Raw genomic sequence first — 57,671 nt, 5'->3', positions numbered from 1 at the left:
CTGGCATCTGTGTTGTCAGGGTCGGCAATACGCACGAATACCAATACCAAAATGCGCCAGGCACTTTCTCGTATCGACGCCGCCAAGCATCAGGTTGCACTTGCCAAGATTGCTGCAGATCAGAGCCTTTTACGGGCAAAATCTGCGCCACGACCGCATGAAATTAGCAATCCGGCATTTGTAGAGTTATTTGAAGCTCATCAGCGCGACAAGGAAATTCTGTTTGCAGCAATGCGCGCATTGGAAAATGCGCGTGCGGTGCTTGATTAATCATACACCTACTGAATTGCTATCGGCGATTCAGCAAAGATAGACGATCAAGGTTGCGAGGGCGACACCGACACCGAATATTGCGAGATACCAACCTTGGGAATTGTGAACAGCCCAAGCATCTTCGTCGTCTTCATCAAAATCATCTACTACCAAGAATCCGATCCTTTCGGGATGGGCCAGGACGCCGGGATTATCAACGGTCCCGGCCTCAGATTATTTATGGTAGTAAGATAACGCCTCTCAATGCAAACAGTTTCAACACTGCCTGATTTTTGAGCTGTTATGCCGGACGTTTGGGGATGTCCAAACCACGTTGCACGGCGGGCCGAGCCAGGCCACGCTCAAGCCATGCCGGAACATTCTTGAGCGTGTCGAACGCGACGATCTCGCGGGCTCCATAAAAGCCGATCAGGTTTCGCACCCAGCCAAGCAGGGAAATATCAGCAATTGTATATTCATCGCCCATAATCCATTCACGCCCTTCAAGGCGGGTTTCCAAAACACCAAGCAGACGTTGCGATTCAGCGCGGTAGCGTTCAAGCGGCCGCTTATCTTCATATTCACGGCCAGCAAACTTATAGAAAAAACCGACCTGACCAAACATCGGCCCGATTGCTGCCATCTGGAAGAATACCCATTGGATGGTTTCGTAGCGCTTTGCCGGATCAGCAGGCAATAACTTGCCGGTCTTTTCGGCGAGATAAAACAGGATTGCGCCCGATTCAAATAAGGCAAGTGGCTTACCGCCGGGACCATTCGGATCGATAATCGCCGGAATTTTTCCGTTTGGGTTTAACGACAGGAATTCCGGTGTCCATGTCTCATTGGCCCCGATATTGACTGTGTGGGCTTCATAGGCGAGGCCAAGTTCTTCCAAAGCGATGGAAACCTTCACGCCATTCGGCGTGGCAAAGGAATAAAGCTGCAAGCGATCAGGATACTGCGCCGGCCATTTCTTGGTGATGGGAAAGGACGATAAATCAGTCATTTGATATTCCTTGAGAACCTGTTCTGGCGTTTGTGCGACTCGCAGAAAACTAGCATGATCATATGTTAAAGTGTTCTGGCGAATTTGATTTTCGCCAGAACGGCTTTGCTTTATCGGGTACTCTGGGCGAAGGACGCGAAAAACTCTTCCGGCCCTTCGACCTCGACCAGTCGACGTTTCTCAATGAGCCAAAAGCGATTGCCTATTGCCCGAACGAAGCTGCGATCATGCGAGACAACCAGACAGCTTGCCTCATGCGCCATCAGTTCATTTTCCAATGCTTCCTGACCGTCAATATCCATATGATTTGTTGGCTCATCCAGAAGATAAAAGTTCGGATTTGACAGTCGTAGAACCAGCATTCCAAGCCGGGCTTTTTGCCCGCCCGAGAGGACGCCGTTTGGCTTGTTTTGAATGTCGATTCCGATGCCGGCACCAGCAAGAAGCGTACGAACCCGCTGATCGCCAATATCAAACCGCCGGCTGATTGTATCGAACGGCGTTGAACGATCGGGAAGGTCTGACAATGCCTGATCGCCATAGCCCAGAACAAGAGACGGTGTGGCTTTTACCGTTGCCGGGGATATTGCCGGTTCGATGATTGATTTGCGGATCATATCGACGAGGCGTGACTTTCCAGTACCATTCAATCCCAGAAGGACAATACGGTCGCCCTGACATATCCAGCGTTTTCCCGTGTTGAACAGGAGCGTGCCATCAGGCGTTGCGACGGCTGCCTCATCCAGCGTTACCAGAACCTTTGCGTGCGTGCCGCTATTGGTGAGCTTGATTGAACCCGACGAGCGCTCGTGATGCGCTGGCCTGGCGGCGCCTTCCAGCCGCTCCGCCCTTTGCTTGAGCTGCTTGGTCTTGACTGTCAGGAGATCACTGCCCGAATTAATCGCGATATTATTGAGCTTTACAGCCTGCTGGCGCAATTGCTGTGCAACTTTCATGTCGCGCTGGAATCGCCGCGCTTCCGATGCATCAATTTTATCCAAAGCCCGGCGGGCAGGGCTATAGGGCAGCGAGAAAGTGTGCGAATTCTCAGGTCGAAGAAACAGCGTCCGATTTGTCGTCGCATCGAGAAATGCGCGGTCATGACTGCATATGACAAGCGGAACATCACGCGGCAAATCATTGATCCATCGCTCCAGCTGATTGATTTTGGAAAGATCAAGATGATTTGTCGGCTCATCAAGTAGCAACACATCCGGCTCGGTCACCCAAATGCGGGCAAGCATGGCCAGCCTTTGCCAGCCTCCGCTGAGCTTTGCCAGAGCGCGCTGGCGAAGATCCTCCGGCACGTCAAGCGGATCGAGTACAATATCAACCCGCCAGCTCTCACTATCGATCTGGTCAGCGGGCAGGGCGAGACGCACAACCTCGTAAAAAGTCTTGTTCATAAGCGTTTCGGGCATGGCCTGCTCGACATTGCCGACCCGCAGCCCCCGCATGCGGGTTATGTCTCCGGTTGTTGGCTCAAGATCGCCTGCAAGGCTGCGCAGGAGAGTGGACTTACCCCGCCCGTTGGCCGCGACGATACCCAGGCGGTCGCCATTTGCGATGGCAAGATTAAGATTGGAGAAGAGTGGCGCACCAAGGGTGATGCCGAGGTTTCTGACGTTGATCAAAGTCATGTTCATTCTCTGGTCTGCCGAGCAGATTCTGCATCCTTGATGCGAACCTATGACGGGGTGTTCCCCACGATTACTCGGTGATTATCGATTGGCAGCGCGCCTGAATTTCAGGTCGGACGCTGCGCTCCACGAAGGGCAGACCAGGATATGAAATTGAAAGAGATTTCCGGTCAGCCCTGCAAACGCAATTGCAGGGCGTAGACGGGGCCGCGCTGACGATGCTGGTGAAATGGTCCGTTCATGTGCAGCCCTCCTTTCTTGATAGAGCAATTCCGAAGAAAGTTCGAAACTGCGTAAAACAAAGTATTCAGTGTTCGACGCATGGGTAACACTGCTTTTTGCAGAACGCAATCGGTTCATCCTTCAGCGCAATGCAAGCGTAGTCCTCGCCTTCCATCAGGGCACAAAAACAGCAACCGCCTTTTCCCGAATTGTAAAGCGAACCGGCGTTTCCGTTTTCAGCTCACCGTCAAGATTGACGGGGCGTGGTTTGTGTGTGCGAATTGTCAAATCCTTGGTTGAGAAGGCCCGCACATCATTCCATTGGCCATGAGTGCCTTTTCGCAGGCTTGGCAGAAGAGTAAGCAAACGCCACCAGTGATCAACTTCGAGACTGTAAAAGTCGAGCAGTCCATCGGTTGCTGTTGCGTCCTCATGAACAGTCATGCCGCCACCATAATGCCTGCCATTGCCAACCGCGATCTGCAAAGTACTCAGTTCTTCGCTTATCCCATCATGTTCAAGCGTTGCTGTAAAAAGGCGGGAGTCTGCCAGAAGCCGCGCAGCAACAAGGCCGTAACCTAGTTTGCCCCAGTATTTCTTGGCTTTTTCCGTCAGTGACATGGCCAGATCCGCGCTGAAACCGATGCTGGCAACATTGAAAAATGGAAATCCATTGGCGTCGCCAAGATCGACAAGCGTCGTTTTCCCTTTAACAACATTGTTGATCGCGGCGGGAATATCCAATGGAATGCCGATTGTACGGGCAAAGTCATTGGCGGTGCCAAGCGGCAGGACGCCGAGTGGAAGACCCGTTGCAAGCAAAGCCTTGGCGCAATCGTTCAGCGACCCGTCACCGCCTCCGACAATCACAAGATCAACGTTCTCAGCATGTTTGTGAATAAGGTCGGAAAGCGGTTGGCCGCGGCTGGGCGCATCTTCGACGATATCAATGTCAGCCTGATCCAGCAATTGCCGGACTTGAACAATGCCAGCCTTACCACGGCGTGCATAAGGGTTCACCAGAACCAAAGCTCTTTTCGCTGTCAAACCGGTCTCCAGATTGGGAATTAAATTCATCAATTACACCTGCCAATATGATTCTGGTCATTTTCCGGCAGTTGTCAGCATATGTGGCGGGCAGGGGCTTTATTCAACACATGTGATGGCCGAACGCATTTCTAACCATCAAAGAAAAAGGCGGCTCCGAAAAGCCGCCTCTCTCATGCATGTATCACGATCAATTATAGGGTGAATAACACTGGGCACGTGGCCCATTATAGGGCTGATAGCTATTATCCCATGACCGGTACGAACGATATTTGTTATAGCACCAACGCACATGTGCGCTGCCGCGCGCCGGCGCAACCCGGCGCGGCTGATTGGCAATTGCACCGCCGATGATCGCACCTGCACCGAAGGCCGCCAGTGGATACCACCAGCCATTATTATGGCGGCGATAGCCTGGACGGTGGTGGCGATAACCGCGATGCCCCCGCCAATGATGGCCGCGCCAACGCCTGTCATGTCGATGACGATACTGAACCTGTTCGACGCTCGATTTGATTTCAAGCGGGGCAGGTACAAACGGCGCCGCCGATGCCGGCAGGATGGACGTGATGCCCATCGCCAAACTTAAAGCGCCTGCGAAGATTCCAGAAACTATTTTTTTCATAGCTATTTCTCCTGATGAGAAGTGCAGAATGACCTGTTCCAGATGAATATCGGATGAATATAACATTATTCACGGCAGCTGTTTATTTATCTTCACGAATCCATTGTTGGTGCAAAGTCTTTTCACACCACATCGAAAAAGTTCCGTTCGTTTGCGCATAATGGCGCACCACGCAACATATCTTAACAACACTAAATCCAAATCAATTACGAAATAGGTATTACTATTTCAGACTCGGATTAAAGGGAAGTGTTTCATGATTTACAAGCGATATATAGCTGAACACAATTGTATATCTGGAGAAGTATTTTGCAAAAATTCACTTTATACCTTGTAAGAAACAGTGATTTCTTTTGTTAAAGCAGTCACTCGGCGTAAATTTATAAATGTCCACCGACCGACGGCCGTCCTTCAAGTGTTTTTTCTTGCAAGCTGCATGAAGTTTGAAACGCAACCAGTTTCAACGAATGGCTGAACTCTGCCTGTCACGCAACCAGCAAAATTAGAGCTGCCACGGCAATTCCACACAGACCGGAGAACGAAATGATACAATCCCGACTTATTATTGCTGGACGTTGGCGAAGACACAGACCAATCGGCCCCGTGATTTTTCCATTTTTGCTGGCGTCCATGGTAGGCGGTTGCGCTTCGGTGCCACTGAACCAGGCCAACACACTGACATCTTATGATGGTCTGACATCAGCCGATGGGCTGACAAGAAAGGCAAAATACAAGGCAGTATCTCAGGATCTCAGTTTAAGTAAGACCGTCTACATAGAACCGACGGCGGTTTCGGCTACCGCTGCACAGTCTTCAATAAAGCCTTCGGATCAGGCTCTGGTGGCAAATGCGATCAGCCGCGCTCTTTGTATAGGTGTCAGCGATCGGCTCGTCGTAATAAATGATCGAGACAGCGCGGATATTGTCGTTCACGCAACTGTCACAAGCATCGTGCCGACCAATCCCACAATTGCAGGTGTATCGGCTGCGACTTCGTTCGGGGTCGGTTTCGTGTCTCCTGTTCCGGTTCCAAGACTGCCGCTCGGCTTGGGCGGGCTTGCTGTCGAAGCCGAAGCAACAACCAGATACGGAGAACAGATCGGAGCCATGATGTGGGCGAAGGGTGCCAATTCCATCACGAGCAATGCGCGGATTTCCCCAGTGGGTGATGCCTATTCTCTGGCAACAAACTTCGGCAATGACTTTTCCAAAATGCTCGTAACCGGCAAGACTCCCTTCAAGGGGCTCCCGAAGCTTCCTACCTATCAAAAACTCAAGTCAAACCTTGGCGGCAAACACAAATATCAGGCTTGCGAAAGATTCGGTCGCGCGCCCGGGTTGAAGGACTTTGCTGGCTCGCAACTCGCCATGCCACCATCTTGGTCCGACAGATCAGTTCTGCCATTGAGCGAATGAAATTCTTTGTGCAGTGGTAGCCTTGTGGCAAGCGGCCCGGTCGCATGAACGCTATTCCGGCGTCAGCCGCCCGTTCCGCATCATCATTGATGAGGTCCATGGAATGCAGCGAGGAAGTTCTCGCGTTTGGCAAGGGTAGTGCGCTAGTGGAGTGCTTGACATTTGCTTCCGGCCAACCGCAAACTCCCACGAAAATGTCAAATTCGTAAACTCCGCTAGAATGACGGACTTACTGCTGGTCGTATTGATTCTAACATTCGCTACGAGCGTGATCGATATGGGGAGGGAACGTCAATTCCTCGATCGCCATGATGTGCCTATTGTTCGAGATGAAGCAGTTATTCGCATCGCGCGCGAAAGGGTACTTCTAGCGGACAAGTTAGCCCCAATTTGACCACAGCGCCTGAATGGCCCACCGTCCTGTTGCTGTCCCGAGCCAAATGGCAACGTTGGAGTGATTGAAGAAAAACAATGACCACCTTTAAAGTTAAGCTTTCGCCACAACGGCGGGATGATCGGCTGCACATTGAAAAGCGCGGAGATACTCTGCTTGTCAACGGAGAATTATTCGATCCTTCCACATATGATGAATCCTTAGGTGACAGCCAGTGGATAGTTGGTCGACCAGAAGCACTAGAAGATGGTTGGTCAGTCACTATAATTCTTCCACATGGTTCGCCTGCTCCTCGCGCGACACGATTTCCGGATCCTATTACGCTTTCTGCCGATGGTCCGGTTGAACTTCCGCCCTATGAAGGTCCGGATGAGGATCAAGAAGAACTTCGCTTAGCCGTCGCCGCCAAGTTGTCTAAACAGAAGAACTATGAAACCACGGCTAATAGCCATGAAATTAAAATCCCTAAGCGCTTTGTCCTTGGAGAGATGCCAGTAGGGGTCTACTTCAGCGAAACAGCTTCGCCATTTGAGAGATTCCCCGAATTCGGCGCAGATGTCGCACATGTTATCGGCGCTATTTCCTCGCTTGACCTGGAGATGTTGCGCACCGCGGTGAGCCAGCACGGAAGCGAGTCTTTGTTCGCAATTGGGACTGCATTCGCAGTGATTAAAGGTGACAAGCAAAGAGCACACTACATCCGGTCGGTTGCAAAGGAGACCAGCCGCCCGCGGGTATCGGAGACAATCGACTGGGCGTACAAATTTTCAAAACCTGTTTACAATATACGCAACGCCTTCGCCCACCATATATGGGGTGAATGTCCGGCATTACCTAATGCACTGCTTCTTGCTGATCCGAAGGACAGACTAACTGGTCACGCAGCGTTCTCGCAGCTTTTAGGCCATCAACCTATCGAAGAGGAAACGCAAATTCTGATGCGGATCGTAGCCGGGGATGGGGGCTCAAGGCTGTCCGAGACAGACGCAAAATCCATCCTCGAAATGGTAGTGGCACGACAAAACAACCCTGCTAGAATCGAAGCGTTTAACATGACCTCCGACAATCCTATGGATGTCTACGCTCCCGCCGCTGAAGTGTGGACTGCCAATGATTTCAGGAATGCCGTTCTCGCAGCCGATATGGCACGAACACATGTCGTGGGGCGACTTCAGCAAATCGCGCAATGGCTGAATGGTCTGCGGGCTGAAGATGAGTTGGAGCCTTTGCCCGAGAAGCCTTCCAAAAATCGGAGCCAATAATCTTTGCCGAGTTTTCTTTCAGAAACATGGTTGCATCCTGCTCCGCCGTTATTCCGCTAAATCCGTTTGTAACCCTGATTAAGACATATCTGGCTGTCGCGTAGATTCGGCGGATTTCTATGCCGCTTGGTATAGTGCCTTGTGATAGGCTTTAATATCGCGCCATAGCGGGCAATCGGCGGCAACTGGCGGAGGGGGTGGGATTCGAACCCACGGTAGGCTCTCACCTACGCCGGTTTTCAAGACCGGTGCCTTAAACCGCTCGGCCACCCCTCCAACCTTTTGAAAACACTTGATGACCTGGTTCAGGATCATTTCGGGAAAAACAATTTGTAATCGCTTTGCTACCGAATGTTATTCGGAGGCCTTTATAGCCTTTCGAATTGCCGCGTCAACCTGTTCTGCAGCGACTATCTGTCTTGCCTGTTTAAGGTGTGAATAAAGATAAAAAGCGCCTGTTAATGCTCGGGTTTCCGGCCTTCGGATGAAGCCAACCCCATACAACAGTGAGGCCCAGATTGCCGCATGATTTGATTCATGGACGATACTGGGCCTCTATCAGGATGCTTTTCGAAACTTGTTCGATGCTGTCCTGATATTAATAAACTCGCGACAAGAGAATTGGTTCCAATAATTAATTCGCAGTCGATGAATTTTCTGTTTCAAACTCAGCTAAAAGGTTTCTGTCGCTTTCTGCAGCTGCCTTGGCCAGAAGCTCTGTTTCCCGAATTCCCGAGTTGAACAACTTCATCACATGGCGAGCAAGGTCGTTGCGATACGCATAGAACTTGTGATCAACCCGAAGAATTTCGCACGCCCGCACATAAGCAAGCTCCATCATTCTCCATTCGGTCTCATCATAATTTGAATCGCGCTTGGTAAATGGCATTTGCATGCACCTCCCAATTATCGCCGCCCCGCTGATTAATATTGGGAGACTGGCGCGCTGGTTCAAGAGCATCGAACCATTTGGCGAGGTAAACCGGAGTGAACTCCGCTCTAACAGATCAAGCAAAACATTTGTTAATAACGTATCAACCTCTGGATGACATTGATGGAGGTCGTACAAATCCGGTTCCATGTCTCGGCTTTGCGAAGATGTTTCAATCTGGTATCTATGTCTGGATGTAAAATTGTGGGGACGGCCGTGCAGGCCGGTGGTTTGCATTGCCAAAAGCCAAAACCTTCCGAGTTTCCGATGTCACTCGCATTGCGGGCGTTGTCGCCATGGGCGTTCTCATGACTGCCTGCGCCTCGCCAAAGGCAAAGACAGCCAAAAAATCCCATAGCAAGGAGTATTTTGCCGAATCCAAATATGGCGTGAAGGCAAGCCCACGCGTTTGGAAGGGCGGAAAGATTAGCCGGGGCGGTGGCCGTGATCAGGTCGGGCGCCCCTATCAGGTTGCGGGCAAGTGGTATTACCCAAAGGAAGAGCCGGGCTATGTCCGCAAGGGCAGGGCATCATGGTATGGCTCAGCCTTTCATGGGCGCTTGACTGCCAATGGCGAAGTCTATGACACAGCTCAACTCTCCGCAGCACACCCGACAATGCCGCTGCCAAGCTATGCACGTGTCACCAATCTGGACAATGGCGCTTCGGTTATCGTTCGTGTCAATGATCGTGGGCCATATCACGGCAACCGTGTGATTGATCTGTCGCAACGTGCTGCCACGATGCTCGACTATCAGCACGCAGGTACAGCCGATGTGAAGGTTGAATATGTTGGCCGTGCACCGCTAAACGGCGACGATGATCGTTTTCTCATGGCATCTTATCGCGGACCCGGTGCACCCGATCCTTGGGGACAACCGGCATCCGGCGTCATGATCGCGATGAATGGCACCACGCCAACGGGAAGAAAACAGACGCTTGTCCCCGGCATGATGCGTCCTGAACCTGCAGGTATTCAGGTTGCAAGCCTTGGAACACAGCCAATTTCTCTGGGCGAGCAGGCCAATCAATTGGCAATGCCGCAGCAAAGTCTGGTCGACGAGACGGGCCTGTCTTTCAACGCCGATATTGATCCGATCCTGCCTTCAATTGGTCCGTTCATCGCCGACAAACCCACTGTGCTCATAGGCTCGTATAAGAGCAAAAGGCCTGCATCGTCGCCTTTCGTCAATTCCTATGCCAGTGAGCGCATAGAAATGGCACATGCGCCAGTTGCAGCAACGGAAATGGTTCTGTCACCAGAAGCCGTCACGACAGCCTGGAAATCAATGAGTGCCGCGCAAAGCGCATTCCAAGGTGAGTATGTTGATATCGGCCTCTTTGCCAGCAAGGAAGAAGCTGCACGCTTGATGGGCACGCTGGCGCCACTCGGCAAGATAAAGCTTTCTGAGATAGCCAGCCCAACCGGTGCTCGCATTGCGCTCGCTGCGAAGGCTGATACTGCAAAGCAAACCGATGCGTTGTTGCAGGCGGCCTGGACGGCTGGCGCAACAGATGCGTTTGTTGTTCGCGATGATGGTCGCTGATCCGGAAAAGGCACTTGTTTATCTGGCAAAGCATATTCGTCTGTGTGCTTTGAGCGTTGGTTTTGTATTTGCCCCTCTAGCTGCCCATGCTCAGGAGGGTCTGTTCGACACGAAAGCCAAACAGGCCCTGATGGTCGAAGACCAGACAGGCACAATTCTTTTTGCCAAATCACCCGATACTCTGATTGAGCCTGCAGCTTTGGCAAAGCTCATGACCATGGAGGTGGTGTTCCATGCGTTGAAAAACGGGAACATTTCGCAATCCACACAATATACGGTCAGCGAAAATGCCTGGCGCACAGGCGGTGCGCCATCCGGCGGCTCAACCATGTTCGCCAAGATTAAATCGCAACTTACCGTCGGCGACCTGATACAAGGCGTTATCGTGCAGTCAGCCAATGATGGTTGTATCATTCTTGCAGAAGGAATTGCAGGCTCGGAGGCAAAGTTTGCCGAGTTGATGAATGCCCGCGCCAAGGAAATTGGCTTGACTGCTTCGACATTTGTCAATTCCACCGGACTGCCAGACCCCAAACAGCGTGTGTCGCTGACCGATCTGGTGAAGCTGGCGCGGCATATCAGACAAGAATATCCGGAATATTACAAAACCTATGCGCAGGACAATTTTACCTGGAACAATATTTTCCAGCGCAACCGCAATCCGTTACTGAGGCTGGATATTGGCGCTGATGGCATGGGTACCGGTTATACCGAGCAATCAGGCTACGGAATTGTTGGCGCTGCTGAGCGCAACGGTCGGCGTTACATTGTTGCATTAAGTGGCCTTTCGACAGACAGGGAGCGCGCTGAGGAAGCCAAACGCATTTTCGAATGGGCTTATCAGGCGTTCGAGGAAGTCGATATTTTTGCAGCGGGCGAGTCTGTTGGCTTGGCCAGTGTTTTTGGCGGCGCAAAATCCGGTATTCCACTGAAAGCCCATGAAAAGGTGAGCATACTTGTCCCGGTGGCGAATCGCGACCGTCTAAAGGCGCATGTGGTCTATAATGGGCCATTGGTGGCGCCACTCGAAGCGGATCAAAAGGTTGGCACCTTGCGTATCTGGATTGGCGATACACTCGTGCAGGAAACGCCAGTCTATACGGCGGAGGCCATAGAAAGCGGCGATCTTACAGAGCGCTCGTTAAATGCAATGTTTGAGCTGACGACCGGCTGGATGCGTCGATTGAGTTTTTAAACTTCTTGGCAATTGCCGCTGAATATCAGTAGACATGCCTTGGTGCATGTTTTTTGGTGCGTGCCAGCAACGAAGAGATCAAGGCGTGCAGGGATTGTTCATTACTTTTGAAGGCGGCGAGGGCGCTGGCAAGTCCACCCAGATTGCGCGGTTGAGCGAGTATTTGCGTTCCATGGGCGAGGACGTCCTCGTAACACGCGAACCTGGAGGCACGCCCGGTGCAGAAGCAGCCCGCCATGTTATCCTGAGCGGTGCGGCAGAATCATTAGGGCCTGCCATGGAAGCGATCTTGTTCGCTGCTGCGAGAAATGACCATGTGGAACAGCTTATTCGTCCGGCGCTAAAGTCGGGTCGCACGGTGCTGTGCGATCGGTATATTGATTCAAGCCGTGTCTATCAGGGCGTTACGGGCAATTTGGACCCTCAGCTTATGCGCGCCATTGAACGGACCGCCATTAATGGCCTCATGCCGGACCTGACGATCATTCTCGATCTGCCTGCGGAAACCGGTCTTCAACGCGCCAATGCGCGACGCGGCACGGATGTGGCGGACCGCTTTGAAAAAGAGACGGTGGAATTACATGCCAAACGGCGTGAGGCCTATCTTGCTATCGCCAATGCAGAGCCGAATCGGTGCAAAGTTGTCGCTGCGGATCGGCCCATCGATGTAATATCAGCCGAGATCGCCGCCCATGTTGATGAGGTAAGGGCCACAAACAAGCTCAAAGATACTCAAACAGTTAAGGTGGCAAAGTGAGCGATCCTGTCCTGGATGTACCCGCAACCCATGACGCGATAGACGGTGTTCCCGCACCTTCGGCAAATCCTGCATTGTTTGGCCATGCGGGTATACGTTCTTTTTTGGCGCAAGCCTATCAGTCCGGCCAGATGCACCACGCCTTGCTTCTTGAAGGTCCTCCAGGTGTTGGCAAGGCGACGCTGGCGTTTCATCTGGCGGGACATATGCTGAAACATCCCCGGCCCGAAGACGCGCCACTGACTCTTGCGGCGCCCGATTTCAGCGGCGCACCCTACAGACAAATTGCTACCGGAACACATCTTTCCATTCTTCATATAAGCAGGCCATTCGACTCGAAAGGTGGAAAATTCAAGACTGGAATCCCGGTTGAGGAAATTCGGCGTGTCGGGCATTTCCTCAACCGTACCTCCCATGATGGCGCATGGCGCATTGTAATCATCGATCCAGCGGACGACATGAATCGTAATGCTGCCAATGCCTTATTGAAAACTCTTGAAGAACCACCCAAGCGAACACTCTTCATTTTGATATCGCATTCATCGGGGCGGCTATTGCCGACAATTCGTTCACGCTGCCAATCGATTCGCTTTGAACCCTTGGCGAAAGAGGATTTGTCAGCCGCATTGCAGGCGATCAATCTCGATACCCAAACGCTGGCCGATGCTGATCAGCTCATGGCTCATGCGGATGGAAGTGTACGCAAGGCCGCGCTGTTGCTTGCCTTTGGCGGACTCGAAATCTCTGCTGCAGTTGACAGCATTCTGGCAAAACGTGTGTTCGACGTGCCAAAGGCTCACGCTCTGGCAACAGCCCTATCGGGCCGCGATGCGGAGATTCAGTATGATCTTTTTCTTGATGATCTGCTGGCCCGGATTGCTACAAATGCGCGTCTTGCAGCCGAGCAGGGCAATGCCCACGAAGCCAATCGCTGGTCATTGCTATGGCAGGATATGCAAAACGAGGCGAGGGACGCTGCTGCGTTCAATCTTGATCGCAAACAGACCGTGTTGATTTTTCTGGAGCGTAGTCAGCGGGCTTTCAACTAGGGTCATCGAAGGCATGACAGGTGACCAGCTCACCTATGGCAATCACGTCTGACTTGCGTTATGTCAACTTTTCCCAAGAAGCGGAAAGAAGAGACAGAGTCAGGTACCCATGAGCCGCGAAAAATTCTACATTACGACTGCCATCGCTTATCCAAACGGAAGCCCGCATATCGGTCACGCCTATGAGGTGATTGCTACCGACGCTATTGCACGCTTCAACCGCCATGACGGCAAGGCTGTCATGTTCCTGAGCGGAACGGATGAGCACGGCATCAAGATGCTACAGACGGCGCGCAAAGAGGGCATCAGCCCGCGCGAGCTTGCGGACAGAAATGCCAAACTTTTCCGTGACATGGGGCATCTTTTGAATGCTTCATTTGATGATTATATCCGCACGACAGAAGAGCGCCACTATAAGTCTTCACAAGCAATCTGGCAGAAAATGGCAGATGCGGGCGATATTTATAAAGGCGGTTATGCCGGCTGGTATTCCGTGCGCGACGAAGCCTATTATCAGGAAGAAGAGACTGAACTTCGTGCTGACAATGTGCGCTACGGTCCCCAGGGAACGCCTGTGGAGTGGCTGGAAGAAGAGAGTTACTTCTTCCGTCTGTCAGCCTATCAGGACCGTCTGCTTGCACTTTACAGCGAGAACCCAAGCTTTATCGGACCGGATGAGCGCCGCAACGAAGTCGTGTCTTTCGTCAAATCGGGACTGAAAGATCTTTCCATTTCACGCACGACTTTTGACTGGGGTGTTCCTGTTCCCGGCGACGAAAAGCATGTGATGTATGTTTGGGTAGACGCGCTGACCAATTATATTACGGCGACCGGCTATCCGGACGAAAATTCAGACCTCTGGCACTACTGGCCAGCCGATGTGCATATTATCGGCAAGGACATCATTCGCTTCCACTCCGTTTACTGGCCAGCGTTTCTCTGGTCCGCAGGCATTGAATTGCCAAAGCGGGTTTTCGGGCATGGCTTTGTCTTTAACCGCGGCGAGAAAATGTCGAAGTCTGTCGGCAATGTCATTGATCCAACTGCGCTGGTGGAACATTACGGTCTTGATCAGTTGCGTTATTTCCTGCTGCGCGAAATTCCTTTCGGGCAGGACGGCAATTACAGCCATGAAGCAATCGTCAATCGTACGAATGCCGATCTTGCCAATGATCTCGGCAATCTGGCGCAGCGCTCGCTATCAATGATTGCCAAAAATTGCGAAGCCAAGGTGCCGCAACCTGGCGCGCTGACGGATGCCGATAAAGCAATTCTCGATCAGGCAATTGCTGCATTGGACACCGCGCGCAAGGCTGTCGGCGTTCAGGCGCTGCATCAGGCCTTGGCGGCGATCTTTGGTGTTGTGGCGGAGGCAAATCGCTATTTTGCAGGGCAGGAGCCTTGGGCACTGAAGAAAACCGATCCGGCTCGCATGGAAACCGTTCTTTACGTGACGGCGGAAGTGATCCGGCGCGTTGGTATTCTTTGCCAGCCATTCATTCCGGGTTCGGCTGAAAAGCTGCTCGATATTCTGGCTGTACCGGCCGACAAGCGTAACTTTTCTGACCTGACAGAAAGCAAGCTTGTACCGGGAGGCGCTCTGCCAGCACCACAGCCTATTTTCCCTCGCTACGTCGAAGCAGATAAAGCGGACTAGGCTGATGCTTGTTGATAGTCACTGCCATCTGGATTTCGCAGACTTTGCCGAAGAGCGCGATGCAATCGTTCAACGGGCGCTTGATCATGATATCAAGCGTCTTGTGACGATCTGCACGCGCGTTCGGCGTTTTGATAGCATCTTGGCGATAGCTGAGGCCTATGAGAGCGTTTACGCTTCCGTTGGCACTCACCCCAACAATGCGCATGAAGAGCTGGATGTTACGGTCGATGAGCTTGTCGAACTGGCAAAACATCCAAAGGTTGTGGCTATTGGCGAGGCCGGGCTGGATTATCACTACGATTATGCGCCACCGGCGGCACAGGAACAGGGTTTCCGAACGCACATAGAAGCCTCCAGAAGAACGCAGCTGCCATTGGTCATCCACGCACGCAGTGCCGACGAAGACATGATTTCGATCTTGCGTGAGGAAACAGGGAAGGGCGCCTTCCCTTTCATTCTACATTGTTTTTCGTCCGGTGCGCAGCTTGCACAAGTGGGTGTCGAACTTGGTGGCTATATCTCATTTTCCGGCATTCTGACTTTCAGGAACTCGCCGGAAATCCGTGAGATTGCGAAAAATGTACCGCGCGACCGGCTTTTGGTCGAAACCGATGCCCCATATCTTGCGCCGATGCCGTATCGCGGCAAACGCAATGAGCCAAGTTTTGTTCGCCACACGGCTGCTGTTTTGGCCGAAACGATCGGCGTCAGCGAGGCAGAAATCGGCGATATAACGTCTGATAATGCGTTCCGTCTGTTCACCAAAATGCCAAGGCCAGCCCATGGCTGATCGCTTGCGCTTCACTATTCTTGGCTGCGGGTCTTCGCCTGGCGTGCCACGGCTCAATGGTGACTGGGGCAATTGCGATCCAAACGAGCCGAAAAACAAACGCCGTCGTGCATCGATGCTTGTTGAACGTATTGGCGATCATGGCACCACAACGGTCATTATTGATACCGGGCCGGATTTCCGCTCGCAGATGATCGATTTTGGTCATGGCAAACTGGATGCGGTTGTTTACACGCACGCCCATGCTGATCATATTCACGGGCTCGACGACCTGCGTACCTTTGTCATCGACAGACGCGACCTTGTGAACATCTATGCTGATGCGACAACGCAACGGCGCTTGATGGAAGGCTTTTCCTACTGCTTCAAAACACCTGAAGGCTCAAGCTATCCGCCGATCTTGCGACCGCATGAGATCATCCATCATGAAGCCTTTGAGATTGATGGGCCGGGTGGACCAATAAGATTTTTGCCATTGCCCCAAGTGCATGGCGACATTCTTTCCCTGGCGTTCAGGATCGCCGATGTTGCCTATTGTTCCGATGTCAATGCGTTTCCTGATACCACTGCCGCACAGCTTTTCAACCTCGATGTTTTGATCATTGACGCATTGCAATACAGACCACATCCAAGTCATTTTTCACTCTATGAATCAATGGATTGGGTAAAAAAGCTAAAACCGCGTCGAGCATATTTCACGCACATGCACATTCCACTGGATTATGGAACTGTGCTTCGTGAAACGCCGGAGAATATTGAACCTGCCTATGACGGGCTGTCATTTGAGGTTGAACTGTGAGCAAGAGCGTTGAACGTGTCCGCCAAGCTGCTGCCGCTGCTGGTCTGGATATCCAAATTCGTCAGATGGCTGATTCAACGCATACCGCTGAAGATGCGGCGGTACAGTGCGGCGTGACGGTAGCGCAAATCGTCAAGTCATTGGTTTTTCAGGGCGCAGACAGCAATAGGCTTTACCTGTTTCTTGTATCCGGGCCACGCAAGCTTGATCTCGATAAAGCTTCGAAACTGACGGGCGAACCGCTACATCGTGCCGACCCGAAATATGTACGCAAGGAAACCGGCTTTGCCATTGGTGGCGTATCGCCATTGGGACATCTGATCGACATTCAGGCATATGCAGATGCAAGCCTGATGCAGTTTGAGATCGTATGGGCAGCGGCAGGTGGAACGAATTTTGTCTTTCCGTGCGAACCGCACATACTGGCAGCAGCCGCCAAAGCGCATGTGGCCGACATTACAGTTTAGATTGCCGGGCACGCAGGGATCGACAGTCGGGGAACATTTCAACCAACAGTCTCTGACTGCGATACAGGGACGGCAAAAATGTCTAATGCCAGCCATATATGGGGTTTCGCCATATCCCACAGTTCCATAATCTATCTTATGCGACTTAGATGTGTTGCAGCAATTTAGTAATGAGACATATGGGCAAATTAGAGGTGCGACAGCGCCTCTGCCCCCGATCCACACGAACTTGAGGAAAGGAAGGTTTGGCGTTTTATCCATCTGATTGATCGTGGAGCTGCCATGCCTTGTCTTGTTACGATGTCCCAGAAAGAGTTTCATCGCCTTGAGGCGGTTCTAAAAGTCAGAGACGATCGGTTGAGCGTCAGCAACGCTGCCAGGTTGCTGTCGATCAGCCGAAGCCATATGCACCGCCTGCTTGCTGCTTACGATCGTGACGGTGAGGATGGGCTTGTGTCGAAGAAGCGCGGCCGGCCGAGCAACCGGCGTTACCCGGAAGCCTTTCGCAATGCGGTTCTGGATATCGTGCGTGAACACTATCATGACTTCGGCCCTACGCTTGCCTGCGAGAAGCTGGCCGAGCGTCACCGGATCGGGATCAGCAAGGAGGCCTTGCGGCAATGGATGACGCAGGCTGGTCTGTGGACCTCACGCCGGGAACGCAAGAAGCGTTTGCATCAGCCGCGCAATCGCCGTGAGTGCTTCGGCGAGCTGGTGCAGATTGATGGCTCGCACCATTGTGGTTCGAGGATCGCGGTCCCAAATGCGCGCTTTTGGTTTTCATTGATGATGCGACGGGCAAGCTCCTTCACTTACGCTTTGCCAGGTCGGAGAACACGTTCGACTATTTCCATGCCGCGAAGGCCTACCTGCAGGATTGGGGCAAGCCGCTGGCCTTTTACAGCGACAAGCATGGCATCTTCCGCACGACCCATGCTTCTAACCTGGACCGGACGAGCGGCTTCACGCAATTTGGCCGCGCGCTGCATGAACTCAACATCGACATTATCTGCGCCAACACTCCGCAGGCCAAGGGCCGGGTCGAGCGCGCCAACCAGACCCTGCAGGACAGGCTGGTCAAGGAACTGCGTCTGCATGATGTCAGCACGATCGAGGCGGCGAATGGTTTCGCGCCTGCGTTCATTGCCGATTTCAACGCGCGTTTTGGCAAGGAGCCGCGCAATCCCAAGAACATGCATCGCCCCTTGGCCGCTCATGAGAATCTCGATGGTGCCATGTGCCGCAAGGAAGTGCGCAAGCTGTCGCAGATGCTGACGCTACGCTATGACAAGGTGCTGTTCATCCTTGAGCCCACGGATGTTGCCAAGCGGGTGGCGGGTGAGAAGGTCATCGTGTGCGACTACCCGGACGGTCGCCTGGAGGTCATGCATGACGGGATCACCCTGCCCTACAGGACCTTCGACAAACTGCGTTCGGTGCAGCGGTCGGAAGTTGTCGAGAACAAGCGTCTGGACGAGGTCCTGGCTTTCGTTTCCGAGATGCAATCCGGCCGTGCGCTCCAGCGCAGCCAGAGCGGACCGCGCCGCACTGGCCAGACCAGCCATATGTTTGGCCTTCCCGACGGCAGCCAGAGCAATGGCTATCAAAAGCGTAAACCACGCGGCCGGACGGATTACATGAACGATCCCGCTGTCATTGCCCGGCGGCAGCAAGCCATTGCACGCACGAAGGCGACGGAATGACGGATGGGATCCGGCTGTCAAAGCTGAAGTATTGCTCGCAACGAATCCTATCCGCCACCGACCGGGCTGCGCAACCCTGACCAGCTGCGCCGGTCGGCGGCTGGCGTTGCTGCTTTACGAGAAGAATATCCCCCGACAGTCCTAGTAATCAGAATTGGCCATTGTTGCATTTCTACATTGCCAGCAATGTCTCTTCTTTAAAATGCTTTGACAAGATGTGTAGCCGGGGTACATTCTATTTTAAAGTGCAACAGCGACTCTTCCCTCCGTTACCTCCGTATGAAGCAAAGGAAGGTTTGTCGCCTCATCCAAGCCCAACGGACGCTGTAATGAGATTCTGTCAGATCTTGCGAGCACCCTGTATCGGATTTGCTTGGAAGCACTTGACCTCTGGCGCAAAACTCACCCAATAGTGCTTGTGCTGCTCGAAAACTGACATGGTTGGCGCCGGGAAATTTGGGTCTGCCAAAGCCCCGACTGCCACGCCAATAATTGTGGGATCAGCATCGGGCTTCCAATAAACCGTCGAACCACAGGTCGGGCAAAAATACATGCGTACATTGCGGCCGCTATCGGCAACGCGACTATACTCCCTAGAGGCTCCCGAAATCTCGACGCTATCGGCTGCATAAAACGCATTGACGCTGAACGAGGTGCCGGTTCGCCGCTGGCAGGCCAAACAGTGACACACGGCAACCAATTTTGTTGGCTCGCCTATTATAAGTCTAAGTCCGCCGCAAACGCATTGGGCATCGGACATGGCAAATCCTCCGTCTTTCTCGGTGAAATAATTGTTGGGATGTGGAGATTGAGGCGCAGTTCAAACCGCTGTCGCAGACAAGCAAGACGTGACCTGTTAAAGGTCAGAATGCGCAATTTCGATGATTATACAGCTGCACAGAACTGTCAACAGCAGGGCCTCGCCCTTGAGGAACCGGACATCATTTGCTTTTCATCGCAATTTGACAGATCAAGGCAGCATTAATGGCAGTAGACTGAGATAAGTGAAATGAACTTTGAAAACCCAACACGCCAGACGGCGGTGCTTCAGCTTGATGCTGTCAGCAGAAGCTTTGGTGCAGTCGATGCGCTTAAAGATATATCGCTATCGATCCGGGCCGGTGAAATCATCTGTCTTGCCGGCCATTCCGGCTGCGGCAAGTCATCGCTTCTGAGAATTATTGCAGGCGTGGACAGACCCGACAGTGGCGCGCTTTTCATGCAAGGTGAGGAAGTCGCCGGACCGCAGCATTTTGTAGAGCCTGAAATGCGCAAGATCGGATTTGTATTTCAGGATTATGCGCTCTTTCCACATTTGACAGCCGAACAGAACATATTGTTTGGCTTAAAGGCCCTGCCGAAGCAACAAGCGCACAAGCGCGCTCAAGAAGTGATTGAGCACGTGGGTATCGCGTCGCTTATCAAACGCTACCCGCACATGCTTTCCGGTGGTGAACAACAACGGGTTGCGTTAGCGCGCGCCCTCGCCCCCAGCCCCGACATTCTGCTTATGGACGAGCCATTCTCCAGTCTGGATTCCGGATTACGGCAGAAGGTTCGAAACGACACATTCCGGTTGTTGCGCGAGCTGGGCACAACGGTCATCATGGTAACGCATGATCCGGAAGAGGCACTCTCCACCGGCGATCGTATCATCCTCATGCGGCAGGGACGTATTGTACAATCGGGCACTGGATATGAGCTGCACGACACACCCAATTCCCCCTATGCGGCGGATTTCTTTGGAGATTTCAACAAGGTTCCAGGCATCTACCGCAATGGACATATTGAAACGGCAATAGGCACCTACGCCTGCAAGGCGGCTCTCAATGAAGGGGCGGCGGCCCTCGCCTATTTACGCCCTCAAGCGATTTCAGTTACCCCTGACCAGGGGCAACTGGTGGGAAAGATAGCAAATCGGATATTCCTTGGTGACACTGAACAGCTCATGGTCAATGTCAAAGGGCTGACTGAGCCGTTACATGTGAAGACATTCGACCGACTTCCCGGCACGGCCGATCACATAGGTATTGTTGTAAAAGCCGAAGGTCTGCTCGTTTTTGCTGCGTGACAAGCACCGTTAGAACCAGATCAACATTTCGTGATAACCAAATGTTCGCATTAAAAACTTGATAATGTTGATCAAGTATGGTTTGGGCTTGACTGTGTTTTTCATTTCCAAGGGGCTGACAATGCATCCAACCAATATGGCAAAATCAATTATACTGGCAGGCACTCTGGCGCTCACTGCGGGCACAGTATCGGCTGCCGAACTCAATATTTATACCACCCGGGAGCCTGGCTTGATTCAGCCATTGCTCGACTCTTTCAAGGCCTCGACGGGCATCACGGTCAATACTGTTTTTCTGAAGGATGGACTTGCTGAGCGCGTTGCCAGCGAAGGCGAAAGCTCACCTGCCGATATTCTCATGACGGTTGATGCCGGCAGGCTTGTCGATCTGGTTGATAAGGGATTGACCCAGCCGATCGATTCCGCAGTTTTGACGGAATCTGTTCCGGAAACCTTGCGCGATCCAAAGGGCAACTGGTTTGCCCTATCCATGCGCGCTCGTGTTCTTTATGCGGCCAAAGACCTTGATCTTGCCAGCTTCAATTACGAAGACCTTGCTGATCCGAAATGGAAGGGCAAGATTTGCATTCGCTCAGGTCAGCATCCTTACAATACAGCTCTGTTTGCCAGCTATCTGGCACATTATGATGCAGCCGAGACAGAAAAGTGGCTCACTGCGATTAAAGACAACCTCGCCCGCAAGGCTGGCGGCGGTGACCGCGACGGCGCCAAGGATATTCTTGGCGGAATCTGCGATATCGCAATTGCAAATTCTTACTATGTCGGTCTGATGCGCTCCGGAAAAGGCGGCGAAGAGCAAGTCAAATGGGGTGAGGCAATCAAGGTCGTGCTTCCAACCTTCAAGGATGGAGGAACGCAGGTCAATATTAGCGGTGCCGCGGTTGCAAAGCATGCTCCAAACAAGGCCGAGGCTATCAAGCTGCTTGAATATCTGGTTTCCGATGAAGCACAGAAGATCTATGCCGAAGCCAATTTCGAGTATCCTGTAAAGGCTGGTGCCAAGGCTGATCCGATTATTGCCTCTTTTGGCGAACTCAAGATTGACTCAACACCTTTGACCGACGTTGTTAGCCATCGCAAAGAAGCCAGCGAACTCGTAGACAAAGTCGGTTTCGACAACTAATCAAAAAGGACAGGCGCCCGGATTCACGGGCGCTTGTCTCTTATTTTGGATGGATGCGAGTTTGACCACCCCGTTAGCAATAAACCGGCGGCGCAGCCGTTGCGGATCGGGATGGATTATCTCGGCGGCAATTGTAGCCGTTCTGGTTCTCTTGCCTGTTTTCGTATTGGTGTTGCAGGCTATTCAGGGCTCCTCCGGGCTCTGGTCTCATCTGCTTGCGACCACCCTGCCCGCCGCATTGGCTGATACACTTATCTTACTTTGTGGCGTGGGGCTGCTTGTCGCGATTCTGGGCACAGGCGCGGCTTGGCTTGTAACCGCCTATGATTTTCCGGGCAGGCGTGTCTTGGAATGGGCACTCATCCTACCTCTGGCAGTTCCCACCTATATTATAGCCTATGCCTACCTCGATATTCTTCACCCAATAGGCGTCGTTCAAGGTGCAATCCGCTGGGCCTTGGGCTTTTCCAGCCCACGCGAGTTCCGCCTGCCAGACATACGCAACATGACCGGCTGTATCATCCTGCTTGGTTTTGTCCTCTACCCTTACGTATATATTCCGACTCGCGCACTCTTCCTCATGCAGTCGTCCAGCTTGATCGAGGCGGCCCGCACACTTGGCGTTTCGCGACGCCAAGTATTCTGGCGGGTGGCTTTACCCCTCGCCCGCCCCGCCATAGCTGTTGGGGTCAGTCTGGCGCTCATGGAAGCGTTGAATGATATCGGTGCGTCCGAATTTCTCGGTATCCGCACGCTCACAGTCTCGATCTACACGACATGGGTCACACGAGCCGATCTGCCGGGAGCTGCCCAGATCGCGCTTTCGCTGCTTTTCATCGTCGTTGCACTGGTGGCAATAGAGCGTTGGGCAAGGCGCGAGCAACGCTACTCCATCAGTGCGCAGAGAAGTCGCATCTCTGAGCCGCTGCGGGTAACCACGCGACAAGGAATGGTCTTATTCTGCATCGGATCTCTCCCGGTTCTCATAGGATTTGTTTTCCCGGCCACATATCTCGCAACCGAAGCTTGGCGACGTGTGCAGTTTGCGGGCCTCTCTTCCCGCTTTTTGGCTGAAGCGACCAACACAATTGTTTTTGCCTTTACGGCGACAATCGTCACCGTGGTACTCGGGGTTTTGCTTGCCTATGTTGCCCGCCTTCGACCGGGGGCGGCATCTACCTGGTCTTTCAGGCTGGCGACAATCGGTTATGCAGCGCCCGGCACCGTTATAGCCATTGGAGTTCTTATCCTGCTGGCAGGGCTCGACCAGTTCATTGACAGAAATGCCATGGCCTGGTTCGGTGTTTCGACCGGCTTGCTTTTCATGGGATCAGGCGCGGCGCTGATCTATGCTTATGCTACACGGTTTCTCGCCATATCGGCAGGCGGTATGGAAGCCGGGTTGACCCGGATACCGCTTTCGTTCGATCACGCCTCGCGCACGCTCGGCCAAAGCGCCAGCGGTACATTCAGGCACGTCCATTTGCCTCTGTCAAAAGCGGCTTTGACGGCCGCCGCCCTCCTCGTCTTTGTGGATTGCGTGAAAGAGCTGCCCGCCACATTGCTGCTGCGCCCGCTCAATTTTGAAACATTTGCAACGCATCTATACGGCGAAGCAGCGCGTGGCACTTACGAAGAAGCGTCAATTGCAGCGCTTGCTATTGTCGTCATAGGCATATTGCCAGTCATTCTATTGTCCAAAGTCGGGCGTAGGAGCTGATCCACTTCTTGCAAACATTGATCGCTTGTTGTGGACAATCGAGCGTGCCTTTGCATGTTCGATGGCTGTGGCGAGCGACCTCGCCTATGGTCATTTAATGAAACCATCGCGCGATATCACACGTCTTTTGGACATCATGGCTGCCCTGCGCACGCCCGTTACCGGCTGTCCATGGGATATCGAGCAGGACTTCAAGTCAATCGCGCCCTATACGCTTGAAGAAGCATTTGAGGTCATTGATGCCATCGAGCGCAATGACATTGACGATTTGCGTGAGGAACTGGGCGATCTGCTGCTTCAGGTCGTGTTTCACGCACAAATGGCTGAAGAAATGAAGGCATTTGATTTTGGCGATGTCGTGCAAGCCATCACGCACAAGATGATACGTCGTCATCCGCATGTTTTCGGTGATGAAGACGCCCGCGGTGCGGGCATGGCCAAAGGCATGTGGGACAAGATCAAAGCCGAAGAGAAGGCTGAGCGACGTGAACGCCGGGCAGCATTGAAGCTCGAACCTACCGAGCCGAATGGTTTTCTCGATGATATCCCGCAAGGCTTTCCATCGCTGATGCGGGCTTTGAAATTACAGCAAAAAGCCGCCAAAGTGGGCTTCGACTGGTCGGAGGCACTTCCCATACTCGACAAGATTGAAGAAGAAATTGCCGAACTGCGCCATGAAATAAGCGTTGGCGACCAACAAAAGACTGAAGAGGAATATGGCGATTTGCTGTTCGCCATGGTCAATCTCGGTCGGCATTTGAAACTGGAGCCGGAAAGCGCATTGCGTGGGACGAACGAGAAATTCCGCACACGTTTTCATTACATTCAGCGTAAGCTGACAGAGCGTCAGCAATCACTTGAAGATGCGACACTAGACGAAATGGAAGCGCTCTGGAGCGAGGCAAAGACCAAAAAGTAATCAGCCTTTGTTTTTTAGCAGCTTCTCTTGCAAAATGGCATTTGAAACAGCCGTCATCTCCATCGAGAGAACAACAGAACCATCGTCCTGATCTTTGCGCTTCACATTACTGGAATGCTGATAAATCCAGTCAATGAGGCCCATTTGCTCGGGCTTCAACGTAAGCTTCACATGTGCAAGCTTCCCGGCAATGCGATTTTCAATTTCGGCCAGCAGGATGTCTACACCTTCTCCGGTGATCGCCGAAACAGGAATTGGATGCTCATTGCCCGTAGCCGCTGCGCTCAGTCGTTGCGCGGATTCTCTGCCCGGCTCATCCAGCAGGTCGATCTTGTTCCAGACCTCAATGATGCGCTTTGTATCGCCTCGCTCAATTCCTAGATCGGCCATGATGGCATGAACGTCTTCTGCCTGCGCGGCCGTATCGGGATCGGAGATATCGCGTATGTGCAGGATCAAGTCTGCCTCGACCACTTCTTCAAGGGTCGCCCGGAATGCAGCAACAAGATGCGTTGGCAGATTTGAAATGAATCCCACTGTGTCGGACAGGATAACCATTTCGCCGTGCTGCAGTCGTATACGTCGCAAGGTTGGGTCAAGCGTGGCGAAAAGCATGTCTTCTGCCACCACTCCGGCACCGGTCATACGATTGAACAGTGTGGATTTACCGGCATTGGTATAACCTACAAGCGCAACGATTGGATGCGGAACCTTACGGCGCTTGCTGCGGTGTAGCGCGCGTGTGCGAACAACCGTTTCCAGCTCGCGCTTGATCCGCAGGATCTTTTCCTGCAACGCACGTCTATCAGACTCAATCTGGGTTTCACCCGGTCCGCCCAGAAACCCGCCGCCGCCTCGTTGCCGCTCAAGGTGGGTCCAGCTGCGAACCAACCGCCCCTTCTGATAGGTCAGATGGGCCAGTTCGACCTGCAATGTACCTTCTTTTGTCTGCGCACGGCGACCGAAAATCTCCAGAATAAGTCCGGTTCTATCAAGAACCTTGGCATTCCAGGCTTTTTCAAGATTGCGCTGCTGCACCGGCGTTAGCGCGTGATCAACGATCACCAGCTCAGCATGGGTTTCCTCGATAATTTCGGCAATCATGTCGACCTTGCCCGAGCCGAGCAGGGTTGCTGGCCGCGGCGCGGGCACCTGCACGATATCGGAATGGACAATATCGAGATCAATGGCGCGAGCGAGACCCTTGGCCTCCTCCAGACGCGCCTCATCACTGCGTTGAAACTCGCGGAAGTAGGCAGGCGCTTTGTGATCCTCCTGCTTGCCGCCATCTGTGAAGCGATGCGGCAGCACCGGAACTATGACAAGCGCGCGAGTAGATTCACGGGCGGTATCGCCATCTCCGGCAATTCCGCCCTTTTTGTCTGCGTTACGCGTATTTTCTTTGGTCAAATGCGGTTAGTCGCTTTCTTCAACTTCGAACATCTGCACAGGCTGACTTGGCATGATGGTCGAAATGGCATGCTTGTAAACAAGCTGCGAATGGCCGTCGCGGCGTAAAAGCACGCAGAAATTGTCAAACGAAGTAACAATACCGGTCAGTTTTACACCATTTATCAGGAAGATTGTCAGAGAAATCTTCTGCTTTCTGACTGAGTTCAGAAAAAGGTCTTGAAGATTCTGCGATCGTTCAGCCATTGTTTTTATCCTTTTATGCGATCAGCAAATGTGTCTCGTGCAAAATTCTGCAGTCGAAACAGGTAACCCTGCCCCAACAGGAGGCGGAAAACAGCGTTTGTAAAGTCCCCTCACTCACGGGTTAACAGGATGGCGTTTTTTCCGCAATCTCAAAAAACGCTTCACGTAACGAAAGTGTTATCGTACCGGGGTGCCCGTTTGCGACCACAACGCCATCAATGTTAACAACCGGCATGATTACAGTGGTTGCAGCGCTGATGAAAGCTTCTTTTGCACTTTTTGCTTCATCGACCGAAAATCCCCGCTCTTCAATTTTCAAACCAAGTTTTTTAGCCACGTCAAAGATCGTTGTGCGGGTAATGCCTCTCAAAATGCCGGTTTCCGCGGGCCGTGTAACGAGAACACCATCCTTTGTAACAATCCACGCATTGGTGGCAGCACCTTCCTTCACGCTCCCGTCTGGATCAACAAACCATGCCTCTTGAGCGCCCTGCTCTTTTGCCTGCTGGCGAGCCAGCACGTTTGGTAGAAGCCCAACCGACTTGATATCCACCCGCTCCCATCTGTTTTCAGGCACTGTTATTATCTTGATACCCTTTGCAGCACGCGCCCCTGATGCAACAGGGCTGGTACGTTTGGCAGTGACTACCAGTGAAGGCGGCGTATCGGCCGATGGAAACACATGGTCGCGGCGAGCAACACCGCGCGTAACCTGCAAATAGACAAGACCATTGTGAACCTTGTTCCGGCGCACCACTTCCTTGATGATGACCTGCAACGCCCGGCGCTCCATGGGCCAGGCGATCTTCAGCTCTGACAGTGAACGCCCAAGCCTGTCGAGGTGCCGCGTCATATCCATGATATTACCGCGCGCTATCTCACAGACTTCATAGACGCCATCAGCGAACTGGTAGCCGCGGTCTTCAATATGAACGCCCGCTTCTGCATGCTGCACATATTGTCCGTTTACATAGGCAATCCGGGACATTCTCGGCCCTCCTTAGAATGTACCAAAGACGATACGCATGGGCGTTGGCAGATCAACGCGCTTGCCGGTGTCTTCCAGTGCGCCCGTCTCAATATCGCGCTTGAACACAGCAATACCGCCGCCTTTCTGGTTTGATACGAGCATGAATTTTCCGGAAGGGTCGATAACGAAATTGCGCGGACCAATACCTTGCGATGGTGTCCATCCGATCAATGAAAGCTCACCGGAGTCTTGGATGGAATAACTGACAATGCTGTGGTGGCCACGGTTAGATCCGTACAGGAAACGACCATCGGCGCTGACGGCAATCTCGGCGCAAGTATTAGTCTCAGTGAAATCATCAGGAATTGTCGGCAAAGTCTGCAATATCGTCAGACTGGCCTTCTCACAATCATAATCCAGAACTGAAACAGTACAGTTCAACTCGTTGATAACATAAGCAATCTTTCCATTGGGATGAAACGTCAAGTGGCGCGGCCCCGCACCTTCCGGGAATTGTGTGAAAGGCGTCGCTGCCAGTTTCAGCTTTTCACCTTTCCTCGGCAATTCATAGGCTATGATCTGATCCAACCCAAGATCACAAACAAACAATGTCTTGTTGTCCGGACTGGCGACCGCGCAATGACCATGCTGCCTTTTATTGGTCGGCAGGATCGCGTTTGCACCTTCATGACAAGCGGCGGCAAAGGCCGGATCAACACCGCCATCCTCGCGAATCGAGAAGGCTGCAACTGCATTGCCTGGACGCTCTCCCAACGGGGCAACGGTATAATTGGAGGCGAAAACCGCCTCACCCGTCTGATCAAAGCCCAGATGGCACGTCGTATTCCCAAGCGTGGACTGCATATTGATGTAAGACAGCGCACCGCTCTCTGGGTCAAACTTGAACGCGGCGACAAGATTTTCATTCCATTCCGGGATTTCTACCGCTGCGTAGAGACGCTTGCGTTGCTCATCTATCGCCAGATAACCCGGATTATCGATTGCAAGATACTCACTGGCAAGCGTGAGATCGCCGGTTTCAGCGTCAAACTGAAAGACACTGATGCCCTTGCCTTGACCGGGCAAGGCATTGCGATTCAGGTTTCCGACAAAAGCAAATGTTTTGGACATTGATATACTCACGGATTGGAAGCTGTGAAATGGAGAATTTCGCTATCGGCTGAACCAGTTTCGTCATGCAAGCGTTGTCGTTTCATCACTGAGGTCCAACTTTAGAAGAACTCAAGACTGACCCGGAACATCTGTTCAACCTGCTTGACTGTCTCTGCCGTCGCAAAAAGCACCACCCGGTCTTTTGGCTTTATGCGGACATTGCCATCGGGCTTGATGACTTCACCGTTGCGATAGATCGCGCCGATCCGCAAGCCAGCAGGCAAATTGAGCTCACGCAAGGGTGCTCCAACCATCGGCGAGGTTTCCAGCGCCTCTGCCTCAATGATTTCCGCCTGCCCTTTCTGGACGCTGTGAACAGCACGGATTCGACCTCGGCGCACATGTTGCAACACTCGGGAAATCGTGACACTGCGCGGACTGATATGCGCGTCTATACCCAGCGATTTGCTCAGATCAAGAAAGTCGGGATTATTGATCAGCACCAGATTGGATTTACAGCCCATTCGCTTCGCCATGACGCCGGCAAGCATATTGACCTGATCGTCATTTGTCAGGCTGACCATCAGGTCAGCGTCCTGTATCTCAGCCTCATAAAGCAGTTTCTGGTCCAGTGCGCTGCCATGCAGAACCAGGGACCGGCGAAGCTCGTCCGCTATGGTATTAGCCCGTTTGAGGTTGGGCTCTATCAGCTTTACCTTGGTTTTCGGCTGCTTTGCTTCGATGGTCTGCGCAACATGAAGTCCGATATTGCCGCCGCCAGCAATAACGATGCGGGTCGCCTCGGGCTCCTCATGACCGAATAACGCCAATGTCCGGTGTATCTGCGATTTAATAGCGGCAACATAGGCTATATCGCCGCTAAACATCTGGTCTGTGGAGCGAGGTATGAACAGCTTGTCATTACGCACAATCGCCATGACTGTCGCGCCCAGATCTGGAAAAAGATCGGTAAGCTGAAACAATGGCGTGTTGATAACCGGGCAATCTTCAAGGCATTCGATGGCCAATACCGCAACATTCTCGTCGGCAAATCGAACAACATCACTGACGCCGGGAAGCGCAATGCGCCGCAATACCATTTCACCAACTTCCAATTCCGGTGAAATGATCACATCGATGGGCATGTGATCGCGTGAGAACAAATCCTGATAGTGTGATTGCAGATAGGCCTGCGCGCGGATACGGGCGATTTTTGTGGGTACGTTGAACAATGCATGTGCGACCTCACATGCGACAATGTTCACTTCATCATAGAGCGTGGCAGCAATAATCATATCGGCCTGATCCGCGCCTGCGGCGGCCAAAACATCCGGATGAGCGCCATGTCCGACGAAGCCGCGAACATCCAGCGTATCGCCGATAACCTGAATGAGTTCAGCGGAAGTATCGATCACGGAAATATCGTTATCTTCGGCGGCCAGCCGTTCCGCTATGCCATAACCCACCTGGCCCGCCCCGCAGATAATTACACGCATTTTACTATACCCCGAGGGACTTTAACTTCCGGTGCAGTGCCGAACGTTCCATACCAACGAATTCAGCAGTACGCGAGATGTTTCCACCAAATCGGTTTATTTGTGCGATCAGATATTCCTTCTCGAAACGCTCACGCGCCTCGCGCAAGGGCAGCGCCATAATGTGCTGGTCGGATTCTGTGGGTGCCTTGGGCAAAGTATCGCCAATTTCCGCAGGCAGCAAATCTGCCGTGATAACTGCCTCAGGATCGTCGCCGCGAGCAAGGATGATCAATCGCTCGACATTGTTGCGCAACTGCCGAATATTGCCCGGCCAGGAGTGTGATTGCAAAACCGCCATTGCATCAGGGCCAATCTTGCGTGGCTTGATACCAGCCTGATCAGCAATCTGTGCCATGAAAAAGTCAACGAGAGCTGGAATGTCATCGCGGCGGTCAGCAAGTGGCGGCACGATAACCGGAACCACTGCAAGCCGGTGGAACAGGTCCTCACGGAAACGGCCTTCCGCAATCATTGCCTCAAGGTTTTGTGCCGTCGAAGAGATGATTCGCACATCAACCTTGATCCGCTTGGTACCACCTACCCGCTCGAACTGCTGGTCAACCAGCACACGCAAAATTTTGTTCTGCGTTTCGCGCGGCATGTCGGCGATCTCATTGAGATAGAGAATGCCGCCATGGGCCTCCTCCAGTGCACCAACCTTGCGTTCGCCTCCGTCGGATTCAGTCCCGAAAAGCTCAACTTCCATACGTTCAGGTGTGATGGTCGCTGCATTGAGATTGACGAACGGGCCCTTTGAGCGGCTGGATAAGGCATGGATTGCCCTGGCCGTCAGTTCCTTACCGGCACCCGATGGCCCGGTAATCATGATACGACTATTGGTCGGTGCCACGCGCTCGATCGTTTGCCGCAAATGATTCATCGATAGCGAAGAACCAAGCAGCTCAAAGCTCTCCGTCGAACGTTTGCGCAAATCAGAGACTTCACGGCGAAGTTTGGAGGTTTCAAGCGCACGCTCAGCAATGAGAATCAACCTGTCAGCCTTGAACGGCTTCTCAATGAAATCATAGGCGCCCCTACGGATCGCCGAAACTGCGGTTTCGATGTTTCCGTGACCTGAAATCATGACGACAGGAATTTCCGGATGACGCAGCTTGATCTCATCGAGTAGAGCCAGACCATCAAGACGGCTGCCCTGCATCCAGATATCAAGGAAAATGAGACGCGGAATTCGTTCGTCTATGGCAGCCAGCGCGCTGTCCGCGTCCGATGCAACGCGTGCATCATAACCTTCGTCGCTCAATATGCCTGCAACAAGCTCGCGGATATCGACTTCATCGTCGACTACAAGAATGTCAGATGCCATTTGAATTCACCTGTTTTGCCGATTTATCGGGATTTTCTGAAACTGCTGAAGCAGATTGGTTTATTGGAAAAATCATGCGGATCATTGCGCCTCGCCCCCCATAAAAATCGTCTGGCGCATCATGTAGTTCGATTTGACCGGCATGGTCCTCGACGATCTTCTTGACGATTGCAAGGCCAAGACCGGTGCCTTTGTCGCGTGTGGTCATATAGGGCTCAAGCAAGCGCTGACGATGTTCGCGCGGCAGCCCTTTGCCACTGTCGAGAACTTCAACAATGATTGAAGCCCCCTCGACGCGCGATCTGATAAGGATATGTCCATCCAGGTGCCCTTCTTTGACAACTGCTTCCACCGCTTCAGCGGCATTCTTGATAACATTGCCAAAGGCCTGCCCCAAAAGACGGCTGTCAAATTGCCCCAATAAAGGCACGGCACCGAAATCCCGTTCAAAACGGATGTCACTGCGGCTTACTTCCACCAGGAATGAAGCTTCCCGAAGCGCTTCGCGCAAATCCATCGTCTTGATCTCCGGCTTCGGCATGCGGGCAAAGGATGAGAACTCGTCAACCATACGACCAATATCGCCAACCTGCCTGATAATTGTTGCCGTGCATTGATCGAAAACTTCACGGTCCTCGGTGATTACCTTGCCGAAACGGCGGCGCAGGCGCTCTGCGGAAAGTTGGATAGGAGTCAGCGGATTCTTGATTTCGTGCGCAATACGGCGCGCCACATCCGCCCAGGCAGAAGAGCGTTGAGCCTCCACAAGGTCGGTAATGTCATCGACAGTTACAACATAGGAATGTTCCATAGATTCAGCGTCTTCCACGGTAATTTGCACGTTGAATGTCCGGGCACTGCCTCGACGCGACATGGTCACCTGTTCACGATAGACAGATCGTCCGGTTGCATGAGCGACCTCAAAGACCAGACCGATCTCAGGGACCAGCGCGGTCAGGTTTTTACCGTGTGATGTTATAGGGTCGAGCGCCAACATTGTTTCTGCGGAGCGATTCACGATGCCTATTGCACCATCGGCATTGACGCTGACAACACCCGCAGTAACGCCCGACAGCACAGCCTCTGAAAAGCGGCGGCGCTCATCAATCTGATCTTTTGCCGAAACAAGATCTTTGCGCTGCGTGCCCAATTGCCGAACCATCGTGTTGAATGTCTGGGATAATGAGCCAACATCGCCGTCAGAACGATGGACGGGAACCGAAACGTTCAGATTTCCTGTGGCAACATTATCCGCTGCACCGATCAACAGGCGTATCGGACGCACAAGACGATCTGCAACCGCAATACCAGTCCATATTGCCGATAACAGGAGTGTCAGCGTAAGTCCGAAATACAGCATCGCAAAAAGAATTTGTGTCGTGACGCCATTGCCGTCGGCTGCAATTGCAGCGTCAGCATTCTTCTTCTCCATCGCCCGGCTGGTATTGAGAATATCCGGATCGACCGGCCGGATCGCGTAAAGAAACACATCCGGAATTGTGCGTAATTTTATGACGGCGCTTAACAGATTGGTCTGATCCGGCGGTATGAGCACGGGTTTTCCGTCGGAAGCAGTCTCCAGAATCGACTTTGCAACGATCGGAATTGCAGTGCCGGTCGAAATATCAGCACGCATAACCGTGCTTCCATCAGCTCGAATGATCGATGCTGCAATCATGTTCCGCCCAAGCGCCTGCTGTGTCATCAGCCGGACAAAACCGCTTCGGTCCAGATCGAACAATGTGCGTTGCGCGTCCAGATCCTCGACCATTTCGAGGCTCGAGGACTGCAGACTTCGTGCGCTCTCCTGAATATAGGCTTCCGCAAGGCTGATCGATGACTTTACAATCGTCGACGTTCGCATTTCGAACCATCGATCAAGCCCCATATCCAGAGTGATCGAGGCAACAATTGCCACGATCATGGCAGGAACGGCGGCTACAAGCGAGAAAAGAACAACGAGACGTACGTGAAGACGAGAGGCCGCCTTTCCGCGATGTCTTGCCTGTACGACACGGTAAATTTCGCGACCAATCAACAGAATCAGCGCGATAATCAAGACCGCGTTGATGCTCGTAAGCAGTAACGTTACGTCGCCATCGGGATGGATCGGCGTCACGCCAGTCAGAATGAGAAAGGTAACGCCCGTCGTCAGCAGTGCTAAAAACACAGTTGCGATACCCAGACGTGAAAAAAATCTCTGCGTTACGCCGCTTGCCGCGCCGGATACAGAACCGTTCATTGTATTGACCGAGTTTGACAAGAGCATTGCTATGTGACCCCAACCAAGTGGCACTCATGCAACACATTGTGGCGGAAATGCAACGCCTTGTCATTCGCGCTAGCCGAAATGCACAGCCATTTGTAATAGTCGACATTAAATCTCAACAATTCAGTCAACTATTAAAACTTACGGCGTTTTACGCATAGATTCTTCACAGGCCTTGGTTGTAGTAAAGGTGCATTAACTCCGCGGTGGTTGCAATGACGACCTACGATCTTTGGATGACTAAATTCGGTAATATGTCACCTTATAAACAGGTCGTCGTAATGGTACTGATGGCGGCCATCGCCGCAAACTTCCTCGCCATGGGCTTCTTTGTTCTCGTCGATTTGGGACAGATGGGCAACGTCCTAATTGTGACAACAGCCATCGTCGTTATCGTGAGTGCTCCTCTTGGTTCATTTCTTGTCGGCATGAACTTTCGGCTGAAGCAGACCGCTCAGCTGCTTGATCTGGCATCGCGCAGGGACGATTTGACGGGGCTATCAAACAGGAACGAATTCTATCTCCAGGCGCAAAGGCAAATTACCTTATGCGACCCGGCAAAAAGCGCTGGCGCAATCCTCTACATTGATGCGGATCACTTCAAATCGATCAATGATCGTTATGGCCATGCCGTTGGTGACAGTGTTTTGCAGGAAATAGGCATCCTGCTGCGCTCGGTTATTGGCGAATGGGATTTTGCTGCGAGATTTGGTGGCGAAGAATTTGCTGTCTTTCTGACCAATGCTGACATTGGCAAGGCTGACTGGCTTTCACACAAAATTCTGATGGGTATGCAGGAGATTCCTACATATTTGCAGATCCATGAACTCGACGTCACGGTCAGCGTTGGCATTGCTATTCACCAGCCTGGTCAGCTCTTGGAGGAAGCCCTCGTGGCAGCTGACAAATGCCTCTATGCTGCTAAAAACCAGGGGCGTAACCGTATTGTTCACGCAAATAGTGAGTATGTAGAGTCATATGAGCCAAAGCGCCGAGTCGTTTAAGTCCGTGTGTCCTCATTGGCGGCAATATTCGTCTGCTGGCCTTGAAAAAACAAAGCTGAAGCGTATCTGCAAATCAGCCAGTCGCACTTGAAGTTGGCATCTGAACTTTAGCGCAACAATGATCCTCCAGGAAAAACTCTTATGTCCAATTCGACCTATGCTATTTCGATTCCGGCCCTTCTACGCGGGCTGTCCATCGTTTCATCGCTGATTGAGAAGGCGGAAGCATTCTCTACCGAGAGGAAAATAAGCCCGGATGTGCTTGTTAATGCACGTCTTGCACCGGACATGTTGCCATTCTCTGGTCAGGTCCAGCGGATAAGCGATACTTCCAAAGCTGTTATCGGCCGCCTCACCTCAATCGAACCACCTAAAATGCCGGACGACGAGAAGACGTTTGCAGAATTGCAGGAGCGCGTTGCAAAAACAGTGGATTTTTTGAAAAGTGTGGATGAAAGCGCGTTTCGCGATGCTTCCTCAAAGGAAGTGACGCTTAGCTTTGGTAAATTGAAGACGACCCTTAGCGGTGATGACTACATTACCAAGTTCGTGTTGCCGAACTTCTATTTTCACGTCACAACCGCGCAGAATATCCTGCGCCACAACGGCGTTTCGGTCGGAAAACTCGACTATCTCGGACCGATTGCCTGAGCAGGATACGAAGGGCGGCCATTTATGCGGCCGCCTGCCTCAGCGATCACTTTTATTGTTCTTGTAAATATTGACACCCAGTTCGCGAATTTTCTTGCGCAACGTGTTGCGGTTTAGCCCCAGCAGTTCAGCAGCCTTGATTTGATTGCCATGGGTGGCAGTCAAACATGACAGGATAAGCGGATATTCCACCTCTTCCAGCACGCGCTGATAAAGCCCCGCGGGCGGCAGATCATCCCCATAGGACAAGAAGTACCGCTGCATATTCAATTCCACGGCCTGAGCAATGGTAATGTCTTCATTCGCCAAACCATTTGATGCTGGCTCGGCTGGACGCAGATCCGCCTTTAGCTCAAGTTCAATGACATCCGCGTTGATTTCTTCCTGCGGGTAAAGCGCTGCCAAACGCCGGACAAGGTTTTCCAGCTCTCGTACGTTCCCCGCCCATGGATAACGGCGCATGAGATCCAGACCGGCTCCGGTAATGCGTTTTTCCGGAAGACCGTCTTTAACCGCCATCTTGAAGAAATGCCGGACCAGATCAGGAATGTCCTCTCCGCGCTCACGCAGCGGCGGCAAACGCAAGGGCACCACATTAAGGCGGTAGTATAAATCTTCGCGAAACAGCCCCTGATTGATGAGAGTCCGAAGATCCTTATTGCTTGCCGCAACAATTCGCACATCAGTCTTGATCGGTGTCCGCCCACCGACGGTCATATACTCACCCTGCTGCAGAACACGCAGCAGACGGGTCTGCGCCTCCATCGGCATGTCGCCAATTTCATCAAGAAAGAGTGTTCCACCATCAGCCTGTTCGAAACGCCCGCTGGAGCGGTTCTGCGCTCCGGTAAAGGCTCCGCGTTCATGTCCGAACAATTCCGATTCAATCAGGTCACGTGGAATTGCAGCCATATTGATTGCAACGAAGGGTCCTTTGCGCCGTCGGCCATATTCATGCAATGCACGAGCTACCAGTTCCTTGCCTGTACCGGACTCACCGGAAATCATGACCGTCAAGTCTGTTTGCATCATACGGGCGAGTACACGGTAGATGTCCTGCATGGCGGGAGAACGGCCCACCAACGGCATTGTATCCGGTTGCTCGTCTACAGGTCGTTTGTCGAGTTTCTTTTTCGGCTCCGCCAGTGCCCGGCCAACAATGCTGACAAATTCAGTCAGATCGAATGGCTTTGGCAAGTATTCATAGGCTCCCGCTTCCGAAGCGCGAATAGCGGTCATGAACGTATTTTGCGCGCTCATAACGATAACCGGCAAGTCGGGGCGGGATTTCTTTATGCGCGGCAAAAGATCAAAGGCGTTTTCATCCGGCATGATCACATCAGTAATCACAAGATCGCCATCACCCGCCGAAATCCAGCGCCATAAGGTTGCTGCATTCGATGTTATGCGAACATCATAGCCGGCACGCGAAAGTGCCTGATTGAGAACCGTTCTGATTGCCGCATCGTCATCGGCTACGAGAATGCTGCCCAAACTCATTATCAGAATCCTGTCTTAGTGGGGTATGGATTGTCATCTGCGTGGTCATCGTCAAGCGGACCGTTTTGCCAGGCAGGCATCAAAATCCGGAATGTTGTCTTGCGGGGAAATGAATCGCATTCAATCACACCGCCATGATCACCAACAATTTTCGCTACCAGCGCGAGCCCGAGGCCCGATCCATTTGGCTTCGTCGTAACAAAAGGATCAAACAGATGCGGCATGATATCAGGTGAAACGCCAGCGCCCGTATCAGAGACGCAAAACTCCAGCGGAAGCGAAACGCGGTTACGCATGCCTGGTACGGACAGCCTGATGCCGGGGCGAAATGCCGTTGAAAGTGTAATTTCACCCGGCTCATTTGCGCCGATCGACTCGGCAGCATTTTTTACAAGATTGAGAAATATCTGCACAAGTTGATCGCGATTGGCAAAAACATAGGGCAACGAGGGATCATAATCCTCGTGAATCTTTATATGGCTGGCAAAACCGTTCTTGGCGATTGCCTTGACGTGATCCAAAACCACATGAATGTTGACTGCTTCGCGCTCAATCGGTCGCTCATCAGAAAACACTTCCATGCGATCCACAAGTGATACAATTCGGTCGGTCTCATCGGTTATCAGGCGTGTCAGGGCCCTGTCGTCATCGTTGAGGCCCATTTCGAGTAGTTGAGCTGCACCGCGTATACCCGAAAGTGGATTCTTGATCTCGTGCGCCAGCATGGAAGCAAGGCCCGTGACTGAACGCGCCGCACCTCTATGGGTCATCTGGCGGTCAAGTTTTTCCGCCATTGAGCGCTCTTTGAACAGGATAACGATGGAGCCGGGCGACTCGCTTACCGGCGTCACATACAGATCGACAATACGGTCCTGGCCAAGACGCGGCGACGATACATCTACGCGATACTCGTTTACCGGCGACGGACTCTCACGCACCTGTTTAACCAAAGCCAGCAGCGGACTGCCAAATGGCAGCAGCATATCAAGAGTATTTCGACTCAAGATCGTAGCGCTTGACCGGAAAAACGCTTCCGCATCAGCATTGGCATAAGAGATATAACCCGCCTCATCCAGCATTATAACGGGATGGCGCAGCGAATTGAGAACCATGCTTGCCAGCGTATCTTCCGTTACTGTCATCAAGCAACTTTCTTCAATTCAGTCTGCGGGCGGCTCAAAGCATCACGCAGACGTTGGGCCACAAGTAATGGATTTGTTTCTGTCATGATCGAACCGCGTAGTGCAGGCCCGATATCAACGCCGTGCAAATCCAGATACCAGCCCAGATGCTTGCGGGAGTGCCGAATACCCGTGGCCTCACCATAATGTGCCAGCATCGCCTCGTAATGGACCACTGCATAATCAGCCACAATGTCGGGAGCATCGGAGCTGTTATCGCTTGCAATCCAACCCGGCAGCCATGGCTGACCATAAGAACCGCGCCCGACCATAACCGCATCAGCCCCGGAAGATTCCAGTATGGCAATCGCATCATCGCGGGTCAAAACATCGCCATTGGCAACAAGCGGGATGGAGATGACGTCACGAACCGCATGAATAGCACGCCAGTCGGCCTTGCCTTCATAAAACTGACAGCGTGTGCGCCCATGCACCGTTATCATCTGCACACCGGCCTGTTCTGCTCTCAGTGCAAGCTCTGGCGCATTGATGGAGTTATCGTCCCAGCCAAGGCGCATCTTCAGCGTTACCGGCACTTTGACGGCATTAATGGTTGCGTCAATCAGCGTTAAGGCATGATCAAGGTCGCGCATAAGCGCAGAACCGGACAGACCTCCAGTTACTTTTTTCGCAGGGCAGCCCATATTGATGTCGATGATATGGGCACCCTCGCCCTCAGCAATACGAGCAGCTTCCGCCATCCATCTGGTTTCACGACCAGCAATCTGAACGACATGAGTGCCTAATCCATCGCCCTTGAGACGTAGAAGATTTCCACGCTCCCGCGTGCAGAGTTCCGCACTCGCGACCATTTCGGACACAACCATGCCAGCACCCGCCTGCCAGGCAAGCTGACGAAATGGCAAATCCGATACGCCGGACATTGGTGCCAGAAATACGCGATTGCGTAATTCGACGCCGCCTACGGTCAATGGTTGCTTTAAATCGATCACTACGTCTGCCTGTTTCGTATGCACTTTTATAATAGCCTAACCTTTAGACATGATCATGCCGCTTCGCAAGGCAATCCACGTCTTTCTCTGATCAGTTTTCGACCTTTAATAATCGAAACCTCTAGCCTTTCGGTTTGGCAAAGGGTAACGCAGATTGATCAATTGGAGAGAATTGTGTCTGCCAAGACTGACGACAACAAACTGCGGGTAGCTGCTGTCATCGTAGCGGCTGGACGCGGCGAACGCGCCGGCCAAAGCGTCGAAGGTCCCAAGCAATATCGCCGGATCGGCGGCGAAGCTGTGCTGATGCATACGGTACGTGCTTTTCTTGGCTGTCCTATGATCGATCAAATTATCGTGGTCATTCATAAAGAAGATGGCGCACTGTTTGAACAAGCGCTGGGCGATGTTGCCGACAAAGTTAAAGCTGTTACTGGCGGACCAACACGACAGGAATCAACCCGTCTTGGTCTGCTTGCCTTGGACAATGCAGGAATCGATCATGTGCTCATTCACGATGGCGTGCGGCCGTTCATAGCCGCAGACCTGCTTGAGCGCGTTATCTTTAATCTTATGCCTCATATCGGCGTCCTGCCCGTGTTAGCCGTTTCCGATACATTGAAAGCTGCTGGTCCCGATGCAATGGTGAGCGCAACGGTGCCCCGTGCCGGTCTATATGCAGCGCAAACCCCTCAGGCTTTTCCTTATCAACCAATCCTTGATGCACACAACGCGGCCTTCGCCGCCGGACGTTCTGACTTTACTGATGATTCCGCCATCGCTGAATGGCACCGTTTGCCCGTGCGTATCGTTGAAGGATCAGCGGATAATACAAAGCTCACATGGGCAAAGGATATTGAAATGGCCGATGATCGTCTGTCGCAGAAGCAGGTAGCCTATCCGGACGTACGGACTGGCAATGGATATGACGTTCATGCCTTTGAGCCGGGCGAAGGTGTCTGGTTGGCCGGTGTTTTCATCGAGCACAACAAGAAGCTTTCTGGACACTCCGACGCTGATGTCGCTTTACATGCCCTGACCGATGCCTTGCTGGCAACACGCGGTGCCGGAGATATCGGAACGCATTTTCCGCCTTCTGATCCACAGTGGAAAGGCGCGGCCTCTCATATTTTCGTTGAACATGCCGTGAAGATTGTGAAAGAAGCTGGCGGAAGAATCGCCAATGCGGATATTACCTTGATCTGCGAGGCACCCAAGATCGGCCCACATCGGGAAGCTATGACAGCGGCTCTTGCGAAGATGCTTGGAATTACCCCAGATCGCATTTCCATCAAAGCGACGACGAACGAGAAACTCGGCTTTATCGGACGCGAGGAAGGGATTGCTGCAATAGCAACTGCCTCGGTCATTTATCCCGGCGGATTACCTGAATGAGCAAGCTTATAGCAGAAGCAAAGGCAACCGCATTGCTGGCAGCATGTCGGGGTCAGGGTATCATGCTTGCAACTGCTGAATCCTGCACTGGCGGGCTGATTGCTGCCGCGCTGACAGATATTGGCGGCTCGTCTGATGTTGTTGACAGGGGCTTTGTCACTTACTCCAATGCGGCCAAGCACGACATGCTGGGCGTCCCCCATGAAATGATCGAAAAATATGGCGCTGTCTCAAAGGAAGTGGCATTGGCCATGGCCACAGGTGCCCTGGCCCGTTCACGCGCCTCTATGGCCCTGTCCGTCACCGGCATAGCCGGACCAGGCGGCGGATCGCAGGATAAGCCAGTCGGCCTTGTTTGGTTCGGGCTGGCTCTCAAAGAACAGGAACCGGTTGCAGTGCGGCATGTTTTTGAAGATAAGGGGCGAGCCTCAATTCGCATGGCCGCGGTCAATGCTGCACTTGATATGGCGCTTTCGGCTCTGGAAAACTAAGAGCGCTTAACCATGAATGCCATACCAATCGAGTTGGGCGTGACTGGCTCAAAACCAAATTTTTCATAAAGATATTTGGCGGGACCATCTGCAATCAAGCTGCAATAGGCACCATCCGGTGCATTACGCTGCACATAGTCGACAAGGTTTTCCACTATGATCTTACCTAGTCCCTTGCCCTGGTGCTCCGGGTCCACGGCAATATCGACAACTTGATAGAAACAACCATTGTCCCCAATAAGCCGGCCCATCCCAACTGTCTGGCCTTGATATCGGATGATCGCAGCATGAATAGTGTTGGGCAGGCCGATTTCGGCAGCTTCCCTGCCCTTTGGACTCAGTCCCGATATTATTCGAAGACGAAGATAATCATCCACAGACGGTGTTTCGACGCTCAGTTGATAATTGGTGTGGTCTTGCTGCACTGGAAAACTCTTCTCAAGAGACGGGCGAGTTGCCGTCTATACCGTAAATGGCATCGGCACGCTTTTCAAACGCTTCAGTGAATTTCCTGAACGCAATGTCAAACATGGAACCCATAAGAAAGCCAAGGGTACGGCTTTTAAACTCGTAATCGATGTAGAATTTTACAGTCGATCGCTCAGGGTTCACATCGGGAATGAACTGCCAGCGATTATCCAGATAGCGAAACGGACCATCAATATATTTCGTTTCTATTATGTTTTCTTCGCGCTTGAGCAAAACCTGACTGGTGAAGGTTTCGCGGATCAGCTTATAGCCAACCGTCATATCGGCAATGAGCAAAACCTTGCCGTCCCGCTCTTTGCGGGAGCGCACTTTAAGGCTCTCGCACATGGGAAGAAACTGCGGATAGCTTTCCACATCGGCTACAAGGTCGAACATCTGCTCTGCACGGTGGGCAACAGGTCGGGTCGTGTCAAATTTCGGCATATGTCAGGCGCGGCTTGCGTGCAGCGCCTCGCGTGCAGCTCTCAATCTGGCAAAATCTTCGCCGGCATGGTGTGAGGACCGTGTGAGTGGACTTGAAGCAACGACGAGGAAGCCCTTTGTCTTGGCAATAGTCGCATAGGACTTGAACTCATCAGGCGTGACATAGTTCAGAACAGCATGGTGCTTACGGGTGGGTTGGAGATATTGGCCAATCGTCATGAAATCCACATCAGCTGAACGTAGGTCATCCATGAGCTGCAAAACTTCGTTTCGCTCTTCACCCAATCCAACCATGATGCCGGATTTGGTGAAGATCGTGGGATCGATTTCCTTCACACGTTGCAACAGACGGATCGAGTGGAAATAACGAGCGCCCGGACGAACTTTCAGATAATTCGAAGGCACAGTTTCAAGATTGTGATTGAAAACGTCGGGGCGCGCGGCAACAACGATTTCCAACGCGCCGGGCTTGCGAAGGAAGTCGGGCGTCAGAATTTCAATGGTCGTACCCGGCGAAATGCGGCGAATGGCCAAAATGACATCGGCAAAATGCTGCGCCCCGCCATCAGCCAGATCATCACGATCCACGGAAGTGATGACAACGTGCTGCAGGCCCATTTTCAAGACTGCTTTGCCAACATTTTCCGGTTCTTCAGGGTCAAGCGCCTTCGGCAAGCCAGTCGCAACATTACAAAATGCGCAGGCACGCGTGCAGATCTCACCCATGATCATGAAGGTCGCGTGTTTCTTGTCCCAGCATTCCCCAATATTCGGGCAACCTGCCTCTTCACAAACGGTGACAAGATTATGGGAGCGCACAATATCGCGTGTTTCGGAATATCCCTTCGACACGGGCGCTTTTACACGTATCCAGTCAGGCTTCTTGAGAAGCTCTGTATCCGGGCGATTAGCCTTTTCCGGATGGCGCAGACGCCTTTTTTGATCGATGGTGTCGAGTACCGTAACCATTAGAATATCCTAATTTGCGGCTTTGGCTTTACCAAAGACCCACAGGATGAGAATTGCGCCAACTGTCGCAACGATCAGATTTCCAAAGAATCCGTAGAAATTGAAATTCACCAGACCTGCCAATGTCCCGCCAACAAAGGAACCGGCAATACCAACCAGAATATTGGTAAAAAGCCCATGATTGCGGCTCATCGCCTTCTCGGCAATATAGCCCGCGAGGAACCCGATAAGCAGCATGCCGAAGAAACCGACTTCGGGCATACCCATTATTCCGACTGGCTGATCCATTCTTCGTTCCCTTTTAGCGCCCAGATGCAATGGCGATGGCGCGAAATACCAAGGCCCATATAACACCGAAAAGAAACCCGCCCAAGCCGCAGGCAAAAGTCACCACCCAAACGCCTGTCCAGCCGGCAATTGCCATACCGTTGATTGATATGGTGTTACCCGAAACCAGACTCAAGGCAGCAGGCACGAAACCCAGCACAATGCCGATCAGGGTCGACCATTTAAGAATCAACCACGAAAAACTGATCCAGGGCCTGCTGTCTTTGATGACTACCAGCTTCGGTTCCTTTCCTGTCGCCTCAACTATCAGGCGTTAAGCACGCGTCCATAAGCATCCAGCACACTTTCCTTCATCATTTCCGATAAGGTTGGGTGCGGGAAGACCGTGTGCATCAATTCTTCTTCCGTCGTCTCCAGATTCATGGCGATGACAAAGCCCTGTATCAGTTCAGTCACCTCAGCGCCAACCATATGCGCGCCAATCAATTGGCCGGTCTTCTTGTCGAAGATCGTCTTGACCAGACCTTGATCCTCGCCAAGTGCAATCGCCTTGCCATTTGCAACGAATGGATACCGTCCAACACGGATTTCGCGGCCGCCTTCCTTCGCCTTGGCTTCGGTCAGGCCGACAGACGCAACCTGCGGGTGGCAATAGGTGCAGCCGGGAATCTTGTCTTTTTCCATTGGATGGACGCCGGGGACATTTGCGATCTTCTCGACGCAGATAACCCCTTCGTGCTCAGCCTTGTGCGCCAGCATGGGTGGTCCGGCCACATCGCCAATCGCGTAGATGCCCGGAATGTTTGTCTTGCCATAGCCATCAATGACAACACAGCCGCGATCTGTCTTCACACCGAGAGCCTCAAGACCAAGGTTTTCAATGTTACCCTGAACACCAACAGCTGAAATCAACCGGTCAGCAGTGATCTTCTCAACCTTGCCATCCTTGGTTTCCACGTGAGCAGTGATGGAATTAGCCGCTTTCTCAACCTTTGTTACCTTGGCTTCGGTAATGATTTTCATGCCCTGCTTTTCAAATTGCTTGCGGGCAATGGCAGATATTTCCGCATCTTCCACAGGCATGACATTCGGCAGAAGCTCGACGACTGTGACCTCGGCCCCCATGGTGCGATAGAATGATGCGAACTCGATACCAATCGCGCCCGAGCCCATGACCACAAGGGATTTAGGCATTTCAGGTGGGACCATGGCTTCGAAATAGGTCCAGATCAACTTGCCGTCCGGCTCGATGCCCGGCAGTGCACGCGGGCGTGCGCCAGTGGCGAGAATAATATGTTTGGCCGTATAAGTGCCCTCGCCCTGCGCATTCTTCGGAACAGGGTTTTGCGGCTCCATGGGCTTCTTCGAGGTCTTCGAAACAACAATCTCACCGGGCTTTGAGAGCTTTGCTTCTCCCCAGATGACATCAACTTTGTTCTTCTTCATGAGGAAGCCGATGCCCGCATTCAGGCGAGCCGAGACGCCGCGCGAACGCTGCACAACAGCTTTGATATCAGCCGAAATCTTGCCTTCAATTGTCAGACCGTAATCCTTGGCGTGCTGGCCGTAATGAAAAATCTCAGCCGAACGCAGCAATGCTTTAGTTGGTATACAACCCCAGTTGAGACATATGCCGCCCAGATGTTCCCGCTCAACAATAGCGGTCTTAAGGCCAAGCTGCGCGGAACGAATTGCAGTCACATAGCCACCAGGGCCAGAACCAATGATGATCACGTCGTAATTATTGGCCAAGACCATTGTCCTCCTGAATTAAAGATCGAGTATGCCTCGAACGATGAGTGCAACGGCCTTGCCGATTGCCCGGGTATTTTCTGCATCAAGATGTACACCATCGAGCGGCGATGTTTTCGCCACCGATCCCGCATCGAAGAACGCACAACCGGCCATGTCTGCCGCATCGCGATAGAATTCAGCAAGCAAGCGCGATTGCTCAATGCCTTGCTCGAAGGTCAGCCGGAATTCCGGCCTCTGTGCTTCACCCAAAGCGGGCGGCGACATGACAAGTATCTGCGGCGGCTTGGCGTTCATCTGGTATGGCGTTGTGCGGACGATTTCAATCAACCGCTGAATGCCTCGTTTTGCACCCTGCGCATTGCCGCAGAGAAACGTCTTCATATCATTCGTGCCAAGCATGATGATGACCAGATCGAGCGGAAAATGGGTGCCAAGAACGGTGGTAAGCGTCTTGGCGCCATTCCTTTGAAACCCCGATAGATGATCATCATAGGCAGTCGTGCGTCCGTTCAAACCGTCCGCAACGACATTAACGCTTGCTCCAAGCTCTGCCTGAAGCGCTTGCGGCCAACGATCAGCCAATGCATGGCGACCCGATCCGTCCGGGATATATCCCCAGGTCAGTGAGTCGCCATAGCACAGGACTGTTTTCATGGTTCTTCTCAGACCAGCATGCCCATCGGGTTTTCAATGTGGCGTTTGAAGGCTTGAGCCAGTTCTGCTCCAAGAGCGCCGTCAACGGCACGATGGTCGGTTGAAAGCGTAACGGACATCACGGTGGCAACCTTGATCTCACCTTTTTTCACCACAGCACGTTCTTCACCCGCACCAATGGCAAGGATGGTTGCATGCGGTGGATTGATGATCGCGGCGAAGTCTTTCACGCCGAACATGCCGAGATTGGAGACCGCCGTTGTGCCGCCCTGATATTCCTCGGGCTTCAGCTTACGATCACGCGCCCGCTTGGCCAAATCTTTCATTTCATTGGAAATGGCCGACAGGGTTTTCTCTTCTGCCTTGCGAATGATTGGCGTGATCAATCCGCCAGGAATGGAGACAGCGACGCCCACGTCCGAATGCTTGTGCTTGACCATATTGCTTTCGGTCCAGGAAACATTGGCTTCCGGAACATCCCGCAATGCCAAAGCCATCGCCTTGATGATGAAATCATTGACCGAAAGCTTGTAGACTGGAACGTCGCCCTTATCGGTCTTGCGCATTGGTGCGGCAAGGTTGATCTGCTGGCGCAGAGCCAAAAGAGCATCCAGCTCGCAATCGACAGTCAAATAGAAGTGAGGAACCGTCGACTTTGCCTCGAGAAGACGCTTGGCGATTGTCTTGCGCATGCCATCATGCGGCACAAGCTCGTAAGAGCCTTCAGCAAACAATTTTAGTACAGCGTCATCAGACATTGGCTTGGGCGCTGCGGATGCAGCAGCAGCGGCAGGTGCGGCCGATTTGGCACCGCCTCCGGCAATAGCTGCTTCGACGTCTTTCTTGATCACGCGACCATGCGGACCGGAGCCGGTGACGGCAGTAAGATCAATACCTGCATCCTTGGCAATACGGCGCGCAAGCGGTGACGAGAATGGACGATCGCCCGATTTGGCATCGGCAGGTGCCGGAGCAGCTGTTTCCTGCTTTGGTGCCTCAGCCTTGGCCGGTTCTGATTTAGGCGCATCGGCCTTGGGGGCTTCTGCTGCTGGCCCGGCCTTCTTTTCATCTTTTGCTTCTGCTTTGGCAGGAGCAGCATCGCCGCCGCCTTGCGCAGCAGCGCCGACATCCTCGCCATCGGCGGCGAGAATAGCAATCAAAGCATTGACCTTGACGCCTTCCGTGCCTGCCGGAACGACGATTTTGGCCACAGTGCCTTCATCTACGGCCTCGACTTCCATCGTTGCCTTGTCGGTTTCAATCTCGGCAATCACATCGCCGGGACCAACCTTATCGCCTTCCTTGACAAGCCATTTGGCAAGATTGCCCTCTTCCATCGTGGGAGAAAGCGCCGGCATGGTGATATTGATCGGCATATCGGTTTCCTCCCTTACGCTGTGTAGGTCACAGCTTTGACGGCGTCGATAATTTCCTGAATGTTGGGCAGCGCCAGCTTTTCCAGATTGGCAGCATAAGGCATTGGAACGTCCTTACCCGCAATCGTCAGTATTGGCGCATCGAGATAATCAAAGGCCTGCTGCATGACACGGGTCGCGATTTCGGTACCGACAGAGGACTGCGGGTAGCCTTCCTCAATGGTTACGAGACGACCTGTTTTCTTTACTGACTCTACCACAGTTGGAATATCCATTGGCCGGATTGTGCGCAGATCAATAATCTCAGCATCAATACCCATCTTGGCAAGTTCGACTTCGGCCTTCACCGTATAGTTCATGCCAATGCCGAATGAGACAAGCGTAACATCCTTGCCCTTCTTGTGGATACGAGCCTTGCCGATTGGCAGGACGAAATCATCAAGCTTCGGCACATCAAAGGAATGACCGTAAAGGATTTCGTTCTCAAGAAAGATCACAGGGTTCGGATCGCGGATTGCTGCCTTGAGCAGACCTTTTGCATCGGCAGCCGAATAAGGCATGACAACTTTCAGGCCGGGAATGTGGCTGTACCAGGCAGCATAACATTGCGAATGCTGTGCGGCCACGCGGGAGGCTGCGCCACTTGGGCCACGGAAAACCATTGGCGCACCCATCTGGCCGCCGGACATATAGAGCGTCTTGGCCGCCGAGTTGAGGATTTGGTCGATTGCCTGCATGGCAAAGTTGAATGTCATGAACTCAACGATCGGGCGCAAACCCGTCATTGCAGCACCAACGCCAACACCGGCAAAGCCGTGTTCCGTAATTGGCGTATCGACAACGCGGCGCGGACCAAATTCATCAAGCAGGCCTTGAGTGATCTTATAGGCACCCTGATATTCGGCAACTTCCTCACCCATGACAAATACAGTGTCATCGCGGCGCATTTCTTCGGCCATCGCATCGCGCAAGGCTTCACGAACGGTTGTCGAAACCATTTCCGTACCCGCCGGAATATCCGGATCAGCTGCGACCTCAGTTTTTGGCACAGCAGGAACGCTGGTCTTTTCAGGAGCCGCGTCTTGTTTGGGAGCTTCCGACTGTGCTGGTGCCTCTTCCGCCTTGGCGGGAGCATCTGCCTTGGGAGCAGCGGCATCATCAGCGCTTTCGCCATCGCCAAGTAGTACGGCAATCACGGTGTTTACCTTCACACCATCAGTACCTTCAGCAACCAGAATCTTGCCGATTGTACCCTCGTCGACTGCTTCGACTTCCATTGTCGCTTTATCGGTTTCAATTTCTGCGAGAATGTCACCGGAAGTGACCTTATCACCTTCTTTTTTCAGCCATTTGGAAAGCTTGCCCTCTTCCATGGTCGGCGAGAGTGCTGGCATCAAAATATCTACAGGCATGATCGCGCCTCCCTTAGAGCAAAATGTCGGTGTAAAGCTCGGATGCATCCGGCTCCGGATCGGACTGGGCGAAATCGGCAGCATCTGCCACGATATCGCGAACGTCCTTATCGATCTTTTTCAGATCATCCTCAGTGGACCATCCTTTTTCGATCAACCGGTTTTTCACCTGCTCAATTGGGTCATGGTCGGAGCGCATCTTCTGCACTTCATCCTTCGTGCGGTACTTGGCCGGATCCGACATGGAGTGACCACGATACCGGTAAGTCTGCATCTCAAGGATCATTGGACCCTTGCCGGAGCGCGCCCAGGCAGTCGCTTCTTCAGCCGCAGCATAAACGGCACGAACATCCATGCCATCGACCTGAATGCCGGGAATATTGAAGGAAAGGCCACGCTTGGAAAAATCAGTCTCGGCAGATGCGCGGGAAACCGAGGTACCCATCGCATAGCGATTATTTTCAACGATATAGACGACAGGAAGCTTCCATAGCGATGCCATGTTGAAGCTTTCATAGACCTGCCCCTGATTGGCTGCACCATCGCCGAAATAGGTGAGCGAAACATTGCCATTGTCACGGTAGCGATTGGCGAATGCGAGACCTGTTCCAAGCGAAACCTGTGCACCGACGATACCGTGACCGCCGTAGAAATGCTTTTCCTTGGAGAACATGTGCATCGAGCCGCCCTTACCCTTGGAAAGGCCGCCGCGACGTCCGGTCAGTTCAGCCATCACGCCCCGCGGACTCATACCGCAAGCGAGCATATGACCGTGGTCTCGATACCCGGTGATATTCTGATCACCTTCTTTCAGCGACATTTGCATGCCGGTGACGACTGCTTCCTGCCCGATATAAAGGTGACAGAAGCCGCCAATGAAGCCCATGCCATAAAGTTGACCAGCCTTTTCTTCGAAACGGCGGATCAGCAACATCTGCCGGTAGGCTTCCAGCTCTTGCTCTTTGGTGAATTCGATCGGTTTTGGTGCTTTAGCAGCAGAAGTCTGCGCAGAACGCGCAGGGCTTTTTTTCGCCCTCGTGGCCATATCTCACTCCCTGTGACTTGGTCGCAAGAGAATAGCAGCAGAGACAGAAGTTACAATATGCAGAATCGAATAAGTGCTATGCAAATAAGCCGTTCAAAATACACAACAAAACAGCTATTAACCGGAAATCAGTTAACAGCCAAATCTCCGGAACCACGCATTATCGTGACCTCATCCGGACGAGAAACATTGAGTGCTTTGCGAGCTTGCTCGTCCAGCATATCCTTCTCAATTGTCCCATCATGCATAAGTTTAACCTGTCGTTCAAGCTCCTTGCGATTCTCGACGACTGCGGCAAGCTGAGCCTGAAGCAGCTGGGTCCGCTCCTGGAGTTTTATCGTAGAATAAAGACCATACTCACCGTGATATGCGTGGAAGCCAAAATAGGCAAAAAACAGGGTCGCAAGCAGCGGAACAATTAAGCGCCCTCGCCGGGTTTTACGTCTTTGTTTTGTCCACATTGCTTTATCCGGATTGCTACGGAATCAGGTCACGATGGCCCGATTTATCACTCTCCCATAAAACTCTGTTTTGCTTAACAGGCGATTACCAACGCGCGAAAACCGCACCTTGGTCCATTGTGTGCGCTCAAAAAAATGGCGGGTACAAGACCCGCCATTCGAATATTATGAGATCAGCTATTACAGGAAGCGGAAGATGCTCCGACCTGCATAGCTCGCCTGCGGGCCAAGCTCTTCCTCAATACGGATAAGCTGATTGTACTTCGCGACCCGGTCTGAACGTGCCAGCGAGCCTGTCTTGATCTGTCCGCAATTTGTTGCAACTGCGAGATCAGCAATAGTTGAATCTTCAGTCTCACCTGAGCGATGCGACATAACTGCGGTGTAACCGGCGCGATGCGCAGTTTCCACGGCATCGAAAGTTTCAGACAATGTGCCAATCTGGTTGACCTTGACGAGGATCGAGTTGGCAACCCCCATCTTGATACCGTCACGAAGACGAGCGGAATTGGTTACGAACAGATCGTCACCGACAAGCTGGCACTTGTTGCCAACGAGATCAGTCAGATGTTTCCAGCCTTCCCAATCATCTTCCGACATGCCGTCTTCGACTGTTATGATCGGATAATTGCCGACGAGCTGGGCCAAATATTCAGCCTGTGCTTTTGGAGTACGCGTCTGGTTTTCACCTTCATAGACGTAATTGCCACCCTTGAAGAACTCTGTCGCAGCACAGTCGAGACCGATTGCGATTTCTTCACCTGGCTTGAACCCGGCTTTTTCGATGGATTCCATGATAAAATCGAGGGCTTCCTGAGCCGACTTCAGGTTTGGCGCAAAGCCACCTTCATCGCCGACATTGGTGTTGTGTCCGGCATCCTTCAAACGCTTCTTGAGTGTATGAAATACTTCCGAACCATAACGCACCGCTTCAGCGAGGGATGATGCACCAACTGGCAGGATCATGAATTCCTGAAAGTCGATCGGGTTATCCGCATGTGCGCCACCATTGATAATGTTCATCATTGGCACTGGCAGAACATGAGCGTTTGGACCGCCAAGATAACGGTAAAGTGGCAAGCCGGATGCTTCTGCAGCGGCTTTGGCAACAGCAAGTGAAACACCCAGGATAGCATTTGCGCCCAAACGGTTCTTGTTCGGCGTACCGTCGAGCTCAATCATGGTCTGATCGATATGAATCTGGTTTTCTGCTTCCAGACCGCCAATCGCATCAAACAGTTCGCCGTTCACAGCGTCGACCGCTTTTTGCACACCCTTGCCGAGATAACGCGTTCCGCCATCGCGCAATTCAACAGCTTCATGTGCGCCAGTCGATGCGCCTGAAGGCACGGCAGCACGGCCCATGGAACCGTCTTCCAGAATGACATCGACTTCCACAGTCGGGTTACCACGACTATCCAGAATTTCACGGCCAATAATATCGACAATCGCAGTCATGGGAGTTCCTTTTGAAAACGTGGGACAGCATAAGCTGGCAACTGAATAGCGAATGAAGATGACAAGGAAAACCCTGACAACTCGATTTGTGCATTAAAACGAAAAAAAGACCGCTGGAGAGCGGCCTTTTTTGAGACAGGCAGTGTTAAGCCGCCTTATTGACCTTATAATATGAGAACGACATATCCCGGACCTTGCGACCGTCGTTTTCAGTAAGTTCGGTAATGGTATTCACCGGAGCCTGCTCCAGCTGCTGGCGGGTGAGCCCAACGATATAGCCGCCATTTTCCTTATCATAGTCAAGCAGTGACCAAGGTATGGCGTGATATTTTTCGCCAATGCCTAAGAATCCGCCAAAACCGATAACTGCGAACATTATCGTGTCAGATGTCTTGTCGAGCATCACGTCCTCTACTTCGCCCATCTTTTCCCCGGCAGTGTTATAAACATTGGTGCTGATGACACGCGAGGCGCGAATAGCAGTTGTGTGTCCAGTACTGGTTGGCATCTTGCTTCTCCTTCTTGCGTTTGCATGAAGGGTTAATGGGTGAGCGCACCCCTGAGTTGCAAAGAACTTTATTTTTATTCGCGGAACAATGTCGCGCTTGATCAAACAGCTTTTGCGATGCGGTCGAACTCAAGCAGCTTTTCAAGCAAACGAGGCATCTGGTCCAGCGGCACCATGTTGGGACCGTCCGATGGCGCATTGTCCGGGTCTTGATGAGTCTCGATAAAGACACCCGCAACACCAACGGCTACCGCGGCACGCGAGAGAGTTTCGACAAACTCACGCTGACCTCCCGTCGAACCGCCCTGGCCGCCCGGCTGCTGCACCGAGTGTGTTGCGTCGAAAATCACTGGCGCACCAAAGCTAGCCATAATTGGCAATGACCGCATATCGGACACCAATGTATTATAACCGAAAGACGCACCGCGTTCTGTCACCATCACATTCGGATTGCCGCTTTCGGTTACCTTGGCGACAACATTCTTCATGTCCCAAGGGGCAAGAAACTGACCTTTTTTGATGTTCACGATCTTGCCCGTTTTGGCAGCAGCAATCAAAAGATCAGTCTGGCGGCAAAGGAACGCTGGAATCTGCAGAACATCAACAACCTCGCCAAGAATGGCGCATTGCTCTTCAGTATGAACATCCGTCAATGTCGGAAGACCAAGTTCCTTCTTGATATCCGCAAAAACCGGCAACGAGTTTTCCAGACCAAAACCACGCTTGCCGGAAAGCGACGTACGATTTGCTTTGTCAAAGCTTGATTTATAGACGAGTCCGATACCCAGCTTTCCGGTCATTTCTTTCAATGCGCCTGCCATATCGAAAGCATGCTGGCGGCTTTCCATCTGGCAAGGACCTGCAATGAGCGAAAGCTTGCCGCTGTTGGAGAATGCGACATTGCCAGCGGAAACAGTAGAGTTCAGGGACATATCAGAGAGCCTCAAATGCGATGGCAGCGCCCTGCCCTTGTGCCTTGTGCACGATCAGGCGGGAGCCACGCTTTTCGATGGGAATATTGTTGCTGATGAGCAAAGATTCAACTGCCGCAAGATCGCGCACACCAAGTACGAAAGCCTGCAAGCGCAGACCCCGCTCGGTCGTTGACGCTTCTATGCCCATAAATGCCTGCAATCCGGATGGCGTAAGCACTGTCACATTGGCATTTGCCGCCGCAATATCCATGCCGAACGAATGCGCGTTGACATCTCGCTGATTGATCACATCCTGCAAGGGATACTGAAAATCCGTAGGATTGATCTCGGAAAGAACAACTTCCCGCAAAACGGCAGCGCCATTTGCATGGTGTTGCAACGCACTGCGATCCACTTTCGGTGTGTTCACACGCTCACAAGTGAAGAAGAATACATCAGGCGCACGCAGATCAGCCGCAAAAGCAAGGCGAAACCCTGCCCGATCCTCTTTGCCGTCCGGCAAGATGAAAGGTCTGGAAAAGTCTAGAATATTGCCGGCAGAAATACCTGCTTCGGCGAAAGATTGATGATCAGCTTTTGCGTCCTCGCTGCCCATGACGAGCGCAGAAAAACCTTCCTGCCCGTTACGGAATCGATAGGCCTGATCGCGCGCGACAAACACATTGCCTTTGCGCGCCTCAGCCTCGCAGATTTCGCGCTGCCCTATGGCCAAAAACTCAAGGAAGCTATTATCGCCGAGGAATACGCAAATATTCTCCGTTCCAAAAGGATGTACTCCCACAGGCGCGACAGTGAACCCAAGTTGTTCCAACCGCATCCGTGCGATTTCCAGATCTGCTGTGGGCAAAACCAGATGATCGACAGGATGGGGCGTGCGGGGTGACAAATTATTCATGATGAAAGGGTGTGCCTCAATGCTGATTGCAATTCAAGCCACACCCTGGAGCAAACTTGCTCTGCCAATCAAACCAGCCTGCTTTGCGCCATTGCTGCATTGATAAATGATGCAAACAATGGATGCGGCTCAAACGGACGCGACTTCAATTCCGGATGATACTGTACGCCGATAAACCAGGGATGATCAGGATATTCCACCGTTTCAGGCAAAACACCGTCTGGCGACATGCCCGAGAATACCAGACCGCATTCTTCAAGACGGTCCTTATATTCGATGTTCACTTCATAACGATGCCGGTGGCGCTCGGAAATGTCCGTAGAACCGTAAATATCAGCGATACGTGTGCCGGATTTGAGCAACGCATCATAGGCACCAAGGCGCATGGTTCCGCCTAAATCCCCAGTCTGCGCACGCTTTTCAAGCATATTGCCCTTGAGCCACTCCGTCATGAGGCCGACAACCGGTTCGCTGGCAGGTCCAAACTCGGTGGATGATGCCTTTTCAACACCAGCCAAGGAGCGCGCGGCCTCGATCACTGCCATCTGCATGCCAAAACAAATACCGAAATACGGCACCTTCTTCTCGCGTGCGAACTTGGCAGCAAGTATCTTGCCCTCCGAGCCACGCTCGCCAAAACCACCTGGCACCAGAATGCCATGAACCTTTTGCAGGTATGGTGCAGGATCTTCCTGCTCGAATATCTCCGATTCGATCCAGTCGAGGTTGACCTTCACCTTATTGGCCATACCGCCATGATGCAGCGCTTCAATCAGCGATTTGTACGCATCTTTCAGGCCGGTATACTTGCCAACAATCGCAATTGTGACTTCGCCTTCCGGATTGTGGATGCGCTGGCTGACTTCGTCCCAACGCTCCATCCGGGGCTTCGGCGCCGGGTCGATCCCGAATGCGGCCAGGACTTCTGAATCCAGACCTTCCTTGTGATAGGCCATAGGCACATCATAGATTGTATCGACATCCAGAGCCTGAATAACAGCGGAAGCGCGGACGTTACAGAACAGAGATAATTTGCGCCGCTCGGATTCTGGAATCTCGCGGTCAGCGCGAATGAGAAGAATATCGGGAGCAATACCAATGGAACGCAGCTCTTTTACCGAGTGCTGGGTTGGCTTGGTCTTGAGTTCGCCCGCAGCCGGTATGTAAGGCATAAGGGTCAGGTGGATATAAACAGCGGTGCCACGCGGCAAATCGTTGCCGAGCTGGCGGATCGCCTCAAGGAAGGGCATTGCTTCAATGTCCCCGACCGTGCCGCCAATCTCGCAAAGAACAAAATCATAATCATCATTGCCTTCGACAATGAAATTTTTGATCTCGTCAGTCACGTGAGGAATGACCTGAACAGTCGCGCCAAGATAGTCGCCCCGGCGTTCCTTTTCGATAATATTGCGGTAAATCCGCCCTGTCGTGATGTTATCCTGCTTGTTGGCAGGACGCCCCGTAAAACGCTCATAATGACCAAGATCAAGGTCAGTTTCAGCGCCATCGTCGGTTACGAACACTTCGCCATGTTGATAGGGCGACATCGTACCGGGGTCGACATTGAGATAAGGATCAAGCTTGCGAATCCGTACACGGTATCCACGAGCTTGGAGGAGTGCCGCCAAAGCGGCTGCAGCGATGCCTTTTCCGAGGGAAGAAACCACGCCGCCAGTGATGAAAACATATCGGGCCATGGGCTTATCTCGTTAGTCCTTTGCAAGTGATTTGGCCACAAAAAAATTCGACTGAAGCGCCGTTTTCCCGCACAAATCTTTTCTTCATTTCAAGCAAAACGGCCAGACGCAAAGTCTGGCCGTTCGATTAAACCCGGTATTAGATGTTATAGAACAACAACTTCCGTGCCGATTTTCACACGATCGTAAAGATCAATTACATGATCGTTCACCATTCTGAAACAGCCATTAGAAGCTGAACTGCCGATTGTCCAAGGCTGCACAGTGCCGTGAATGCGGATATAGGTGTCACGATTTCCCTGCGACAAATAGATGGCACGCGCGCCCAAAGGATTGCCAGGACCACCATCCATGCCGTTCTCATACTTGGCATAGTGCGCAGGCTCACGCTTGATCATTTCCTTGGTCGGAATCCAGCGGGGCCATTCGCGCTTTGTCTGGACAACGGCTGTCCCCTTGAACTCGAGGCCTTCCTTGCCAACAGCAATGCCATAACGGCGAGCAGAATACGCGCTTTCAACCAGATAAAGGAACCTAGTCCGCGGGTCGATGACAATCGTGCCTGGCTTGTACCCAGAGAACTGGACTTCTTGCGGCATGTACTTTGGATCGATGCCGTATTTCGTTTTCTTCGGACGCGCTGGCGTACGCACCTCCGCCACTTCTACCGGCTTTGCTGCATCGCGTTCGCCAGTGAATGGTTTTGTAAGTTTTTTGAGGATCGGCTCTGCAGATGCAGGGCCGGCCAAGGCCAGAACCGACATCCCGATGAGCAACGAGCGACGTGACAACATGATTTGTATTCCCGCATAGATTGCAAAACGTCCCAATCGACGCTTGCCGGGCCCCAGGCCAACTTTGATATTGCGATAGCCGAAGACGGGTTTCTTCTCAATGCAAATCGGTGTGATCATTCCTGACGAACGATCGATGCATCCAAGAAGTTGCGGAACCGCAACACATTGCTGGGTTCCGCGTAATTATATAACCTTATGCGTTTTACTGCGAGTTCGGGACGGGATTTGCAGGCTGCGCAGGAGTGACGGGAGCAGTAGGCGCCGGAGCAGACGATTCAGGCGCAGGTGCCGCAGGTGCCGTCGACGATTCGCCGCCCAACTGATTGAGCACGCCGCCGCTTCCAGCTGGCTGTTGACCCGCAGGCTGACTGCCTGTTGTTGTCGGAATACGATTGAGAATGTCAGTGGGTGTTTCGCTATAACGGGACAGGATACCAAGCGCCAAAGACGTAATGAAAAACCCGGCAGCCAGAATAGCTGTCGCGCGCGTCAGCACGTTCGCAGCTCCCCGCGCCGTCATCAAACCGGACCCGCCGCCAATACCCAGACCACCGCCTTCGGAACGCTGCATGAGCACCACCCCAACCAGGGCAAGTACAATCAGAAGATGAATCACAATAAGGACGGTTTGCATGGGTATTTTCTGCTTCTCAAGTGTCGGACGCGGCTCTTTACACCGTATCGGTTGATAAACCAAGCCCGTCAGTTAACAGTTTTCAGGCTAAAGCGAATGATATGCTTCACAAATGGCAAGGAAGTCGGGGGCTTTCAAGCTCGCGCCGCCAACAAGTGCACCATCAACATTGTCTATACCAAGAAGTTCGACAGCATTGGATGGTTTGACCGACCCTCCATAGAGAATGCGCATTTTCGCGCCCTCGTCGCCAAACCGCTCGCATAATGCGGAGCGAATGGATGCATGAACTTCACGGACATCTTCGGCGGTTGGCGTCAGCCCAGTTCCAATTGCCCAGACAGGCTCATAGGCAATAATAGTATTGCTGGCGGTAGCATTATCCGGAATTGAACCGGCAAGTTGTGTTGCAATGATTTCCAGCGTTGAACCGGCCTTACGCTGCAATTCTGTTTCCCCGATGCAAATAATGGCAGTAAGACCGGCTTCCCAGCCGGCGCGGGCCTTTGCATTAACAATTGTATCCGTTTCATCATGATCCGTGCGGCGTTCCGAATGGCCGACGATAACGTGAGACGCCCCGGCATCTTTGAGCATGTTGGCAGCAATATCACCGGTATGCGCACCAGATTGCTTGGCATGACAGTCCTGGCCGCCGATGCTCAACTTCTCGCCTTCGACCGATTGTGCCGCACGCCAAACAAGCGTTGCGGGCACACAGATAAGGGCATCTATCTTTTCGCCTATTGCTGAATTGGGGCGATTGACGATCACGCGAAGTTCATCAAGCTGATCTCCCATGCCATTCATTTTCCAGTTGCCGGCGACGAGAGGGCGAATATCGGGGGTCATCTTCTCTTCCTTATAGTCACGAAAGCCATGGTTTGGGCGATTTTCTGAAATCTTTGATTGCCTGACTAGCAAATTCACTTGATAAAGCAATCGACACAAGCTTTGCATCACGCTATTCCCGCAGGGATTCAACTGCGTTTCGTTTAATACGGTGACTTTAATATGCTCGACTCCCTCCGCAAGGTTGCCCAGACTTGGGTTGCCAAATTGCTTCTCGGTCTTCTCGGCCTCAGCTTTATAGGCTGGGGTGCATCGAGCACGCTCCTTGGCACCAGTGGCAATGCCGCCATAACGGCAGGAGATTCGGAAGTCTCACCTGTTGACTACCGCCTGGCCTATGATCGCCAACTTGCATCATT

The 57,671-nt window shown here is 52.5% G+C and carries 56 protein-coding genes, 1 tRNA gene and 1 pseudogene (2 of these 58 only partly in view); 21 read left to right on the top strand and 37 right to left on the bottom strand.

The window, feature by feature from the left end:
* A protein-coding gene (locus ACYJL1_RS11145; protein WP_460895470.1) for a hypothetical protein crosses the window boundary here: on the top strand, window positions 1–270 show its 3' portion. The gene continues 54 nt to the left of window position 1, outside the view; only the last 270 of its 324 coding nucleotides appear in the window; the start codon falls outside the window, past its left edge; the stop codon is at window positions 268–270.
* 30 nt (window positions 271–300) lie between these two features.
* Here ACYJL1_RS11145 and ACYJL1_RS11140 read toward each other — a convergent pair whose 3' ends face one another.
* The 5 genes from ACYJL1_RS11140 to ACYJL1_RS11120 all read right to left on the bottom strand — a co-directional run bounded on the left by ACYJL1_RS11140 (window position 301) and on the right by ACYJL1_RS11120 (window position 4,795).
* Window positions 301–426, bottom strand: coding sequence for a hypothetical protein (locus ACYJL1_RS11140; RefSeq protein ID WP_460895469.1), 126 nt, complete (start codon window positions 424–426; stop codon window positions 301–303).
* 127 nt (window positions 427–553) lie between these two features.
* On the bottom strand, window positions 554–1,261 hold the full coding sequence (locus tag ACYJL1_RS11135; protein ID WP_460895468.1) for a glutathione S-transferase N-terminal domain-containing protein: 708 nt from the start codon (window positions 1,259–1,261) through the stop codon (window positions 554–556).
* A gap of 110 nt (window positions 1,262–1,371) precedes the next feature.
* Window positions 1,372–2,901 carry an ABC-F family ATP-binding cassette domain-containing protein gene (locus ACYJL1_RS11130; protein ID WP_460895467.1) on the bottom strand — a complete coding sequence of 510 codons (1,530 nt, stop codon included), beginning with the start codon at window positions 2,899–2,901 and terminating at the stop codon, window positions 1,372–1,374.
* A gap of 396 nt (window positions 2,902–3,297) precedes the next feature.
* Complete coding sequence (locus tag ACYJL1_RS11125; RefSeq protein ID WP_460895466.1) at window positions 3,298–4,170, bottom strand: lipid kinase; 873 nt, start codon at window positions 4,168–4,170, stop codon at window positions 3,298–3,300.
* Between the two features lie 190 nt (window positions 4,171–4,360).
* On the bottom strand, window positions 4,361–4,795 hold the full coding sequence (locus tag ACYJL1_RS11120; protein WP_460895465.1) for a BA14K family protein: 435 nt from the start codon (window positions 4,793–4,795) through the stop codon (window positions 4,361–4,363).
* Window positions 4,796–5,338: 543 nt separating this feature from the next.
* Here ACYJL1_RS11120 and ACYJL1_RS11115 point away from each other — a divergent pair.
* Together ACYJL1_RS11115 and ACYJL1_RS11110 are read left to right on the top strand one after the other, a co-directional pair.
* On the top strand, window positions 5,339–6,211 hold the full coding sequence (locus ACYJL1_RS11115) for a DUF3313 domain-containing protein (RefSeq protein ID WP_460895464.1): 873 nt from the start codon (window positions 5,339–5,341) through the stop codon (window positions 6,209–6,211).
* Between the two features lie 471 nt (window positions 6,212–6,682).
* Window positions 6,683–7,867 (top strand): hypothetical protein, encoded by a 1,185-nt coding sequence (locus ACYJL1_RS11110; protein ID WP_460895463.1) that lies wholly within the window; start codon window positions 6,683–6,685, stop codon window positions 7,865–7,867.
* A gap of 186 nt (window positions 7,868–8,053) precedes the next feature.
* On the opposite strand, the gene ACYJL1_RS11105 is transcribed toward ACYJL1_RS11110, so the two are convergent.
* Window positions 8,054–8,143: transfer RNA gene (locus ACYJL1_RS11105), tRNA-Ser, on the bottom strand.
* 358 nt (window positions 8,144–8,501) lie between these two features.
* Window positions 8,502–8,756, bottom strand: a complete 255-nt coding sequence (locus tag ACYJL1_RS11100; protein ID WP_460895462.1) for a hypothetical protein — start codon at window positions 8,754–8,756, stop codon at window positions 8,502–8,504.
* Window positions 8,757–9,094: 338 nt separating this feature from the next.
* Between ACYJL1_RS11100 and ACYJL1_RS11095 the strand changes: the two genes are divergently transcribed.
* The 9 genes and pseudogenes from ACYJL1_RS11095 to ACYJL1_RS11055 all read left to right on the top strand — a co-directional run bounded on the left by ACYJL1_RS11095 (window position 9,095) and on the right by ACYJL1_RS11055 (window position 18,765).
* Window positions 9,095–10,345: a septal ring lytic transglycosylase RlpA family protein gene (locus ACYJL1_RS11095; protein ID WP_460898016.1), complete on the top strand. Its 1,251-nt coding sequence runs from the start codon at window positions 9,095–9,097 to the stop codon at window positions 10,343–10,345.
* On the top strand, window positions 10,314–11,540 hold the full coding sequence (locus tag ACYJL1_RS11090) for a D-alanyl-D-alanine carboxypeptidase family protein (protein ID WP_460895461.1): 1,227 nt from the start codon (window positions 10,314–10,316) through the stop codon (window positions 11,538–11,540). Before ACYJL1_RS11095 ends, ACYJL1_RS11090 begins: the two co-directional genes overlap by 32 nt.
* 46 nt (window positions 11,541–11,586) lie before the next feature.
* The gene (gene tmk, locus ACYJL1_RS11085; RefSeq protein ID WP_460895460.1) at window positions 11,587–12,297 is read left to right on the top strand and encodes a dTMP kinase; all 711 of its coding nucleotides are present in this window, start codon (window positions 11,587–11,589) and stop codon (window positions 12,295–12,297) included.
* The gene (locus ACYJL1_RS11080; RefSeq protein WP_460895459.1) at window positions 12,294–13,346 is read left to right on the top strand and encodes a DNA polymerase III subunit delta'; all 1,053 of its coding nucleotides are present in this window, start codon (window positions 12,294–12,296) and stop codon (window positions 13,344–13,346) included. The genes tmk and ACYJL1_RS11080 overlap by 4 nt, the downstream gene beginning before the upstream one ends.
* Before the next feature lie 109 nt (window positions 13,347–13,455).
* Window positions 13,456–15,003 carry a methionine--tRNA ligase gene (metG, locus tag ACYJL1_RS11075; RefSeq protein WP_460895458.1) on the top strand — a complete coding sequence of 516 codons (1,548 nt, stop codon included), beginning with the start codon at window positions 13,456–13,458 and terminating at the stop codon, window positions 15,001–15,003.
* A 4-nt stretch (window positions 15,004–15,007) separates the two neighbouring features.
* Complete coding sequence (locus ACYJL1_RS11070; protein WP_460895457.1) at window positions 15,008–15,796, top strand: TatD family hydrolase; 789 nt, start codon at window positions 15,008–15,010, stop codon at window positions 15,794–15,796.
* The gene (locus ACYJL1_RS11065) at window positions 15,789–16,595 is read left to right on the top strand and encodes an MBL fold metallo-hydrolase (RefSeq protein ID WP_460895456.1); all 807 of its coding nucleotides are present in this window, start codon (window positions 15,789–15,791) and stop codon (window positions 16,593–16,595) included. The genes ACYJL1_RS11070 and ACYJL1_RS11065 overlap by 8 nt, the downstream gene beginning before the upstream one ends.
* A complete protein-coding gene (locus ACYJL1_RS11060) occupies window positions 16,592–17,062 on the top strand; it encodes a YbaK/EbsC family protein (RefSeq protein ID WP_460895455.1) in 471 nt (156 codons plus the stop codon). Before ACYJL1_RS11065 ends, ACYJL1_RS11060 begins: the two co-directional genes overlap by 4 nt.
* A gap of 282 nt (window positions 17,063–17,344) precedes the next feature.
* Window positions 17,345–18,765, top strand: a pseudogene (locus tag ACYJL1_RS11055) (ISNCY family transposase).
* Window positions 18,766–19,105: 340 nt separating this feature from the next.
* On the opposite strand, the gene ACYJL1_RS11050 reads toward ACYJL1_RS11055, so the two are convergent.
* A complete protein-coding gene (locus ACYJL1_RS11050; protein ID WP_460895454.1) occupies window positions 19,106–19,525 on the bottom strand; it encodes a GFA family protein in 420 nt (139 codons plus the stop codon).
* A gap of 249 nt (window positions 19,526–19,774) precedes the next feature.
* Here ACYJL1_RS11050 and ACYJL1_RS11045 point away from each other — a divergent pair, with 249 nt between their 5' ends.
* The 4 genes from ACYJL1_RS11045 to mazG all read left to right on the top strand — a co-directional run bounded on the left by ACYJL1_RS11045 (window position 19,775) and on the right by mazG (window position 24,619).
* Entirely contained in the window at window positions 19,775–20,836 is a 1,062-nt protein-coding gene (locus ACYJL1_RS11045) for an ABC transporter ATP-binding protein (protein ID WP_460895453.1), read from the top strand.
* A gap of 136 nt (window positions 20,837–20,972) precedes the next feature.
* Window positions 20,973–21,980, top strand: a complete 1,008-nt coding sequence (locus ACYJL1_RS11040) for a Fe(3+) ABC transporter substrate-binding protein (RefSeq protein ID WP_460898015.1) — start codon at window positions 20,973–20,975, stop codon at window positions 21,978–21,980.
* Between the two features lie 49 nt (window positions 21,981–22,029).
* A complete protein-coding gene (locus ACYJL1_RS11035; RefSeq protein ID WP_460895452.1) occupies window positions 22,030–23,700 on the top strand; it encodes an ABC transporter permease in 1,671 nt (556 codons plus the stop codon).
* A 97-nt stretch (window positions 23,701–23,797) separates the two neighbouring features.
* Window positions 23,798–24,619, top strand: a complete 822-nt coding sequence (gene mazG / locus ACYJL1_RS11030) for a nucleoside triphosphate pyrophosphohydrolase (RefSeq protein WP_460898014.1) — start codon at window positions 23,798–23,800, stop codon at window positions 24,617–24,619.
* Here the strand turns inward: mazG and hflX are convergent, their stop codons facing one another.
* From hflX to ACYJL1_RS10995, 7 genes are all read right to left on the bottom strand, one after another.
* Window positions 24,620–26,029: a GTPase HflX gene (gene hflX / locus ACYJL1_RS11025; protein WP_460895451.1), complete on the bottom strand. Its 1,410-nt coding sequence runs from the start codon at window positions 26,027–26,029 to the stop codon at window positions 24,620–24,622.
* Window positions 26,030–26,035: 6 nt separating this feature from the next.
* Complete coding sequence (gene hfq, locus ACYJL1_RS11020) at window positions 26,036–26,275, bottom strand: RNA chaperone Hfq (RefSeq protein ID WP_008129219.1); 240 nt, start codon at window positions 26,273–26,275, stop codon at window positions 26,036–26,038.
* A gap of 121 nt (window positions 26,276–26,396) precedes the next feature.
* Window positions 26,397–27,263, bottom strand: coding sequence for a D-amino-acid transaminase (locus tag ACYJL1_RS11015; protein ID WP_460895450.1), 867 nt, complete (start codon window positions 27,261–27,263; stop codon window positions 26,397–26,399).
* Window positions 27,264–27,275: 12 nt separating this feature from the next.
* The gene (locus tag ACYJL1_RS11010) at window positions 27,276–28,376 is read right to left on the bottom strand and encodes a lactonase family protein (RefSeq protein ID WP_460895449.1); all 1,101 of its coding nucleotides are present in this window, start codon (window positions 28,374–28,376) and stop codon (window positions 27,276–27,278) included.
* A 101-nt stretch (window positions 28,377–28,477) separates the two neighbouring features.
* Window positions 28,478–29,854, bottom strand: coding sequence for a Trk system potassium transporter TrkA (gene trkA / locus ACYJL1_RS11005; protein WP_460895448.1), 1,377 nt, complete (start codon window positions 29,852–29,854; stop codon window positions 28,478–28,480).
* 4 nt (window positions 29,855–29,858) lie between these two features.
* Window positions 29,859–31,220: a nitrogen assimilation response regulator NtrX gene (gene ntrX / locus ACYJL1_RS11000; protein WP_460895447.1), complete on the bottom strand. Its 1,362-nt coding sequence runs from the start codon at window positions 31,218–31,220 to the stop codon at window positions 29,859–29,861.
* Entirely contained in the window at window positions 31,210–33,489 is a 2,280-nt protein-coding gene (locus ACYJL1_RS10995; protein WP_460895446.1) for a sensor histidine kinase NtrY-like, read from the bottom strand. Before ACYJL1_RS10995 ends, ntrX begins: the two co-directional genes overlap by 11 nt.
* A 215-nt stretch (window positions 33,490–33,704) precedes the next feature.
* On the opposite strand from ACYJL1_RS10995, the gene ACYJL1_RS10990 reads away from it, so the two are divergent.
* Together ACYJL1_RS10990 and ACYJL1_RS10985 are read left to right on the top strand one after the other, a co-directional pair.
* Window positions 33,705–34,493 (top strand): GGDEF domain-containing protein, encoded by a 789-nt coding sequence (locus tag ACYJL1_RS10990; RefSeq protein WP_460895445.1) that lies wholly within the window; start codon window positions 33,705–33,707, stop codon window positions 34,491–34,493.
* A gap of 141 nt (window positions 34,494–34,634) precedes the next feature.
* Window positions 34,635–35,144, top strand: a complete 510-nt coding sequence (locus tag ACYJL1_RS10985) for a DUF1993 domain-containing protein (protein ID WP_460895444.1) — start codon at window positions 34,635–34,637, stop codon at window positions 35,142–35,144.
* Window positions 35,145–35,183: 39 nt separating this feature from the next.
* Here the strand turns inward: ACYJL1_RS10985 and ntrC are convergent, their stop codons facing one another.
* From ntrC to dusB, 3 genes are read right to left on the bottom strand one after another with little or no spacing between them, the layout of a single operon-like run.
* The gene (ntrC, locus tag ACYJL1_RS10980) at window positions 35,184–36,644 is read right to left on the bottom strand and encodes a nitrogen regulation protein NR(I) (protein WP_460895443.1); all 1,461 of its coding nucleotides are present in this window, start codon (window positions 36,642–36,644) and stop codon (window positions 35,184–35,186) included.
* Window positions 36,645–36,646: 2 nt separating this feature from the next.
* Window positions 36,647–37,786, bottom strand: a complete 1,140-nt coding sequence (locus ACYJL1_RS10975) for a two-component system sensor histidine kinase NtrB (RefSeq protein ID WP_460895442.1) — start codon at window positions 37,784–37,786, stop codon at window positions 36,647–36,649.
* Entirely contained in the window at window positions 37,786–38,778 is a 993-nt protein-coding gene (gene dusB / locus ACYJL1_RS10970) for a tRNA dihydrouridine synthase DusB (RefSeq protein ID WP_460895441.1), read from the bottom strand. The genes ACYJL1_RS10975 and dusB overlap by 1 nt, the downstream gene beginning before the upstream one ends.
* A gap of 171 nt (window positions 38,779–38,949) precedes the next feature.
* On the opposite strand from dusB, the gene ACYJL1_RS10965 reads away from it, so the two are divergent.
* Both ACYJL1_RS10965 and ACYJL1_RS10960 read left to right on the top strand, forming a co-directional pair.
* On the top strand, window positions 38,950–40,173 hold the full coding sequence (locus tag ACYJL1_RS10965) for a bifunctional 2-C-methyl-D-erythritol 4-phosphate cytidylyltransferase/2-C-methyl-D-erythritol 2,4-cyclodiphosphate synthase (RefSeq protein WP_460898013.1): 1,224 nt from the start codon (window positions 38,950–38,952) through the stop codon (window positions 40,171–40,173).
* A complete protein-coding gene (locus ACYJL1_RS10960; RefSeq protein WP_460895440.1) occupies window positions 40,170–40,664 on the top strand; it encodes a CinA family protein in 495 nt (164 codons plus the stop codon). Before ACYJL1_RS10965 ends, ACYJL1_RS10960 begins: the two co-directional genes overlap by 4 nt.
* Here the strand turns inward: ACYJL1_RS10960 and ACYJL1_RS10955 are convergent.
* The 19 genes from ACYJL1_RS10955 to tpiA form a co-directional block, all read right to left on the bottom strand.
* Window positions 40,661–41,089 (bottom strand): GNAT family N-acetyltransferase, encoded by a 429-nt coding sequence (locus ACYJL1_RS10955; protein WP_460895439.1) that lies wholly within the window; start codon window positions 41,087–41,089, stop codon window positions 40,661–40,663. The genes ACYJL1_RS10960 and ACYJL1_RS10955 overlap by 4 nt on opposite strands.
* A 13-nt stretch (window positions 41,090–41,102) precedes the next feature.
* Entirely contained in the window at window positions 41,103–41,576 is a 474-nt protein-coding gene (locus tag ACYJL1_RS10950) for a type II toxin-antitoxin system RatA family toxin (RefSeq protein WP_460895438.1), read from the bottom strand.
* A 3-nt stretch (window positions 41,577–41,579) separates the two neighbouring features.
* Window positions 41,580–42,545: a lipoyl synthase gene (gene lipA, locus ACYJL1_RS10945; protein ID WP_122084371.1), complete on the bottom strand. Its 966-nt coding sequence runs from the start codon at window positions 42,543–42,545 to the stop codon at window positions 41,580–41,582.
* Window positions 42,546–42,554: 9 nt separating this feature from the next.
* Window positions 42,555–42,833 carry a GlsB/YeaQ/YmgE family stress response membrane protein gene (locus ACYJL1_RS10940; RefSeq protein ID WP_115053050.1) on the bottom strand — a complete coding sequence of 93 codons (279 nt, stop codon included), beginning with the start codon at window positions 42,831–42,833 and terminating at the stop codon, window positions 42,555–42,557.
* A 13-nt stretch (window positions 42,834–42,846) separates the two neighbouring features.
* A complete protein-coding gene (locus tag ACYJL1_RS10935) occupies window positions 42,847–43,065 on the bottom strand; it encodes a hypothetical protein (protein WP_460895437.1) in 219 nt (72 codons plus the stop codon).
* A 74-nt stretch (window positions 43,066–43,139) separates the two neighbouring features.
* On the bottom strand, window positions 43,140–44,585 hold the full coding sequence (gene lpdA, locus ACYJL1_RS10930; RefSeq protein WP_460895436.1) for a dihydrolipoyl dehydrogenase: 1,446 nt from the start codon (window positions 44,583–44,585) through the stop codon (window positions 43,140–43,142).
* Between the two features lie 18 nt (window positions 44,586–44,603).
* The gene (locus ACYJL1_RS10925; protein ID WP_460895435.1) at window positions 44,604–45,242 is read right to left on the bottom strand and encodes an SGNH/GDSL hydrolase family protein; all 639 of its coding nucleotides are present in this window, start codon (window positions 45,240–45,242) and stop codon (window positions 44,604–44,606) included.
* An 8-nt stretch (window positions 45,243–45,250) separates the two neighbouring features.
* Window positions 45,251–46,618 carry a pyruvate dehydrogenase complex dihydrolipoamide acetyltransferase gene (locus ACYJL1_RS10920; protein ID WP_460895434.1) on the bottom strand — a complete coding sequence of 456 codons (1,368 nt, stop codon included), beginning with the start codon at window positions 46,616–46,618 and terminating at the stop codon, window positions 45,251–45,253.
* 14 nt (window positions 46,619–46,632) lie between these two features.
* The gene (locus ACYJL1_RS10915) at window positions 46,633–48,030 is read right to left on the bottom strand and encodes a pyruvate dehydrogenase complex E1 component subunit beta (RefSeq protein ID WP_460895433.1); all 1,398 of its coding nucleotides are present in this window, start codon (window positions 48,028–48,030) and stop codon (window positions 46,633–46,635) included.
* Window positions 48,031–48,043: 13 nt separating this feature from the next.
* Window positions 48,044–49,075, bottom strand: a complete 1,032-nt coding sequence (gene pdhA / locus ACYJL1_RS10910) for a pyruvate dehydrogenase (acetyl-transferring) E1 component subunit alpha (protein WP_460895432.1) — start codon at window positions 49,073–49,075, stop codon at window positions 48,044–48,046.
* Between the two features lie 128 nt (window positions 49,076–49,203).
* Window positions 49,204–49,536 carry an FtsB family cell division protein gene (locus ACYJL1_RS10905; protein WP_122084365.1) on the bottom strand — a complete coding sequence of 111 codons (333 nt, stop codon included), beginning with the start codon at window positions 49,534–49,536 and terminating at the stop codon, window positions 49,204–49,206.
* 180 nt (window positions 49,537–49,716) lie between these two features.
* Complete coding sequence (eno, locus tag ACYJL1_RS10900; RefSeq protein ID WP_460895431.1) at window positions 49,717–50,994, bottom strand: phosphopyruvate hydratase; 1,278 nt, start codon at window positions 50,992–50,994, stop codon at window positions 49,717–49,719.
* A 145-nt stretch (window positions 50,995–51,139) separates the two neighbouring features.
* Complete coding sequence (locus ACYJL1_RS10895) at window positions 51,140–51,502, bottom strand: PRC-barrel domain-containing protein (protein WP_460895430.1); 363 nt, start codon at window positions 51,500–51,502, stop codon at window positions 51,140–51,142.
* Between the two features lie 101 nt (window positions 51,503–51,603).
* On the bottom strand, window positions 51,604–52,434 hold the full coding sequence (kdsA, locus tag ACYJL1_RS10890) for a 3-deoxy-8-phosphooctulonate synthase (RefSeq protein WP_460895429.1): 831 nt from the start codon (window positions 52,432–52,434) through the stop codon (window positions 51,604–51,606).
* A 1-nt stretch (window position 52,435) separates the two neighbouring features.
* Window positions 52,436–53,332, bottom strand: a complete 897-nt coding sequence (locus ACYJL1_RS10885) for a VOC family protein (protein ID WP_460895428.1) — start codon at window positions 53,330–53,332, stop codon at window positions 52,436–52,438.
* A gap of 68 nt (window positions 53,333–53,400) precedes the next feature.
* Window positions 53,401–55,029 (bottom strand): CTP synthase, encoded by a 1,629-nt coding sequence (locus ACYJL1_RS10880; protein WP_460895427.1) that lies wholly within the window; start codon window positions 55,027–55,029, stop codon window positions 53,401–53,403.
* A 146-nt stretch (window positions 55,030–55,175) separates the two neighbouring features.
* Window positions 55,176–55,823, bottom strand: coding sequence for a L,D-transpeptidase (locus tag ACYJL1_RS10875; RefSeq protein ID WP_460898012.1), 648 nt, complete (start codon window positions 55,821–55,823; stop codon window positions 55,176–55,178).
* 205 nt (window positions 55,824–56,028) lie between these two features.
* Window positions 56,029–56,460 carry a preprotein translocase subunit SecG gene (gene secG, locus ACYJL1_RS10870; RefSeq protein WP_460895426.1) on the bottom strand — a complete coding sequence of 144 codons (432 nt, stop codon included), beginning with the start codon at window positions 56,458–56,460 and terminating at the stop codon, window positions 56,029–56,031.
* A gap of 87 nt (window positions 56,461–56,547) precedes the next feature.
* The gene (gene tpiA, locus ACYJL1_RS10865; protein ID WP_460895425.1) at window positions 56,548–57,312 is read right to left on the bottom strand and encodes a triose-phosphate isomerase; all 765 of its coding nucleotides are present in this window, start codon (window positions 57,310–57,312) and stop codon (window positions 56,548–56,550) included.
* Window positions 57,313–57,474: 162 nt separating this feature from the next.
* On the opposite strand from tpiA, the gene ACYJL1_RS10860 reads away from it, so the two are divergent.
* A protein-coding gene (locus ACYJL1_RS10860) for a SurA N-terminal domain-containing protein (protein WP_460895424.1) crosses the window boundary here: on the top strand, window positions 57,475–57,671 show its 5' end (the start). Its footprint extends 1,690 nt past the window's final position; the window shows 197 of its 1,887 coding nt (coding positions 1–197); the start codon lies at window positions 57,475–57,477; its stop codon lies off the right edge, out of view.

This window comes from Phyllobacterium sp. K27, assembly GCF_054796155.1.
Note: the sequence above shows the minus strand (reverse complement) of the source record. Positions and strands in the feature narration are given on the sequence as shown.

Excerpts from the sequence above, each read along its gene's own strand:
- ACYJL1_RS10875 (WP_460898012.1), bottom strand. The coding sequence starts at position 55,823 with ATGTTGTCACGTCGCTCGTTGCTCATCGGGATGTCGGTTCTGGCCTTG.
- trkA (WP_460895448.1), bottom strand. The coding sequence starts at position 29,854 with ATGCGTGTAATTATCTGCGGGGCGGGCCAGGTGGGTTATGGCATAGCG.
- ACYJL1_RS10905 (WP_122084365.1), bottom strand. The coding sequence starts at position 49,536 with ATGTGGACAAAACAAAGACGTAAAACCCGGCGAGGGCGCTTAATTGTT.
- ACYJL1_RS11040 (WP_460898015.1), top strand. The coding sequence starts at position 20,973 with ATGGCAAAATCAATTATACTGGCAGGCACTCTGGCGCTCACTGCGGGC.
- tmk (WP_460895460.1), top strand. The coding sequence starts at position 11,587 with ATGTTTTTTGGTGCGTGCCAGCAACGAAGAGATCAAGGCGTGCAGGGA.
- secG (WP_460895426.1), bottom strand. The coding sequence starts at position 56,460 with ATGCAAACCGTCCTTATTGTGATTCATCTTCTGATTGTACTTGCCCTG.
- ACYJL1_RS11100 (WP_460895462.1), bottom strand. The coding sequence starts at position 8,756 with ATGCCATTTACCAAGCGCGATTCAAATTATGATGAGACCGAATGGAGA.
- ACYJL1_RS11035 (WP_460895452.1), top strand. The coding sequence starts at position 22,030 with ATGGATGCGAGTTTGACCACCCCGTTAGCAATAAACCGGCGGCGCAGC.
- ACYJL1_RS10960 (WP_460895440.1), top strand. The coding sequence starts at position 40,170 with ATGAGCAAGCTTATAGCAGAAGCAAAGGCAACCGCATTGCTGGCAGCA.
- mazG (WP_460898014.1), top strand. The coding sequence starts at position 23,798 with ATGAAACCATCGCGCGATATCACACGTCTTTTGGACATCATGGCTGCC.
- ACYJL1_RS11045 (WP_460895453.1), top strand. The coding sequence starts at position 19,775 with ATGAACTTTGAAAACCCAACACGCCAGACGGCGGTGCTTCAGCTTGAT.
- ACYJL1_RS11120 (WP_460895465.1), bottom strand. The coding sequence starts at position 4,795 with ATGAAAAAAATAGTTTCTGGAATCTTCGCAGGCGCTTTAAGTTTGGCG.
- ACYJL1_RS10950 (WP_460895438.1), bottom strand. The coding sequence starts at position 41,576 with ATGCCGAAATTTGACACGACCCGACCTGTTGCCCACCGTGCAGAGCAG.
- ACYJL1_RS11115 (WP_460895464.1), top strand. The coding sequence starts at position 5,339 with ATGATACAATCCCGACTTATTATTGCTGGACGTTGGCGAAGACACAGA.
- ACYJL1_RS11015 (WP_460895450.1), bottom strand. The coding sequence starts at position 27,263 with ATGTCCCGGATTGCCTATGTAAACGGACAATATGTGCAGCATGCAGAA.
- ACYJL1_RS10880 (WP_460895427.1), bottom strand. The coding sequence starts at position 55,029 with ATGGCCCGATATGTTTTCATCACTGGCGGCGTGGTTTCTTCCCTCGGA.
- ACYJL1_RS10895 (WP_460895430.1), bottom strand. The coding sequence starts at position 51,502 with ATGCCAACCAGTACTGGACACACAACTGCTATTCGCGCCTCGCGTGTC.
- pdhA (WP_460895432.1), bottom strand. The coding sequence starts at position 49,075 with ATGGCCACGAGGGCGAAAAAAAGCCCTGCGCGTTCTGCGCAGACTTCT.
- ACYJL1_RS10995 (WP_460895446.1), bottom strand. The coding sequence starts at position 33,489 with ATGCTCTTGTCAAACTCGGTCAATACAATGAACGGTTCTGTATCCGGC.
- ntrX (WP_460895447.1), bottom strand. The coding sequence starts at position 31,220 with ATGGCATCTGACATTCTTGTAGTCGACGATGAAGTCGATATCCGCGAG.
- ACYJL1_RS10920 (WP_460895434.1), bottom strand. The coding sequence starts at position 46,618 with ATGCCGATCAATATCACCATGCCGGCGCTTTCTCCCACGATGGAAGAG.
- ACYJL1_RS11095 (WP_460898016.1), top strand. The coding sequence starts at position 9,095 with ATGGGCGTTCTCATGACTGCCTGCGCCTCGCCAAAGGCAAAGACAGCC.
- metG (WP_460895458.1), top strand. The coding sequence starts at position 13,456 with ATGAGCCGCGAAAAATTCTACATTACGACTGCCATCGCTTATCCAAAC.
- eno (WP_460895431.1), bottom strand. The coding sequence starts at position 50,994 with ATGACTGCGATTGTCGATATTATTGGCCGTGAAATTCTGGATAGTCGT.
- ACYJL1_RS10885 (WP_460895428.1), bottom strand. The coding sequence starts at position 53,332 with ATGAATAATTTGTCACCCCGCACGCCCCATCCTGTCGATCATCTGGTT.
- ACYJL1_RS10940 (WP_115053050.1), bottom strand. The coding sequence starts at position 42,833 with ATGGATCAGCCAGTCGGAATAATGGGTATGCCCGAAGTCGGTTTCTTC.
- ACYJL1_RS11135 (WP_460895468.1), bottom strand. The coding sequence starts at position 1,261 with ATGACTGATTTATCGTCCTTTCCCATCACCAAGAAATGGCCGGCGCAG.
- ACYJL1_RS11065 (WP_460895456.1), top strand. The coding sequence starts at position 15,789 with ATGGCTGATCGCTTGCGCTTCACTATTCTTGGCTGCGGGTCTTCGCCT.
- tpiA (WP_460895425.1), bottom strand. The coding sequence starts at position 57,312 with ATGACCCCCGATATTCGCCCTCTCGTCGCCGGCAACTGGAAAATGAAT.
- ACYJL1_RS11130 (WP_460895467.1), bottom strand. The coding sequence starts at position 2,901 with ATGACTTTGATCAACGTCAGAAACCTCGGCATCACCCTTGGTGCGCCA.
- ACYJL1_RS10915 (WP_460895433.1), bottom strand. The coding sequence starts at position 48,030 with ATGCCTGTAGATATTTTGATGCCAGCACTCTCGCCGACCATGGAAGAG.
- ACYJL1_RS11090 (WP_460895461.1), top strand. The coding sequence starts at position 10,314 with ATGCGTTTGTTGTTCGCGATGATGGTCGCTGATCCGGAAAAGGCACTT.
- ntrC (WP_460895443.1), bottom strand. The coding sequence starts at position 36,644 with ATGAGTTTGGGCAGCATTCTCGTAGCCGATGACGATGCGGCAATCAGA.
- ACYJL1_RS10985 (WP_460895444.1), top strand. The coding sequence starts at position 34,635 with ATGTCCAATTCGACCTATGCTATTTCGATTCCGGCCCTTCTACGCGGG.
- ACYJL1_RS11110 (WP_460895463.1), top strand. The coding sequence starts at position 6,683 with ATGACCACCTTTAAAGTTAAGCTTTCGCCACAACGGCGGGATGATCGG.
- ACYJL1_RS11070 (WP_460895457.1), top strand. The coding sequence starts at position 15,008 with ATGCTTGTTGATAGTCACTGCCATCTGGATTTCGCAGACTTTGCCGAA.
- lipA (WP_122084371.1), bottom strand. The coding sequence starts at position 42,545 with ATGGTTACGGTACTCGACACCATCGATCAAAAAAGGCGTCTGCGCCAT.
- ACYJL1_RS11050 (WP_460895454.1), bottom strand. The coding sequence starts at position 19,525 with ATGTCCGATGCCCAATGCGTTTGCGGCGGACTTAGACTTATAATAGGC.
- ACYJL1_RS10925 (WP_460895435.1), bottom strand. The coding sequence starts at position 45,242 with ATGAAAACAGTCCTGTGCTATGGCGACTCACTGACCTGGGGATATATC.
- kdsA (WP_460895429.1), bottom strand. The coding sequence starts at position 52,434 with ATGTCCCTGAACTCTACTGTTTCCGCTGGCAATGTCGCATTCTCCAAC.
- ACYJL1_RS10975 (WP_460895442.1), bottom strand. The coding sequence starts at position 37,786 with ATGACAGTAACGGAAGATACGCTGGCAAGCATGGTTCTCAATTCGCTG.
- ACYJL1_RS10990 (WP_460895445.1), top strand. The coding sequence starts at position 33,705 with ATGACGACCTACGATCTTTGGATGACTAAATTCGGTAATATGTCACCT.
- hfq (WP_008129219.1), bottom strand. The coding sequence starts at position 26,275 with ATGGCTGAACGATCGCAGAATCTTCAAGACCTTTTTCTGAACTCAGTC.
- ACYJL1_RS11010 (WP_460895449.1), bottom strand. The coding sequence starts at position 28,376 with ATGTCCAAAACATTTGCTTTTGTCGGAAACCTGAATCGCAATGCCTTG.